46 protein-coding genes (1 of these 46 running past the window's edge) are annotated in these 57,671 nt (G+C 64.9%); 17 read left to right on the top strand and 29 right to left on the bottom strand.

Going from position 1 to position 57,671, the window contains the following annotated elements:
* The 14 genes from H6A15_RS06720 to H6A15_RS06655 all read right to left on the bottom strand — a co-directional run.
* Positions 1 to 318: the 5' end (the start) of an ABC transporter ATP-binding protein gene (locus H6A15_RS06720; protein WP_204672986.1), read on the bottom strand. Its footprint begins 711 nt before the window's first position; the window shows 318 of its 1,029 coding nt (coding positions 1-318); its start codon is at positions 316 to 318; its stop codon lies off the left edge, out of view.
* Positions 318 to 1,445, bottom strand: a complete 1,128-nt coding sequence (locus tag H6A15_RS06715) for an ABC transporter ATP-binding protein (protein ID WP_204672985.1) — start codon at positions 1,443 to 1,445, stop codon at positions 318 to 320. The genes H6A15_RS06720 and H6A15_RS06715 overlap by 1 nt, the downstream gene beginning before the upstream one ends.
* The gene (locus H6A15_RS06710; protein ID WP_428840697.1) at positions 1,445 to 2,362 is read right to left on the bottom strand and encodes an ABC transporter permease; all 918 of its coding nucleotides are present in this window, start codon (positions 2,360 to 2,362) and stop codon (positions 1,445 to 1,447) included. Before H6A15_RS06710 ends, H6A15_RS06715 begins: the two co-directional genes overlap by 1 nt.
* Positions 2,363 to 2,409: 47 nt before the next feature.
* The gene (locus tag H6A15_RS06705; protein ID WP_204672983.1) at positions 2,410 to 3,447 is read right to left on the bottom strand and encodes an ABC transporter permease; all 1,038 of its coding nucleotides are present in this window, start codon (positions 3,445 to 3,447) and stop codon (positions 2,410 to 2,412) included.
* A 114-nt stretch (positions 3,448 to 3,561) separates the two neighbouring features.
* Positions 3,562 to 5,244, bottom strand: a complete 1,683-nt coding sequence (locus H6A15_RS06700) for a peptide ABC transporter substrate-binding protein (RefSeq protein ID WP_204672982.1) — start codon at positions 5,242 to 5,244, stop codon at positions 3,562 to 3,564.
* 436 nt (positions 5,245 to 5,680) lie between these two features.
* Positions 5,681 to 5,935 carry a preprotein translocase subunit SecG gene (secG, locus tag H6A15_RS06695; RefSeq protein ID WP_204672981.1) on the bottom strand — a complete coding sequence of 85 codons (255 nt, stop codon included), beginning with the start codon at positions 5,933 to 5,935 and terminating at the stop codon, positions 5,681 to 5,683.
* Between the two features lie 163 nt (positions 5,936 to 6,098).
* The gene (locus tag H6A15_RS06690) at positions 6,099 to 6,857 is read right to left on the bottom strand and encodes a transposase (RefSeq protein ID WP_204672980.1); all 759 of its coding nucleotides are present in this window, start codon (positions 6,855 to 6,857) and stop codon (positions 6,099 to 6,101) included.
* A gap of 253 nt (positions 6,858 to 7,110) precedes the next feature.
* Positions 7,111 to 8,676, bottom strand: a complete 1,566-nt coding sequence (gpmI, locus tag H6A15_RS06685; protein WP_204672979.1) for a 2,3-bisphosphoglycerate-independent phosphoglycerate mutase — start codon at positions 8,674 to 8,676, stop codon at positions 7,111 to 7,113.
* Positions 8,676 to 9,446, bottom strand: a complete 771-nt coding sequence (tpiA, locus tag H6A15_RS06680; RefSeq protein ID WP_204672978.1) for a triose-phosphate isomerase — start codon at positions 9,444 to 9,446, stop codon at positions 8,676 to 8,678. The genes gpmI and tpiA overlap by 1 nt, the downstream gene beginning before the upstream one ends.
* The gene (locus tag H6A15_RS06675) at positions 9,433 to 10,629 is read right to left on the bottom strand and encodes a phosphoglycerate kinase (protein WP_204672977.1); all 1,197 of its coding nucleotides are present in this window, start codon (positions 10,627 to 10,629) and stop codon (positions 9,433 to 9,435) included. The genes tpiA and H6A15_RS06675 overlap by 14 nt, the downstream gene beginning before the upstream one ends.
* Positions 10,630 to 10,830: 201 nt before the next feature.
* Positions 10,831 to 11,856, bottom strand: a complete 1,026-nt coding sequence (gap, locus tag H6A15_RS06670) for a type I glyceraldehyde-3-phosphate dehydrogenase (protein ID WP_204672976.1) — start codon at positions 11,854 to 11,856, stop codon at positions 10,831 to 10,833.
* A 250-nt stretch (positions 11,857 to 12,106) separates the two neighbouring features.
* Positions 12,107 to 13,033, bottom strand: a complete 927-nt coding sequence (gene whiA / locus H6A15_RS06665; protein WP_204672975.1) for a DNA-binding protein WhiA — start codon at positions 13,031 to 13,033, stop codon at positions 12,107 to 12,109.
* A gap of 150 nt (positions 13,034 to 13,183) precedes the next feature.
* On the bottom strand, positions 13,184 to 14,125 hold the full coding sequence (rapZ, locus tag H6A15_RS06660; protein WP_204672974.1) for an RNase adapter RapZ: 942 nt from the start codon (positions 14,123 to 14,125) through the stop codon (positions 13,184 to 13,186).
* 186 nt (positions 14,126 to 14,311) lie between these two features.
* Positions 14,312 to 15,778 (bottom strand): S-layer homology domain-containing protein, encoded by a 1,467-nt coding sequence (locus tag H6A15_RS06655; protein WP_204672973.1) that lies wholly within the window; start codon positions 15,776 to 15,778, stop codon positions 14,312 to 14,314.
* Between H6A15_RS06655 and H6A15_RS06650 the strand changes: the two genes are divergently transcribed.
* Positions 15,746 to 16,657: a LytTR family DNA-binding domain-containing protein gene (locus H6A15_RS06650; protein ID WP_204672972.1), complete on the top strand. Its 912-nt coding sequence runs from the start codon at positions 15,746 to 15,748 to the stop codon at positions 16,655 to 16,657. The two genes, H6A15_RS06655 and H6A15_RS06650, sit on opposite strands and share 33 nt — an antisense overlap.
* A gap of 337 nt (positions 16,658 to 16,994) precedes the next feature.
* Here H6A15_RS06650 and H6A15_RS06645 read toward each other — a convergent pair whose 3' ends face one another.
* The 11 genes from H6A15_RS06645 to ybaK form a co-directional block, all read right to left on the bottom strand.
* The gene (locus H6A15_RS06645; RefSeq protein ID WP_204672971.1) at positions 16,995 to 17,681 is read right to left on the bottom strand and encodes an N-acetylmannosamine-6-phosphate 2-epimerase; all 687 of its coding nucleotides are present in this window, start codon (positions 17,679 to 17,681) and stop codon (positions 16,995 to 16,997) included.
* Positions 17,682 to 17,847: 166 nt separating this feature from the next.
* Positions 17,848 to 18,801, bottom strand: coding sequence for an ROK family protein (locus tag H6A15_RS06640; RefSeq protein ID WP_204672970.1), 954 nt, complete (start codon positions 18,799 to 18,801; stop codon positions 17,848 to 17,850).
* Positions 18,802 to 19,053: 252 nt separating this feature from the next.
* Positions 19,054 to 19,974 (bottom strand): dihydrodipicolinate synthase family protein, encoded by a 921-nt coding sequence (locus tag H6A15_RS06635; RefSeq protein WP_204672969.1) that lies wholly within the window; start codon positions 19,972 to 19,974, stop codon positions 19,054 to 19,056.
* A gap of 195 nt (positions 19,975 to 20,169) precedes the next feature.
* Complete coding sequence (locus H6A15_RS06630) at positions 20,170 to 21,000, bottom strand: ABC transporter ATP-binding protein (RefSeq protein WP_204672968.1); 831 nt, start codon at positions 20,998 to 21,000, stop codon at positions 20,170 to 20,172.
* Positions 21,001 to 23,022 (bottom strand): dipeptide/oligopeptide/nickel ABC transporter permease/ATP-binding protein, encoded by a 2,022-nt coding sequence (locus H6A15_RS06625; protein ID WP_239462429.1) that lies wholly within the window; start codon positions 23,020 to 23,022, stop codon positions 21,001 to 21,003. It abuts the gene before it with no gap.
* A gap of 5 nt (positions 23,023 to 23,027) precedes the next feature.
* On the bottom strand, positions 23,028 to 23,993 hold the full coding sequence (locus H6A15_RS06620; RefSeq protein WP_204672967.1) for an ABC transporter permease: 966 nt from the start codon (positions 23,991 to 23,993) through the stop codon (positions 23,028 to 23,030).
* Between the two features lie 123 nt (positions 23,994 to 24,116).
* Positions 24,117 to 25,706: an ABC transporter substrate-binding protein gene (locus H6A15_RS06615; RefSeq protein ID WP_342635828.1), complete on the bottom strand. Its 1,590-nt coding sequence runs from the start codon at positions 25,704 to 25,706 to the stop codon at positions 24,117 to 24,119.
* A gap of 352 nt (positions 25,707 to 26,058) precedes the next feature.
* Entirely contained in the window at positions 26,059 to 28,086 is a 2,028-nt protein-coding gene (gene uvrC, locus H6A15_RS06610) for an excinuclease ABC subunit UvrC (protein ID WP_204672965.1), read from the bottom strand.
* A gap of 3 nt (positions 28,087 to 28,089) precedes the next feature.
* Complete coding sequence (gene murJ, locus H6A15_RS06605; RefSeq protein WP_204672964.1) at positions 28,090 to 30,207, bottom strand: murein biosynthesis integral membrane protein MurJ; 2,118 nt, start codon at positions 30,205 to 30,207, stop codon at positions 28,090 to 28,092.
* 51 nt (positions 30,208 to 30,258) lie between these two features.
* Positions 30,259 to 31,587 (bottom strand): hypothetical protein, encoded by a 1,329-nt coding sequence (locus H6A15_RS06600; protein ID WP_239462428.1) that lies wholly within the window; start codon positions 31,585 to 31,587, stop codon positions 30,259 to 30,261.
* Positions 31,588 to 31,693: 106 nt separating this feature from the next.
* On the bottom strand, positions 31,694 to 32,182 hold the full coding sequence (gene ybaK, locus H6A15_RS06595; RefSeq protein ID WP_204672963.1) for a Cys-tRNA(Pro) deacylase: 489 nt from the start codon (positions 32,180 to 32,182) through the stop codon (positions 31,694 to 31,696).
* Between the two features lie 105 nt (positions 32,183 to 32,287).
* On the opposite strand from ybaK, the gene H6A15_RS06590 reads away from it, so the two are divergent.
* Positions 32,288 to 32,992 carry an aspartate/glutamate racemase family protein gene (locus H6A15_RS06590; protein WP_239462427.1) on the top strand — a complete coding sequence of 235 codons (705 nt, stop codon included), beginning with the start codon at positions 32,288 to 32,290 and terminating at the stop codon, positions 32,990 to 32,992.
* A 765-nt stretch (positions 32,993 to 33,757) separates the two neighbouring features.
* Here H6A15_RS06590 and uvrA read toward each other — a convergent pair.
* The gene (gene uvrA, locus H6A15_RS06585; RefSeq protein WP_204672961.1) at positions 33,758 to 36,625 is read right to left on the bottom strand and encodes an excinuclease ABC subunit UvrA; all 2,868 of its coding nucleotides are present in this window, start codon (positions 36,623 to 36,625) and stop codon (positions 33,758 to 33,760) included.
* 271 nt (positions 36,626 to 36,896) lie between these two features.
* Here uvrA and H6A15_RS06580 point away from each other — a divergent pair, with 271 nt between their 5' ends.
* The 4 genes from H6A15_RS06580 to H6A15_RS06565 all read left to right on the top strand — a co-directional run bounded on the left by H6A15_RS06580 (position 36,897) and on the right by H6A15_RS06565 (position 43,093).
* The gene (locus tag H6A15_RS06580) at positions 36,897 to 39,035 is read left to right on the top strand and encodes an LTA synthase family protein (protein WP_204672960.1); all 2,139 of its coding nucleotides are present in this window, start codon (positions 36,897 to 36,899) and stop codon (positions 39,033 to 39,035) included.
* 80 nt (positions 39,036 to 39,115) lie between these two features.
* The gene (locus tag H6A15_RS06575; protein ID WP_204672959.1) at positions 39,116 to 39,988 is read left to right on the top strand and encodes an Mrp/NBP35 family ATP-binding protein; all 873 of its coding nucleotides are present in this window, start codon (positions 39,116 to 39,118) and stop codon (positions 39,986 to 39,988) included.
* Entirely contained in the window at positions 39,989 to 41,221 is a 1,233-nt protein-coding gene (locus H6A15_RS10445; RefSeq protein ID WP_204672958.1) for an NAD(P)/FAD-dependent oxidoreductase, read from the top strand.
* A gap of 216 nt (positions 41,222 to 41,437) precedes the next feature.
* Positions 41,438 to 43,093, top strand: a complete 1,656-nt coding sequence (locus tag H6A15_RS06565) for an FAD-dependent protein (protein WP_204672957.1) — start codon at positions 41,438 to 41,440, stop codon at positions 43,091 to 43,093.
* 451 nt (positions 43,094 to 43,544) lie between these two features.
* Here H6A15_RS06565 and H6A15_RS06560 read toward each other — a convergent pair whose 3' ends face one another.
* Together H6A15_RS06560 and H6A15_RS06555 are read right to left on the bottom strand one after the other, a co-directional pair.
* The gene (locus tag H6A15_RS06560) at positions 43,545 to 44,168 is read right to left on the bottom strand and encodes a hypothetical protein (protein WP_204672956.1); all 624 of its coding nucleotides are present in this window, start codon (positions 44,166 to 44,168) and stop codon (positions 43,545 to 43,547) included.
* 80 nt (positions 44,169 to 44,248) lie between these two features.
* Positions 44,249 to 44,797, bottom strand: coding sequence for a biotin transporter BioY (locus H6A15_RS06555; protein ID WP_239462426.1), 549 nt, complete (start codon positions 44,795 to 44,797; stop codon positions 44,249 to 44,251).
* Positions 44,798 to 45,030: 233 nt separating this feature from the next.
* On the opposite strand from H6A15_RS06555, the gene H6A15_RS06550 reads away from it, so the two are divergent.
* From H6A15_RS06550 to H6A15_RS06500, 11 genes are all read left to right on the top strand, one after another.
* Entirely contained in the window at positions 45,031 to 45,990 is a 960-nt protein-coding gene (locus H6A15_RS06550) for a 3-oxoacyl-ACP synthase III family protein (protein ID WP_204672955.1), read from the top strand.
* A gap of 123 nt (positions 45,991 to 46,113) precedes the next feature.
* Positions 46,114 to 46,350: an acyl carrier protein gene (locus H6A15_RS06545; RefSeq protein WP_204672954.1), complete on the top strand. Its 237-nt coding sequence runs from the start codon at positions 46,114 to 46,116 to the stop codon at positions 46,348 to 46,350.
* 1 nt (position 46,351) lies between these two features.
* Entirely contained in the window at positions 46,352 to 47,296 is a 945-nt protein-coding gene (gene fabK / locus H6A15_RS06540; RefSeq protein ID WP_204672953.1) for an enoyl-[acyl-carrier-protein] reductase FabK, read from the top strand.
* Complete coding sequence (locus tag H6A15_RS06535) at positions 47,284 to 48,210, top strand: ACP S-malonyltransferase (RefSeq protein ID WP_204672952.1); 927 nt, start codon at positions 47,284 to 47,286, stop codon at positions 48,208 to 48,210. Before fabK ends, H6A15_RS06535 begins: the two co-directional genes overlap by 13 nt.
* A 103-nt stretch (positions 48,211 to 48,313) precedes the next feature.
* The gene (gene fabG, locus H6A15_RS06530; protein ID WP_204672951.1) at positions 48,314 to 49,084 is read left to right on the top strand and encodes a 3-oxoacyl-[acyl-carrier-protein] reductase; all 771 of its coding nucleotides are present in this window, start codon (positions 48,314 to 48,316) and stop codon (positions 49,082 to 49,084) included.
* 24 nt (positions 49,085 to 49,108) lie between these two features.
* Positions 49,109 to 50,353, top strand: a complete 1,245-nt coding sequence (gene fabF, locus H6A15_RS06525) for a beta-ketoacyl-ACP synthase II (protein ID WP_204672950.1) — start codon at positions 49,109 to 49,111, stop codon at positions 50,351 to 50,353.
* A gap of 3 nt (positions 50,354 to 50,356) precedes the next feature.
* Entirely contained in the window at positions 50,357 to 50,872 is a 516-nt protein-coding gene (accB, locus tag H6A15_RS06520; RefSeq protein WP_204672949.1) for an acetyl-CoA carboxylase biotin carboxyl carrier protein, read from the top strand.
* The gene (gene fabZ, locus H6A15_RS06515; RefSeq protein ID WP_204672948.1) at positions 50,869 to 51,306 is read left to right on the top strand and encodes a 3-hydroxyacyl-ACP dehydratase FabZ; all 438 of its coding nucleotides are present in this window, start codon (positions 50,869 to 50,871) and stop codon (positions 51,304 to 51,306) included. Before accB ends, fabZ begins: the two co-directional genes overlap by 4 nt.
* 13 nt (positions 51,307 to 51,319) lie before the next feature.
* The gene (locus tag H6A15_RS06510; protein WP_204672947.1) at positions 51,320 to 52,660 is read left to right on the top strand and encodes an acetyl-CoA carboxylase biotin carboxylase subunit; all 1,341 of its coding nucleotides are present in this window, start codon (positions 51,320 to 51,322) and stop codon (positions 52,658 to 52,660) included.
* On the top strand, positions 52,650 to 54,377 hold the full coding sequence (accD, locus tag H6A15_RS06505) for an acetyl-CoA carboxylase, carboxyltransferase subunit beta (protein ID WP_204672946.1): 1,728 nt from the start codon (positions 52,650 to 52,652) through the stop codon (positions 54,375 to 54,377). Before H6A15_RS06510 ends, accD begins: the two co-directional genes overlap by 11 nt.
* Entirely contained in the window at positions 54,362 to 55,207 is an 846-nt protein-coding gene (locus tag H6A15_RS06500) for a DegV family protein (protein ID WP_204672945.1), read from the top strand. Before accD ends, H6A15_RS06500 begins: the two co-directional genes overlap by 16 nt.
* Positions 55,208 to 55,369: 162 nt before the next feature.
* On the opposite strand, the gene uvrB is transcribed toward H6A15_RS06500, so the two are convergent.
* Entirely contained in the window at positions 55,370 to 57,613 is a 2,244-nt protein-coding gene (gene uvrB / locus H6A15_RS06495; RefSeq protein ID WP_204672944.1) for an excinuclease ABC subunit UvrB, read from the bottom strand.
* Positions 57,614 to 57,671 lie beyond the last annotated feature (58 nt).

Raw genomic sequence — 57,671 nt, 5'->3', positions numbered from 1 at the left:
GAAGATGAACTGCATCTCGCGGCGCATGGCCTTGAGTTCCTTCTTGTTCATCGCAGCGACGTCACGGCCCTGGAAGAACACCTTGCCAGAGGTAGGCTTGCTCAGGCGCATGATGGTGCGGCCCGTGGTGGACTTGCCGCAACCGGACTCACCAACGAGACCGAAGGTCTCACCCTCGTGGATCTCAAAGGAGACGTCATTCACAGCGGATACAACACGCTTAGCAAAGCGACCGCCGAAAACGCCAGACTCTGCGGGGAACTCCTTGGTGAGGTGCTCAACCTTGAGCAGCGGGGCTTTCTCGTTGTTCTCTGCCATTACGCCTCACTCCCCTCTGCAGACGTGGCAAGCGTATCGGGCGTACCCGTGGCGATCTTTCCACGCGAACGCGACGTGTCGGGTGCAAACTTAAGGAACGCCGGGTCGTCGGCAAAGTGGCATGCCGAGTAATGACCGGTCTCGGTGATGATGTGCTCGGGCTCCTTCTCGTGGCAGACGTCGACTGCGTACGGGCAGCGCGGCGCAAACGGGCAGCCAGAAGGCAGGTTCACCAACGATGGCGGGTTGCCATGGATCGGCGTCAGCGGCTTCTTCTCGTCGATAGCCTGCTCCGGAATGGAGCGGATGAGGCCCCATGTGTAGGGGTGGCGGCTCTCGTAGAAGATCTCGTCGGCGGTACCGAACTCGACAGGACGGCCGGCATACATGACCATGATCTTGTCGGCCATGTCGGCGACGACGCCGAGGTCATGCGTGATCATGATGATCGCGTTGCCGTTCTTCTGTTGCATCTCCTGCATGAGCTCGATGATCTGGGCCTGGATCGTCACGTCGAGCGCGGTCGTGGGCTCGTCGGCGATAAGGATGTCGGGATCGCAGGCAAGCGCCATGGCGATCATGACGCGCTGGCGCATGCCGCCCGAGAACTGGTGCGGGTACTCGTTCACGCGCTTCTCGGGGTTCGGAATGCCCACAAGGCGAAGAAGCTCGATAGAGCGCTCGAGCGCCTGCTTCTTGGTGTAGCCACGGTGCAGGCGCAGGCCCTCGCCCAGCTGACGGCCAATCTTGTAGACCGGGTTCAGCGAGGTCATGGGGTCCTGGAAGATCATGGCGATGTCGTTGCCACGAATATGCTGCATCTGCTCTTCGGTCATCTCAAGCAGCGACTCGCCACGATAGTAGGCATTGCCGCCCTCGATCTTTCCCGGGGGCATGTCGATGAGGCCCATGAGGGTCATTGCGGTAACGGACTTGCCCGAGCCGGACTCGCCTACCACGCCAAGCGTCTCGCCGCGATCAAGTGTGTAGGACACGCCGTTAACCGCATGAACGATGCCGTCCTCAGTGTGGAAGAACATCTTAAGGTCATCGACCTCAAGGAGGTGGCGTCCTTCTGGAATGGGCTTTTCCTTAAGGTCCACGTAGTCGTTATGCTTCTTAGCCATTATGCATCCTTCATCTTGACGTCGAGGGCGTCTCGCAGGCCGTCACCCAGCAGCGTGAACGCCAAAACGGTGGAGAGAATCGCCAGACCGGGCATGATCATGAGCCACGGGGCGGTCATAAGGTATGCCTGGCCGTCCTGAATCATGATGCCCCACGAGGGGTTGGGCGGCTGAACGCCCATGCCGAGGAACGAAATGGAGGCCTCGGTCAGGATGGCGGAGCCGATGTTCATCGTGGCATACACCACGATGGAGGCAACGGAGTTGGGGAAGATGTGGCGGGCGATGATGCGCGCATCGGATGCACCCATGGCGCGCGCGGCGTCCACATAGTCATTCTCCTTGACCGAGAGGATCGCCGAGCGGAAGACGCGCGCGATGCTCGGCCAGCCGAGGATGCCGATGGCGATGAAGACGTTTGTGATGCTCTGGCCCAGCGCCGCAATGAGGCACAGGACGAACAGGACGTACGGGAACGCAAGGAAGATGTCGGCGGCACGCATGATGATGGTGTCCCAGATGCCGCCGTAGTATGCGGCGAGGGCGCCCATCACGAGGCCGATCACCGTGGAGATGGCCGTAGCAAGCAGACCGATGGTGAGCGAGATGCGGGCACCATAGATCACGCGCACAAGGATGTCACGGCCGGTGACGTCGGTGCCAAAAGGATGCTCGAGCGACGGAGGAAGCAGCGAGCTCGTTGCCATGGCGGTGGTGTCGGCCGCCGTGGGCGAGCCGAGCAGCTGGGGTGCCCAGAGGTCGGCCGTGATGGCCACGAGCGCCACGAATACGATCCATGCGGCAGCGATGATCGCGAGCTTGTTCTTCCGAAGGCGCTTCCAGGCATCTCCCCACAGGGTGCGAGAAGTCTCGCCCGAAGCGTTGTGCGGCACGGAAGCGTCTGCCTTGGCCTCCATGCCCACGCGCTGCGTAGGACTCGGGTACAACATAGGCGTGTTCCCTCCTAGTCTTCGCTCTTGCTGTTGCCAAGCCTGATGCGAGGATCAAGGAAGGCGTAGCTGATATCGACGAGCAGATTGATGACCATGACCACCACGATGATGATCGTGACGCCACCCATTACGAGCGGCCAGTCGCGCGAAGAGATGGCGCGATAGATCTCAGATCCAACACCGGGCCAGTTGAATACGGTCTCGGTAAGAATGGCGCCGGCCATCATCGCGCCGAAATCAATACCAATATAGGTGACGACGGGGATGAGCGCGTTCTTGAGCGCGTGGTGAAGAATGACCGAGCGACGGGACAGGCCCTTCGCCTTCGCCGTGCGGATGTAATCCTGATTGAGCACGTCAAGCAGCTGCGAACGCATGATGCGTGCGGTATATGCCGTCGAGACCGCAGCGAGCGTGAACGCAGGAAGGATGTAGTGCATCCAGTCCTGATAAGGGGAGTTGGGGCCGCCGGCGCCGGAGATAGGCATGGAGAACGCCCCGCCGGTCAGATCCTTTAGCCAGATGCCAAATATCAGCTGCAAGATCATGCCGAGCCAGAACGCCGGTACCGCCACAAGGACCGAGGTGACGAGCGTCACCATGATGTCCCAGAACGAATACCGCTTAACCGCGGAGATAAGTCCCGCGCCGATGCCCATGACCGCCTCGAGGCAGATGGCGCACGCTGCGAGCTGAACCGTGTAGGGGTACTTCTCGGCGAAGATGTCGGTAACCTCACGCTTCTTGGAATATGAGGTGCCGAGGTCGCCATGGAGCAGGTCGTCCATGTAGCGGAGGTACTGCTCCCAGATGGGAACGGGGATGGTGTCGCCGTTCTCATCATAGATCGGACGACCGTTCTCGTCGCCGTAGATCATGTTGTTCTCAACCTCGAGCTGCAGGCGTGTCTGCTCGGGCACGGAACGTCCGCCGGTAATCATCGAAATCGGATCGCCGGGAACGATTGCCTTCATGGCGAACAGGATAATCGTCACGCCGATGAAGACAGGGATGAATTGAAGCACACGCTTCAATATGTATTTCCCCATGTTTCTCTCCCCTATAGGTCGGACACAAAATAGGGCGCCTGCCCCAGGAAGGACAGGCGCCCTACACAGACATAGCCGCTAGTGTAGCACTACTACGCGACCTCCACTTAAAAACTAAGCCTCAACAAGCTCGGCCTTGGAGAGATCGGCCTTCTTCTGCGGGTCGAGGTACAGCTTAGCGACGTTCGAGCCACCGACCATGGTGTGGGTGTAGAACATCAGCGGGATGACCGGCATGTCCTGACCGATGGTCTTGTTGACCTCCTGCAGAGCGGCCTTGCGCTCAGCGTCGTCGACGGTCGAACGAGCAGCCATGAGGGCCTCGTCGACAGCGGGGTTGCTGTAGCCGGCGCGGTTGTCGCCGTTGCCGGTGTAGAACAGCGGATACAGGAAGTTGTCCATGATCGGGTAGTCGGCGACCCAGCCCAGACGACCAAACTGGTAGTCGAGCTTCTGGTAACGATCGAGGACCGTAGCCCAGTCGGGGGTGTCGGCGACGCAGGTGATGCCCACGGCGGCGAGGTCGGAGATGATGGAGTCCATGACCTCCTTGTGGCCACCGTCCTGGTTGGAGGTGATGGTCAGCTCAAGGCCGCGGTTGCCATCGGCGTCAGCGGGATAGTACTGGTCGAGAATCTCGGTAGCAGCATCGACATCGTACTTGGAGAACTCCCATGCGCCCTCCTCGTAACCATCGATTCCGGGCGGGACGATGTTGTCGGCCGGAGTACGCGAACCATGGAAGAGGGTGTCGCAGATGGCCTGACGGTTGATGGCCATCGAAACGGCGTGACGCAGGTTCACATCGGTGAACGGGCCGTCGACGACGTTGCAGGTGAGGTAATAGGTGGAGGGCTCGGTGCCGTTGAGGAACTGGTGGCCAGGGGTGATGGTGTAGCCGTCCTCGGACTCGCCGTACTCCTCGGCAGCGGTGGCGAGGGAAGCAACCGGCACGTCGGAGACGTCGAGGTTACCAGCCTGGAACTCTTTGTAAGCGGTCTCAACGTCCTTCTGGATCATGAAGTTGACACCGTCGAGGATGGCCTTGTCGCCATAGTAATCATCGTAACGAACGATGTTGATGTACTGGCCGTCGACCCACTCGCCGTCCATCTTGAACGGGCCGTTGCCCACGGGGGACAGGCCGAACTCGGTCTGGGTCATATCCTTGGCGCAGTCAGGGATAGGAGCCAGAGCGGGGTGAGAGGCGACATAGGGGAAGTCGGCGTAGCTGTAGGACAGCTTGACGACGAGGGTGTGGTCATCCGGGCAGGACAGACCAGACATCTCCTCGGCCTCGCCGGCGGCAAGGGCGTCATAGCCCTCGATCATAGCGAGGTGGTAACCGATGACCGAGGGGCTCTCGGGGTTGGTGGTGGGGTTGACGATGCGCTCCCAGCCATACTTCCAGTTGGCAGCCAGGACATCGGTGCCGTCGTGGAACGTGGCCTCCTTGAGGTGGAAGGTGAACTCAGTAGCGTCGTCGTTCACGTCCCAGCTCTCGCATGCCAGCGGAACGAGCTCGCCGTTCTCAAAGTCATACTGGGTCAGCGAGTCGAACAGCTGGAAGCCGACCTGAGTGCCCTGGTCCTCCTGCAGGTTGAAGGGCTCGATGCACACCGGGTTGTTGATGTAGTAACGCAGCGTGCCGCCGGTCGCGGAACCGCCGGAAGTGCTGCCAGCAGGGGTGTCGCCGCCCTTCTGGCCACAGCCAGCAAGCACTGCGAGTGCGCCGGTCGCCAGCGCGCCGCCGACGAACGTACGACGGCCCATAGGCTTGTTCACGATATCAGCCATGCCATCCTCCTTAATAAAAGACTTGTTCGGGCCGTGTGGCCCGCCCATGCAACGTCTTCCATATACGACCCAGGCTGACCGGTCGCACATGTAGCAACGTGGTTCATACCTTAACCCAACTTGAGCGTAGTAAAGCGCTCATTTCGGGTAAAGGAGCGTCTTTTTTCTTATTTAGGTGGAGGGTTTTCCTGCTCAATGTTGTGTTTACGTGAATATTCGCTGCATATTCGGTGCGTTTCTATGAATACCGCCGACGGACCCACCCTGTGATTTCGACATCGCCGCCCTACCAAACCCTGATGTTTCGTTCACATTCTCGAAACAATCTACGGGTTAGCTCACCGGCGCACACATGACACCTTCAAAACGCAAAAAGAGCCAGGCCCGGCTATTGAACGGGTCTGGCTCAAAATCTTTGGTTATTAAGCCTAAAGCCTTAGATGCCGACGATGCCCTGCGGGAAGAAGAACATGCACAGCACGACGCACACGCAGAACACCGCGGTGACGATCACGGTGAGCTTGTCGAGGTTCTTCTCCATGATGCCGGTCGCGGCGCTGGCGTTGTACAGAGAGCTTGCAATCATGTCGGACACGCCGGTGCCTTTGCCGGAATGCATGAGGACGAGCGCGACGAGAGCGATAGTCGAAAGCGCCCACACGATAAAGATGATGATCTGAAGCGGACCCATCGGTTTGACTCCTTACGAGTATGTGCGTAAACGTCCAGCATCTTATCACAACCCCTCAGCAGTGTCCTAGCTAAATAAGCTGAATGGGGACGGGTTCATTTCATCCATTTACTCATGCAGAAGGATTGGATGGAATGAACCCGTCCCCATCCATCCCATCCAGCTACTCGCCCATCCATCTACTTGTGGCCCTCGAGATGGTACTGTGGCCGATTCCTGTCAGCCGCTCAATCTGTTTGACCGTCATGCCGGCTCTGCGCAGCATGCGTAGAGCCTCGTCACGGTACAGCCGTGAGCATGCTTTGAGCGCTGCAGGGTCTGTTCCACTGAGCAACAGCCGTGCCACCTCGGCAGCCTCATCATCTGGAACCAGCTTCGTCGTTTTGAAATAATACGAGCCATAGCGGGCATTTTCGCTCATGCGCAAAAAGCCGTCCTTGCCGCCAACCATGTCGAGCACCAAGCTGGTATCTGCTATGCCTCTGCCATGCACGTACTCGCGATAGCTGCTCCACGGATACTCAGCGGCCGGCGAGATTCCCGCCTTGACCGGGTTCTCATGAAGGTAGCGCACCGCCTGCAGCAATTGCCGATCGCACTTGATCGGCGCGCTGAAAAACCTGCCTTGGAAAACAGCGCCAACGTGTCCCGTCTTCTCGTTGAACCGACGCGCATACGCCGTCGCCAGCGCATGCATCATGTGGCTTAACGTGTCTTTCGTATCTTCGAGCAAGAGGTGAACATGGTTGCTCATCAGGCACCATGCGATAACTGCAATGCCGTCCGTATCCGTTTTCTCGCGCAGCAGTTGCAAGAATTGCCGTCGGTCGGCGTCGTCTTCAAAGAGTAGCTGCTTCCCGTTTCCTCGAAGCACAACGTGATAGAAACCTGAGTCAGATAGCAATCGTGTCATCCGCGGCATAACAACCCCTTCCCGCCTGCGCTGCCAGCAAGATGGAGAGCCATGACACGAGAAAAGGGTTTCAAGCACATTCAGCATAGCCGAACGAGATTGATTTGACTGTCTTAATCGAGTACCAATCGGTAAACGACCTCACAATGGGATGAAATGAACCCGTCCCCATCCATCCACCCATGAAAAAGGCCGCCGGCGCACGGTGGCGCCGACGGCCCAAAAGTGGATGAAAGGAACACGTCCCCATCCAGCCAGAAGGCTACTCCTCGACAGCGAGCACGCGGCCGGTCATCTCGGCGGAGGGCTCGAGACCAGCCAGGGTGAGCATCGTCGGGGCAATGTCGGACAGGCGTCCGTCCTCGATGCCGGTGAGCTTGGCCTTGTCATCGACCACGATGAACGGGACGCGATTGGTGGTGTGCGCCGTGAACGGATGCTTCTCACCATCGTCGTCGACGTCATACATGTGGTCGGCGTTGCCGTGGTCAGCCGTGATGAGCGCGAAGCCGCCCTTGGCGAGAATCGCAGGAATCACCTTCGACAGACCGTCGTCGACTGCCTGAACGGCCTTGACCGCAGCGTCGAAGACGCCGGTGTGACCGACCATGTCGCAGTTGGCGTAGTTCACGATATAGAAGTCGGCCGCATCGGACTCGATGGCAGCGACGAGCTTCTCGGTGACCTCGGGCTCGCTCATCTCGGGCTGCAGGTCGTAGGTGGCGACCTTCGGCGAGGGCACGAGCACGCGCTCCTCCCCCTCCTTGGGCTCCTCCACGCCGCCGTTCAAGAAGAACGTCACATGGGCGTACTTCTCGGTCTCGGCGGTATGCAGCTGCTTCAGGCCGTTCTGAGCGATGACGTCGGCAAGAACGTTCTCGGGGAAGGTCTTGGGGAAGGCCACCTCGACGTTCTTGAACGTATCGTCGTACTCCGTCATGGTGACGAAGTGCGAAAGCTTGGGAGCGACCTTGCGCTCGAAGCCGTCGAAATCGTCCTCCGTGAAGGCGCGCGTCATCTCACGGGCGCGGTCCGGGCGGAAGTTGAAGAACACCATGGCATCGCCGTCGGCAACGCCCTCGTTATGGCAGGCAAACGGCTCGATGAACTCGTCGCCGCGCTCGTCCTTCTCGTAGTACGCCTTGACGCCCTCGACCGGATCGGTGTCGGTGTCGCTCGCCATGGTGACCACGTCGTAGGCGCGCTCGACACGCTCCCAGCGGTTGTCGCGGTCCATTGCCCAGTAGCGGCCGGAAACGGTCGCGATGCGGGCGTCGACCTCGGCGTAGGCGGAAAGCGCCTCGAGGTTCTGCTTCAGGGTCTCGATGTAGCCCGCGCCGGAGTGCGGATCGACGTCGCGGCCGTCCATGAAGCAGTGGAAGCGGATGTGCTTCACGCCGTGGATGGCGGCGATGGCGGCGAGGTTCTCGCCGTGACGCTGCATGGAGTGGACGCCGCCCGGGGAGACAAGGCCGAGCAGGTGCAGGGTCTTGCCCGTCTTGGCAACATCGTCCATGGCGGACACGAGCGTGGGGTTCTCCTCGATGGAGCCGTCGATGATCGCGTTGTTGATGCGCGACAGCTCCTGGAAGACGATGCGGCCGGCGCCGATGTTCAGGTGGCCGACCTCGGAGTTGCCCATCTGGCCCGCAGGCAGGCCCACGTCCTCGCCCGAAGCGCCGAGCGTGGTGTGGGGGTACTTCTCCCAGAGCTCATCCAGGAAAGGCTTCTCTGCCTTGAAGACGGCGTTGTTGTCGCCCGCAGGAGCAAGGCCAAAACCGTCCATGATCACGAGGAGCGCCGGAAGATGACGCTTGTTCTCGGCCATTACTCAGCCGCCTTCTCGACCATGGCAGCAAAGCTCTCGGCGACGAGGGAGGCGCCGCCCACGAGCGCGCCGTCAACGTCCTCCTCGGCGAGGAAGCCGGCGATGTTCTCGGGCTTGGCGGAACCGCCGTAGAGGATGCGGATGCCGTCGGCAGTCTCCTGGCCGAAGACCTCGACGAGGGTCGCGCGGATGGCGCCGCAGACCTCCTGGGCGTCGGCCGCGGTGGCCGTCTTGCCGGTGCCGATGGCCCAGATGGGCTCATAGGCGACGACGTACTTCGAGGGATCGGTGATCTCGAGGCCATCGGTGTCCTTCTTGATCTGGTCGACGACGAACTCGACATGCTTGCCGGCCTCGCGGACCTCAAGGGACTCGCCGCAGCAGCTGATCGGCGTGATGCCGGCAGCCATGAGCGCCTTGGCCTTCTTGTTGATGTCCTCGTCGGTCTCATGGAAGTAGTCGCGACGCTCGGAGTGGCCGATGATGCAGTAGGTGGCATCAACGCTCTTGAGCATGTCGCAGGAGGTCTCGCCGGTGTAGGCGCCCTTGGCCTCCCAATACACGTTCTGGGCGCCGAGCTTGATGGCAGAGCCGGCGATCTTGTGCGACGTGCACGCAAGATCGATGGTCGGCGGGCAGATGACGACCTCGACGGCGTCGGAGGCGGGGACCTGCTCCACGAGCGCCTCGGCAAGCTCCTTGGCAGCCGGGACGTCGTTGTTCATTTTCCAGTTGCCTGCAATGAGGCGGGTACGCTTACTCTGCGTCATTGAGAGCCTCCACTCCGGGAAGGGCCTTGCCCTCGACGAGCTCCATGGAGGCGCCGCCGCCAGTGGAGATCCAGGACATCTTATCGGCCAGGTTGAACTTGTTCACAGCCGCGACGGAGTCGCCGCCGCCGATGATCGAGGTGCAGCCCTCGTTGGCAGCAACGGCCTCGGCGACCGCCTGGGTGCCGTGCGCGAAGTTGTCGAACTCGAAGACGCCCATGGGGCCGTTCCAGAACACGGTCTTGGCACCGGCGATGGCGTCGGCATACAGCTTCTCGGTCTCGGGACCGATGTCCATGCCCTCGCGGTCATCGGGGATGGCGTCGGAGGCAACGACCTCGGGCACCGCGTCCTCGCCAAAGTGGTCGGCAACACGGTTGTCGATGGGGAGCAGGATCTTGACGCCCTTCTCCTCGGCCTTCTTGAGCATCTCGCCGGCGCGCTCGACCCAGTCCTCTTCCTTGAGGGAGTTGCCCACGCTCATGCCCTGAGCCAGGAAGAAGGTGTAGGCCATGCCGCCACCGATGATGAGGGTGTCGGCGGAGTCGATGAGGTGGTCGAGAACGCCGATCTTGGAGGACACCTTGGAGCCGCCGACGATGGCCACGAACGGACGCTCGGGCTCGGCGAAGATGCCGGTCAGGGTGTCGACCTCCTTCTCAAGCAGGAAGCCGGCGACGGCGGGCAGGTACTCGGCGGGGCCGACCACGGAGCCCTGGGCGCGGTGCGCGGTGCCGAAGGCGTCGAGCACGAAGATGTCGCCATAGGAGGCGAGGGTCTTGGCGATCTCGGGGTCGTTCTTCTTCTCACGCTTGTCGAAGCGGACGTTCTCGAGCACGAGGATGTCGCCCGGCTCAAGGGCGGCCACGGCCTCGGCGGCCTTCTCGCCATAGGTGTCGTCGACGAACTTGACCTCATAGCCGGTGAGCTCAGCCAGCTTGTCGGCTGCAGGCTTGAGGGAGAGCGCGGGCTCGGGGCCGTCGCCCTTGGGGCGGCCGAGGTGGCTCATGAGGATGATCTTGGCGTTGTGCTCCTTGAGGTAGCTGATGGTGGGGATGGCGGCACGCACGCGCGTGTCGTCGGTCACCACGCCGTCCTTCAGCGGCACGTTGAAGTCGACGCGCATGAGAACGCGCTTGCCGTCCACGTCGATGTCACGGACGGTCTTCTTGGTGAAAGCCATGTGCAATCTACCTTTCCTATCTAAGCGGCGTCGCGACGCAGGGGCGACACATGCCGAGCGACCCGATCGCCGCACCTATAGCTGCACGATGTGACAGGTGCTCCCTGTCACAAAAGAAAAGGGCGCGACCTTAGGGCATAAAGCCTTGAGGCCGCGCCCTCTCATCTCAAGACGCTAACGAAAGCTCGTATTTGCGGCGACTTAGCCGACGAACTTCTCGAAGTACTTGATGGTGCGGACCATCTGAGAGGTGTAGGAGTTCTCGTTGTCGTACCAAGAGGTGACCTGAACGAGGGTCTGGCCGTTGCCAAGGTCGGCGCACATGGTCTGGGTGGCGTCGAAGATGGAGCCATGGGTCTCGCCGATGATGTCGGTGGAGACGATGTCGTCCTCGTTGTAGGCGAAGGTCTCGGGGATGGTCTCGGCGTAGGCCTTCATAGCGGCGTTGACCTCGTCGACGGTGACGGTCTTGTCAACGACGGCATAGAGGTTGGTGAGCGAGCCGGTCGGGGTGGGAACGCGCTGGGCGGCACCGATCAGCTTGCCGTTGAGCTCGGGGAGCACGAGGCCGATGGCCTTGGCGGCACCGGTGCTGTTGGGGACGATGTTGACGGCGCAAGCACGGCTGCGGCGCTTGTTGCCCTTGCGCTGCGGGCCGTCGAGCGGCATCTGGTCGCCGGTCCAGGCGTGAATGGTGGTCATGATGCCGGAAACGATGGGCGCGAAGTCGTTGAGACCCTTGGCCATCGGGGCGAGGCAGTTGGTGGTGCAGGAGGCGGCGGAAATGATGTCGTCCTCAGCGGTCAGCTGCTCATGGTTGACGTTGTAAACGATGGTCGGGAGGTCATTGCCCGCAGGAGCGGAGATGACGACCTTCTTGGCGCCAGCGTTGATGTGGGCCTGGGCCTTGGCCTTGGAGGTGTAGAAGCCGGTGCACTCGAGCACGACGTCGACGCCGAGGTCGCCCCACGGCAGGTTGTTGGCGTCGGCCTCCTTGTAGATGGTGATCTCCTTGCCGTCAACGGTGATGGAGTTCTCGCCAGCGGTGATCTCGTGCTCGCGAGCATAGTTGCCCTGCGTGGAGTCATACTTCAGAAGGTACGCGAGCATGTCGGGGGAGGTGAGGTCGTTGATGGCGACGATCTCGGAGCCCTCGTGACCGAACATCTGACGGAACGCCAGACGGCCAATGCGGCCGAAGCCGTTGATAGCAACCTTTACTGCCATATGTGTCTCCTTTCGTAGGGATCCCGCGGGCTGGTTGCCCGCTGTCGGAACCCACAAACTAACCACTCACACAATATACCTTTTTTTGGAAAACTCATTCGCGTCAATGGCTACTTTTTGAGTAAAGGTTCCGTATAAAAACGTTTTAAAACTCCTGCTCACCGATGGGTTTAAACGCTTCAATGGCATGCTTCCAACGGTGAGCGGCACCTTTCCCATCTCCTCCGCAGCCGCCCCGGCAGCTTGCCCCCTATGACTCATCCAGAAGCTTCTCGAGTCTGAGCACGCGATGGTACAGGGCAGACTTCGAGAGCGGCCGCTCGGCCATCTGGCCCAAGTCGCGCAGGGACAGGTCGGGATAGGCCTCGCGCAGGTCGCAAAAGTCCGCAAGCGCGCGCGGCAGCGCGTCACGCATCCCCCGCGCCTTGAGCTCGGCAATGAGCTCGAGCTGGTGCTGCGCCGCCCCGGCGCTTCGCGTCTGGTTGGCGACCTCGGCGTTCACGCGGCGGTTCACGTCGTTTTTCACCGACTTCATGGCGCGGGCGTCCTGGATGTCCTCGACGCTTCGCCGCGCGCCGACCGCTTCGAGCAAACGGCAGATGTCCTCGGCGCTCTTTATATAGACAGCGTATGCCGAGCGCCGACGATTCACCCGCGCATGCACGCCCTCCTGCGCGATGAGCTTGGAGAGCGCCTGGGCAAGGTCCTCGCCCTGCACCGCGACTTCCAGATGAAAGTCCCCTTTGGGATCCGCCACGAAACCGCCCGCGATGAGGGCCCCGCGAATGTAGGAGAGCCGGCAGCACGGCCGGGCGACCACGTGCCGCGGAATGCCCGAGACAAGGCCGTGCCTGCGGTCGAGAATGCCCAGCAGCACCAACGCCTTATCGAGCCCCGGCTGGTCGGGCAAGGTGATGAGGTAGTTGCGCACCTTGTGCAGCACCGAGCGGCGCACAGTGAACTCGGTCTTGAGCTTGAGAATCGAATGCGTGAGCGCGATCATCGTGCGCGCGACGGCGCCCGTCTCGGTCGCCACGGCAAGCCGGTAGCCGCCCGAACCGGTGATGGACAGCGTTCCGCACACGCGGGTCAGCGCTGCCAGCGTGGCGAGTCCGCAGTATTCGCACGTAGGCTCGCAACGCGCCAACTCGTCGCGCACCTCGGCGGTAAACGACATGCCTTCCTCCTCTTGCTCGCATGGGTGGTCATTTGGGGACGGGTTCATTTCATCCCATCATGTGGGGACGCCGCCCCATCTGCCCATGAGGCGCGGCCCGGGCGCCGGGCGCCAACATGGGCCTGCCTCCCGCCCCACGACGCCTTCTCGCTAGTGGGCCTCGCCTGTCGCCGTGGTATTTGCGCGCGGCAGATCGCGATGCGAGATGCTTACGTGATAATGCTGACGCTCCAGATAGCGCGCCGTCGCCTCAGCGATGGCGACGCTCCTGTGCTGCCCGCCTGTGCACCCGATAGCGATGGAGAGCTGCGGCTTTCCCTCGGCTACATATCCGGGCATGACCGCGTCGAGCAGACGGAACCACGCGTCCAGGAACTCCTTGGTCTTGGGGTGCTCCAACACGAAGGTCGAGACCTTCTGGTCGAGACCCGTCAAGGGCCGCATCTCCGGATCGTAGAAGGGGTTGGGCAAAAAGCGCACGTCGATCATGAGGTCCGCCTCGACGGGAAGACCATGCTTGTAGCCAAACGAGAACACCTGCACATCCATGAGCTGCTGGTCGGTAAGCTCCGAGAACGCCAGGCGGAGCTTGGCGCGCAGCGCGGAGGTGCGCATGCGGCTCGTGTCGATGATCATGTCGGCGCGGGCGCGCACGCTCGCCATCTGCGTGCGTTCGCGCTGGATGGCGTCTGCGGTGGTCTCCCCCGGCTTCACAAGCGGATGGCGGCGCCGGTTCTCGTTGTATCGACGAATGAGGACCTCGTCCGAAGCCTCCAAAAAGACGATCTTGCACGTCATCTCATGCTCTTCGAGCGACGTGATGACGTCGAGCAGCTCGTCGAAGAGGCCTTGGCTTCGCAAGTCGCAGGTAACGGCCAGATGGCGCCCGACGCCGGTATTGATGCCCACGAGCTGGGCGAGCTGCAGTACCAAGCGGGGCGGCAGGTTGTCGATGCAGAAATAGCCCATGTCCTCGAACACATGCATGGCCTGGGTTCGCCCCGAGCCCGACATGCCTGTGATAATGACGATATCAGGAACGCGGTCGGCGAGCTCGGCGGTGGTTATGGAACTCTGCTCGATCTCGGCCATGAAAAGCCCCTTTCGATATTCGATGCAACATAAATGCCATCGCACATCAGTATACCCGTGACATCCCGGCAGGGCATGTCCGTCACATGGCGATAACACGAGGGGCCCGCACCTCTTGACCGAGATGCAGGCCCCGTGAAGCTTCCCCCGCTCGCGCAGCGCGAGCACCTTGTCGCGGGCAAACGCCTAGTCGCCCGTCTTTTCGTCCTTTTCTGCGTCTGCCTGGCGCATGAACACCGCTGCCGCCTGGGCGCGCGTGAGGTCGTCTCCGGGCCCGAGCTCGCCGGTGTTGTCATAGCCGCGCAGAAGCTCCGTCGCGACGGCCCAGCCGACCGCGTCGAGCGCCCACGAACTCGTATCGGATCCGTCGGGGAATTGAGACAGGTCGCCGCGCTCGTCCGGCTCGCCTGCGATGCGCCAGAACACGACGGCGAGCTGCTCACGCGTGAGCTCGTCGTTGGGGCCGAAGCGGCCGGAGCCATCGTCATAGCCTGTCATGAGGCCCTCTCGGGCTGCCCACGCGACCGCCTTCGCATACCAGGCGTCGCTCCCGCAGTCGCTGAAACGCTTCACCAGGGACGCGTCGATCTCGGGCTTGCCCGCCTCGTTGTACATCATCTGGGCGAGCTGTGCGCGCGTAAGCGTGTCGTCGGGCCCAAAGGTGTTTGAACCATCGTCGTAGCCGCTCATGAGGCCGCAAGAAACCGCCCAGTCAACCACGTCGTGATACCACTCGCCCACAGGCACGTCCACGAGATGCCGGCTGGGGCACTTCTCCCCGCCGTCGCAGGTGAAGCGCACCTCGACCGTCACCTTGCCGCGCGGCATGGTGAACGTGAAGGTGCCGTCGCCCTCGTCGGTCACGGCGACCGGGTTGCCCTCGGCGTCGGTCACGGTCACGCCACCCACCAGGTAGCCCTCGTCGGGCGTGGGCGTGACGGTCACCGTCTGCCCCGCCGTCGCGCGCGATGGGGACACCTTCACGACTCCGTGCTCCGTCTCGTCCGAGATGGACACCTCGTACGTTGGCGGGACATAGGGCACGTTGTTCGCAACCACCAGGTAATACGTGGCGGTCGTCGTGCCGTCCGGCGCCGTCACCACGATCTCGAAGCGGTTCTCGCCGCTGCCGAACGCCTGCAGATAGGAGCCGTTGTAGGGCTGGCCGTTCACGGCAATCTTGGCGTCCGGATTCTTGGGCACGATGGTCACGAGCTTCTGCGCCAGGGAGTCGCCCGAACCTGCCCAGGTCTTCGTTGCCTCGTCGTAGGTGAGCGACACGCCGTCGACCTCCACGCGCGCGAGCTCGGCGTTGTTCTCGTCGAGCACGGCGTCGGAATACGTCACGCGCACCTGGGCAGCGTTCGTCACGCCCGCAAATGTAAACGTCTGCGACGCAGTCTGCTCGCCATCAAGGGTAATGAGACCGTTGTCGTCGCCCCCCGAGGTACCGGGCTTGTAGCTCTGCTGCTGGGCGATCACGTTGCCGTTCTCATCGAGCAAGGTCACGATGAGGTTGCCGGTGGTCTTCTGCGCCAGGCGGTTGTTTTGCAGATCGACCGTCACCGTGGTGCACGAATCGTCGACGCCCCCGCCTCGCAGAAGGCGTTCGTGGTCCTCATGGTGGGAAGCCTTGCGTACTTCGTCACGCAAGCGGCCGCCTTGATTGGCGACAACGTCTGGACCACCGGCCATGACGGCTATATGTATCCCCTACGGACCCTCGTCCTGCTCAGCCTTTCCAACGCGGCGTTTCTCGCGCTCGCGCTGCCGCTGGCTCGCTACGTGCGCAAGCTGCTCGACACCCTTGCGGATCCCGCGCTCTGGTGGGGGCTTTCACTGCTGCCCGCCTGCCTGCTTGTCACCATGATGTTTGGAAACTGGCTGCCCCTGACATTCATGAGCTACTCCGAGGTGTACCTCGTGCTGGTATCCGCGCTCACGGTGTTTGCGCTCTTCTTGTTCTGGTGGGTGCTTCGAATCGCCGAGACCGTGCATGAGGACTCCCAACGGCGCGCGCAGCTCGTAAAGGCGCTTGACGAGCACAAGCACACCCAGGCCGAGCTTGAACAGCAGCTGGTGCTGGCCCACGCCCGCGTAGACGAGCTGGAGCGCGTGCTCAGCACCCGGGGCGGCGCAAAGGACGGCGCCCCTGGCAGCACCATGGAAGACTCGCCTGTAGACCCATCTCTGCAGGATGCATGGAAAGACCGGGTGGTAACTATCGGCGGGCCTCGCACGGCATTGAGCTTCTTGGCAGGCGACCTGCTGTTTGCCGAATCTCAGAACCGCACGCGCCTCCTCCACCTCACCGACGGCACCACCCTCCCCTGCGACATGGCGCTCTCGCAGCTCGCCAGGCTGCTCCCCGAGGGACATTTCTCCTTTTGCCACCGTGCGACGCTCGTGAATCTGCACCATGTGTCGAATCTCAGCCAAGAGCGGGTGACCATGGACGACGGCTCGACGCTCACCATGAGCCGCCGTCGCTACAGCGACTTCTGTGACGAGCTCGAAGCAATACGGCGCTAGCACAAGGCCCCGCACCGGCGCTCTTTTCGCCGTTGCTCGCACTTGACCGAGCAACGGCGACCTCTTTTTTCACCGTTGCTCGGCTTTTTTACAAAATCGGGGCCATTTTTGTAACTTTACGTAGCTTCGGCGAGGCGGGCGCGCAAAACGCAGCTTCGGCGAGGCGGGGACGCAAAAGGCGCGCTTCGCGCCATGACGCCCAGGACGATGGCGAGGCGAGCCTATGCGGGCTGCATTTCGCCATCGCCCCGCACGCACGCTTACGCACATGGGCCCGTGTCCCAGACGCGAGACACGGGCCCATAGTCATCTATACAGGGGCTTCTGTAGGGAAGCCTTACGCCTCAAGCGCCGCCTTGAACCAGGAGGTCAGGCTCGTGGGATGCGTGATGGCGGTGCCCACGACGACTGCCCAGGCGCCGGCGTCGATGGCGGCGCGGGCCTCCTCGGGCGTGTGCACGCGACCCTCGCAGACCACCGGGAAGCCCGGGAACTCCTCGGCCGCCTGGCGCAGCAGCGGCAGGTCGGGGCCGTCAGCCATGGTGCAGTCAATCGCCGCGACGCCATGGGAGAGCGTGGTGGAGACGATGTCAAAGCCCGCATCGACTGCACGGCGAATATCGTCGATCGTCATGCAGTCCGCCATGGTGAGCACGCCTTCGGCCTTGAGCGGCTCAAGGGTGTCAGCCACCGTCTTGCCGTCCGGGCGGGGACGGTCGGTGGCGTCGATGGCAACGATGTCTGCGCCGGCGGCGACGCAGGCGCGGGCATGGCGGAGCGTCGGGGTGATGTAGACGCCCTCATGCCCCTCCTTCCACAACCCGATGACCGGGACCTCGGTGCGGCCCTTGATGGCGGCGATGTCCGACAGGCCCTGGCAGCGAATGGCGGCAGCGCCGCCCAGCTCGCAGGCGCGCGCCATCTGCGCCATGGTCTCGGGGTTGCGCAGGGGCTCGCCCATATATGCCTGCACGCTCACGATGAGCTTGCCTTTAAGAGATTGAATCAGGGGATCGATGGCCATAGGATCCGTCTCCTTTCAACTTTGATTCGAGATGGGGCCGTCTCAGAATGCCCCGCCGGGTGTTCCCGGCGCCTCAGGCCCTCCAAGCGAGGTGGGAGCACGCCTTGCGCGTGCGGCGACCAACGGCTGAGGACGAGCGCGGCGCCCGGGATAGCCGGAGCTCCTATCAGCACTCGGCGTAGCCGGACTCCACGAAGTTCTCTGCGGCACCGATGAGAGGAGCGTCTCCGCCGAGCTCTCCGTCCACGACAGGCGTCGTGGCGACCGGCGGCATCGCCTGGCCGCGGAAGGCATCCTTCATGGCGTCGGACCAATCGGGTCCACACTGGGCAACAGAGCCCGAGAGGATCACGCAGGCGGGATCGAGCATGTTGCACATGCTGCCGAGCACCTCGCCCAGAGCACGGCCCGCACGGGCCTCGGCCGCCTTTGCCGCCTCGTCGCCCGCCGCGGCACGGCGGTCGATCTCGGCGCCATCCATAGGCTTGCCGTCGTAGGTCTCGGCGCCACCAAGGCGCACGTACTCGGCGATGATGCCGGGGCCAGCCGCGATGGGCTCGAGATGTCCGGTGGCTCCACAGGAGCACGGGACGCCCGCAGCCGCCGGGCAGCACACGTGGCCAATGTGGCCGGCCTCGTCATGGGCGCCGAGCATGATGTGGCCGTGCTCGACGAAGGCGCCTCCGATGCCGGTGCCCACGGCCGCCACGAGGCAGCTCGCCTTGCCGCGTCCGCCGCCCCAGCGCGCCTCGCCCAGGGCGTGGGCGTGAACGTCGTTCAGCACGCGGCACGCCAGACCGGTCGCCTTGGTGACCTCGGTCGCCAGGGCCGTGCCGCCCCAGCCGGGCATGAGCTCGTTGGCAAAGGTGATGTCGCCCGTGCGCGGGTTGACCACGCCTGCGGACGAGATGCCCACGCCGGCGACCTCTCCGTCAGCGCGCTCGATAGCGGCTTTAACCTGCTCGAGCACGGTTGCCAGCACATGCTCTCCGCCCTTCATCGCCTCGGTGGGGACCTTCTCCACCTTTTCGATAACGGGAGCTTCGCCACCGAGCGTCACAAGGCCGCACGCGATCTTCGTGCCGCCGATGTCGACCGATACGATGGTTTTCTTGTCCATGGGATGCCCCAATCTGTTCTCGCCAATCCGCACGACGACGCCGTCGCACGCAGGACGCCTGAGCCCACGTCGGGCCTTAAGCGCCCTCCCCCAAACGAACCGCGCCCGCCCGCGTCAGCAGGCGGGCGCGATGAATCCCGATATCCCGGCAGGCCATGCCTCATGCCAGGCCATCATGTCCTGAATGCGACGGCACGCGGCGCGCCGGCAGCGGGTGAATCCTGCCGAAGCGCACGCCCGGCAGGCAATGCCTTACAGCAGGCCGTTCTCTTCGAGGACGCGCTTGATGGCCTCGACGTTCTCGCCCTTGAGCGAGTGGACCGGACGAGGCATCTGGTTGGTCTCGAAGACGCCCATGAGCTGAAGCGCCGTCTTGAAGGCACCGACGCCGGCGCCGAAGCCCTGCACGCCCTTGGTGACCGCGGTGATGCGCATGATGCGCGCAAGACGGTCCTGCTCCTTCTTAACGGTCTCCCAGTCGCCCTCCTGGGCTGCCTTCCACTGGCGCACGTAGCCATAGGGCTCGACGTTGGCAAGGCCGGGGACCGAGCCGTCGGCGCCGGAGAGGTACGCGCCGTCGACGACGACCTCGTGACCGGTGAGAATGGACATGGGATGTCCAGCGTCCTCGTTGCCCATGACCAGGTAGCGGAACGAGATGTCATCGCCCGAGGAGTCCTTCACGCCGGCGAGGACGCCGTCCTTGCCGAGGCGGACGAGCATGTCGGTGTCGAGCTTGTTGTGCACGCACACCGGAATGTCATAGGCGAAGATGGGCAGGTTGAGCGCATCGTGCAGGCAGCGGAAGCTCCACTCGATCTCATCGATGCCCTGCAGCGCATAGAACGGGCAGGTCGCGACGAGGGCGTCGACGCCCATCTGCTCGGCGCGCTTGCCGTGCTCGATCATGCGCTCGGTCTCGGTGTCGATGATGCCAGCGAGCACGGGCACGCGACCATCGACGATGCGCACAAGGTTCTGGATGATGTCAGAACGACGCTGGTCGGTGGAGAATACGACCTCACTCGAAGAGCCCAGGATGAACAGGCCGTCAACGCCGGCCTCGATCATACGGTTGACGTTGCGCTCGAACGACGGGACGTCGAGCTCACGACCCTGCGTGAGGGGGACGACGACAGGCGGGATGACGCCGGTAAACTTCTTGGTGGTCACAGGTGACTCCTTCTAGTTGCGCGCTCAGGCCTCGTGCCGGAGCGCTGGTTTCGGGGCGCGGGCCCCGCTCCATGATAGCGAGGTCCCGACCCTTGGGAAGGGTGTTTGCAGACTCATTCGAAAGCCCCCCTTCCCCGCCCCTCATGAACGCGCGCCCGGCTAGGCAGGCGCGCGTCACGGGGTCAAGCAATGCGTCTATGCGCTCTGTCCCAAGTTTGGATGCAGAAGCGACGGCGCGGCGCCCAGCAGGAGCTTGGTGTAGGGATCCTGCGGGTTCTCGAAGACCTGCTTGGCAGGCCCCTGCTCCATGATCTGGCCGTGGTTCATGACGATGATGCGGTCAGAGATGTAGCGCTCCGTCTGGATGTCATGGCTGATGAAGACCATGGCAAGACCGAGCTCCTTCTTAAGGTCGGTCAGCAGGTTCAGAATCTGCGCACGCACCGACACGTCAAGCGCCGAAGTCGGCTCGTCGGCGATGATGACGTCGGGGTTCAGCGAAAGCGCACGGGCGATAGCGACACGCTGGCGCTGACCGCCGGAGAGCTGTCCGGGCAGGGCATACATGGCCGATGACGGAAGGCCGACGAGGCTCACGAGCTCGCGGGCGCGCTCTTCGCGCTCGTCCTCGTTGCCGACCTTGTGCACGATCAGGGGGTCGAGCAGCTGGTCATGAACCGACATACGAGGATTCAGCGCCGTAGCGGGATTCTGGAACACCACGGAGACCACGCGGCCGATCTTCTTGCGAATCTCGGCGGTGCGCTTCGTGACGTCCTCGCCCTTGAAGTACACATGGCCGGACGTAGGAGACTGCAGGCCGCACATGACGTTGGCTGTCGTGGACTTGCCGCAGCCGGACTCGCCTACGATACCGATGGTCTCGCCCGGCATGAGCTTGAGCGTAAGGCCGTTCACCGCATGGACCAGGTTCGGATGCAGAAGCGATCCCGTACGGGTCTTGAACGTTACGGAGATGTTGTCCAAGAAGATGATGGGCGTCTGCTGAGAGGTGTTCTCTGCCATTTACCTCACCTCCAGTCGAGAGACAAGACCGTTCTTGGCAAGCTCCTCGTCCGGAATCTCGGCGACATAGTGGTGCTCGACGCCGGGAACCTTCTTGAGGATGGGATGCACGTCGAGGCCGACCGTGGGGTGGCTCGAACGCGGGGCGAAGCGGTCGCCCTTCGGGAAGTCCGCCGGACTCGGCACGGAGCCGGGCACCTGGTGCAGGCGCTTGCCGTCGTGCGCCTCGATGGAGAGCACGGAGCCGAGCAGGCCCTGGGTGTACTCGTGGATCGGGTTCGTGAGCAGCTCCTTGGTGGGAGCGGACTCGACGACCTGGCCGGCGTACATGACGGTGATCTCGGAGGCGACCTCGGCGACGAGCGCCAGGTCGTGGGACACGAAGATCATGGCGAAGCCGAGCTTCTTCTGCAGGTCGTTCAAAAGCTTGATGACCTGCTTCTGCACGGTCACGTCGAGGGCGGTGGTGGGCTCGTCGCAGATGATGAGTGACGGGTCGCGCGTGAGCGCCATAGCGATGATCACGCGCTGGCACTGGCCGCCGGACAGCTCGTGCGGGTAGGACTCGAGCGTACGCTTGGGATCGAGGCCCACGAGCTCGAGCAGGTCTTCTGCCGAGCGGGTGCCGCCACGGCTGGTGAGCTGCTTCATCTGGGCGGAGATGAGCATCGAGGGGTTAAGCGCGGAGAGCGAGTCCTGATAGACCATGGCGAGCTCGTGGCCCAGCAGCTTGCGATGCTCTTCCTTGGAGAGCTTCAGCAGGTCCTGCCCCTTATAGAGCACCTCGCCGGTGATGCGGGCGTTGTCGGGCAGCAGGTTCATGATGGTCTTGGTGGTGATGGACTTGCCGCAGCCGGACTCGCCTACGAGCGCCATGCACTGGCCGGGACGCACGTCGAAGGAGACGTTGTCGACGACGTGGACGTCTCCGTGGCGCGGGAAGCCGATCGAGAGGTTCTTGACCTGCAGCAGCGGCTCGACCGAATAGTCGGGGACGCGGCGGTCAGTACGGGCGAGCTCGACCTTGCGAAGGGCGGACAGACGCATGTTCAGGGTCTCGGCCTGCTCCTTGTAGGCACGAACCGGGTCGGCGACGAGCAGGTCGGCCTCGCGACGGCTCTCGGAGTTCTCGTTGCTCACCGGAGCGGACGGGGCCGCTGCCATGGCGTCGGTCAGGCCCTCGGAGAGGATGTTGAGCGCCAGGCAGGTGACCATGATGGCGATGCCCGGGAAGAGCGCCTGCCACCAGCGACCAAGCAGCACGCCGTCGCGGGCGGAGGACAGGATGTTGCCCCAGGTGGCGGTGGGCTCGGCGATGCCGGCGCCGATGAAGGTCAGCGACGCCTCGAAGATGATGGCGTCTGCGACGAGCGTCACGGTGAAGACCATGATGGGCGCGATGCAGTTACGCAGCACGTGCTTCATCAAGATCCACGGGGCGCGGGCACCGGAGACGATGACGGCGCGCACGTAGTCCTCACCGTACTCGGACACCACGTTCGCGCGCACGATACGCGCGATCTGCGGGGTGTACATGAAGCCGATCGAGAAGATGATGGCCGGCACGGAGTTGCCGAGGATCAGCACCAGGATGGCCGCCAGCGCGATGCCCGGGATGGACATGATGACGTCCAGCACGCGCATGATGACCTCGGAGACCGCCTTGCGGGAAACCGCGGCGAGGGCGCCCACGATCGAGCCGCACACGAGCGCGAAGAGCGTCGCGCCGAAGCCGATGATCAGCGAGTACTGTCCGCCGTAGAGCATGCGCGACAGGATGTCGCGGCCGGTGTTGTCCGTACCGAAGATATGGTCGGCGCTCGGCGGCTGATATGCCTGGGTGATCTCGAGCGGGTTATGCGGAGCGATGACCGGCGCCAGGATGGCGGAGAGCGCCACCAGGACGAGCAGGACGAGCGAGATCTTGCTCGGCGTGCTCATGTTCTTGATGCCGGTGAACTTGGAGCTCTTGGCGGCAGCCGCCTCGAGCTTCTGAGTCTGCTTCTCTCTAATCTTTACCATGAGGCCTACACCGTCCTAATGCGCGGGTTGATGAGCAGATAGAGCATGTCAACCACGATGTTGATGATGACGAAGGCCAGTGCCACCACAACGACGACGCCCTGGACGAGCATGATCTCGCCGCCGGTGATGCCCTGCTGGATGAGCGTGCCCATGCCGGGGAGCGCGAAGATGACCTCGATGACCACGGCGCCACCCATGAGGTAGCCGATCTTGAGGCCGAGGGTGGTGACAGGGGTGATGAGGGCGTTGCGCAGAACGTTCTTGGCAACGACGACGTTCTCGGGAAGGCCGCCGCCGCGAGCCGTCTGCACATAGTCCTTATCGAGCTCCTCGACCATGGCGGTACGCACGATACGCGTCATCTGGCCGATAACCGGGAAGGCAAGGGCGATGGCGGGCATGATCATGCGGCCGAAATAGCCTGCAGGGTTGGTGAACAGGTTGGGAAGCGCGCCCGAAGACGGGAAGACGCGCGTAAGGCCGCCGATGGTGACGGCGAGGATGAGCAGGACCGCCAGCCAGAACGACGGCGTGGCGATTCCTGCGATGGATATCACGCGTATGATCTGGTCTGGCCATTTATCTCTATATAGTGCCGATATCACGCCAAGGGTGAACGAGAACACCGCCGCCAGAAGCAAGCCGAAGAAGGTGAGCTGCATCGTGATGGGCAGGGCGGAGGCGATGGCGGTCGCCACGGGCGTCTGACGGCTGCCATAGGTGCCGAGGTCGCCCTGAACAAGGCCGGCAATATAGTCGACATAGCGAACGGGCCACGGGTCATTCATTCCGTGCTCGTCCATGTACTGCTCAACCTGCTCCGGAGAGGCGCCCTCGCCAAGGACGGTACGCGCAGGGATTGAGGGGTCGGTAAAGGACATGAGGAAGAACACCAGCAAAGTGACGCCCAAGGCCATGATCGGCAGCGCGATGATGCGTCGCCCGACGAGACGCAAAAGGTTGTTCATATCCTCTCCTCTCTCTTCTTGTCAACAGCATTTACAGGAGGGGCCCGAGCAAAGGCTGCCCGGACCCCTCGCACGACTGACCAGCTCCCCCTCTGCTAGGAAGAGGAGAGATGGGCTTGTAGGCTACGCGCTGACCGTCTTGCAATCGATGAAGCTCATGCCCGTGGTGCCGATGCCCTTGAAGCCCTCGATGGCAACGCCGTTAGGCGCCGTCGCCGGATCGGCCCAGGAGGCGGTAACCGTCTGGACGTGGACCAGCGGGTACAGGACGCAGTTGTCAGCGATGATGTCGTAGACCTGCTTCCACGTGGCCTGCTGCTCGTCGCCAGACTGGCCGAGAGCGGTGTTCATGAGCTCACGGATCTGGGCGAACTCAGCCGAGCCGCTCCAGCCGGTACGGGTCTGCTGCCAGACGTTGTCGCCGTACCACCAGTTGAGCAGCAGGTCGGGGTCGGCGCCCCAGCAGGACGGGTCGCCCGGGGCGATGAGGATGTCGAAGTCATCCGAGCCGCCGTCGATGGCAGCATAGGTGGCCTGCGAGGTCTCGGTCTTGATCTCGACGGTGAAGCCGAGGGCCTCGAGATCCTGCTGGGCCTGGATGCCCATCTGCTCGGCCTGGGTGTTGTCCGTGGTGCGGATGATGAGGTTGCCCGGGGTCACGCCGGCCTCGGAGAGCAGGCTGCTGGCCTGGTCCTGGTCGTAGCTGTAGACCGTGGAGGCCTCCTGATAGTTCGGGAAGTCGACCGGGATGTAGGACTTGGCGGTGGCGGCGAGGCCGCTGAAGATGTTCTCGATCATCTGGTCCGTGTTGATGGCGTACATGATGGCCTTACGGGCGGTCACGTTGTCCCACGGAGCCTTGGTGGTGTTGAACATGATGAAGCGGGTGCCGAAGCCCTGGACCTGGTCGACCTTGCAGCCGGCGTCCTCGATGGTGGAGATGGCGTCAGCGGTGACAGACTCCATGACGAGCGTGGTGCCCTGCTGCTGAGCGGTCATACGGGCGGTGGCGTCGGTGAGGATGTCATAGTGCAGGCCGGAGTCGGCAGCGGCGTGGTCGCCGTTGTAGTTGGGGTTCGGCACGAGGTCGACGCTGTTATCGGTGATGGCGTCATACATCCAAGGGCCGGAGCCGACCGGGGTGTCGGCGAGCTCGTCGTCGGTGGTGCCGGCGGGGAACACGCGGACGAGCGCCAGGCGCTCCTTGAGCAGCGAGAAGTTCGCGATGGAGGTGGTCACCGTGATGGTGGTGTCGTCGGTGGCCTCGAGCGAGTCGATCGGGGTCAGGAAGGCCGCATAGGTGGCGTTGGCCTTGGTGCGGTCGAAGGACTCGACGATGTCCTCGGTGGTCACGGGGTCGCCCGTGGAGAACGCGGCGCCCTCGCGCACGGTGATGGTGAAGTGGGTCTCGTCGACCTGCTCGGGATCGCCCGTGGCGAGCTCGGTGAAGGTGGAGTAGTCATGCGGATCGGTGCCGTAGAGGCCCTCGAGCACATGCCAGTTGGCGCCCAGGCAGAAGGCGGACGAGGTGGACGTGGGGTTGTAGTCGGACGGAGCATAGGCAGAGCCGGCGGTGATGGTGCCGCCACCCTCGGTGCCGGCGGTTCCGGTGCTACCGGAAGGGGTGGTGGTGTCCCCGCCGCAGCCAGCAAGGCCGAGGCCGGCAACCGCCGCGGCGCCGCCAGCGACGCCAAGGAACGTACGCCGTGTCATGTCACGCATGATGTCTCCAATCTTTTGGCGCCTCCCCTTCTCACGCAGGGAGGGGGACGCATTTGTGGACACCACTAACATACCGGGCACATTCATTTTTACCGTTGGCTTCTCGGTGAACGGGCCTTACCGCACGCAGACGGTAAATGATACCGTTCATCGCTTAAGGTTGACACTCTGGACTGGTGGTGGTAGCAAGCATACCAGTTGCCCATTTTTGGCTATCTGTTTCCCATTTTGCCTGACGCACTTGCCATTTAGCAGCACTTTTCATTAATTGTCTAGGCAAGGTGTTTTAATACCACCTATGTCAAGCATCGGTAGAGCGCCGTGTGCCACTTCACAAAAGTTTCTAGAGCTCGCCGACGTCGCCATCGGGTCGAGGGGCGCCCTCCCATGCACGCAGAGTATCGTAGACGGCACGCGCCACCTGTTGGGGCATGCCCCTCACCGCGGCGATGTCCTCGACGCTCGCGGCGCGCAGCCGCTTCATGGATCCAAAATGCCTCATGATCGCCTTCTTGCGCGTGGGGCCGACCCCCTCGACCTCGTCGAGGACCGACACCGTCATGGCCTTGTCGCGCAGCTCGCGATGGAAGGTGATCGCAAATCGATGCGCCTCGTCGCGCACCTGCTTGATGAGGTACAGCGAGGCGGACCCGTTGGGCAGCACCACCGGCGTGTCGTCCCAGGGCACGAAGACCTCCTCGTCGGCCTTGGCGAGGCCGCAGACGGGAATGTCGAGCCCGAGCTCTTCCAGCTGCGTGAGCGCCGCGGTGAGCTGCGGCTTGCCGCCATCCACCACGAGCAGGTCGGGCTTTGAGCCAAAGCGCTCGTCCGCCATGCGCTCCGGGGCGTACCTGCGCCCAAGGACCTCCTGCATGGACATGAAGTCGTTCGCCTCGCCCGTGACGCCGCGCACCTTGAAGCGTCGATACTGGCCCTTGTCGGCGCGACCGTTGGTGAACACCACCATCGAGGCGACGGTGAAGCGGCCGTGGATGGTCGAGATGTCGAAGCATTCGATGCGCATGGGAGGGGCGGGCAGGGCGAGGGCGCTTTCGAGCTGCAGGAGCGCCTGGTTCGTACGGTCGTCGGCATAGCCGGTGCGCATCATATAGCGCATGAGCGCGTGCCGGGCGTTGCGCTCGCACGTCTCCAGGAGATGGCGCTTCTCGCCACGCCTCGGGCGATGCAGGCGGCATACGTGCCCGCGCTTGGCCGTGAGCCACTCCCCCAGCACCTCGGCATCGGACACGTCGATCGCGACATCCACCTCGTGCGGAATGTCGGCGGTCTCGTCGTAATACCGCTTGATGAAGCCCGAGACCAGCTCGTCCTCGTCCACGTCGAGGCCCTTGTCGAGGATGAACTCGCAGCTGCGTACGGTGCGCCCCTCGCGCACCACGAACACGCAGGCGCCGGCGATGGTCTCTTCGCGGTAGAACCCGATGAGGTCGATGTCCACGCTCGACGGAAAGACCACCTGCTGGCGGTCGTCCAGGCCCGAGATGACCTCAAGGCGGCGCTTCACGCGCGCGGCGCGCTCGAAGTCGAGCTCCTGGGCGGCGCGCTGCATCTCGGCAGACAGTTCGTCGGTGACCTCGCGGCGGCGCCCCGACAAGAACCGCTCCACGCGCCGGACGTTTTTCGCGTACTCCTCTGGCGTGATGGCGCCCACGCACGCGCCGGGGCCACGCCCCACGTGGTAGTCAAAGCAGGGTCGCCCCTTCTGGGCGCACACGAGATTGATGATGTCGGCATCGTCGCCATGGGAGGCGATAAGCCGACGCGTGCGGCGCCATTCGGCGCAGGTCGCGCTGCAGATGGGAATGACCTTGCGAATGGTGTCGATGGTGTCACGCGCGGCGCGGCTGTCGGTATAGGGGCCGAAGTAGCGCGTGCCCGCCTTGTGGCGCTCGCGCGTGTACTTGATCGCAGGATACACGTCGCCTTTCGTGATGGCGATGAAGGGGTAGCTCTTGTCGTCCTTGAAGTCGACGTTGAAGTAGGGGTGATACTGGCCGATCAGGTTGCGCTCGAGCACGAGCGCCTCGTGCTCGGTGTCCACCACGATATAGTCGAAGCTCGCAACGAGCTGCATCATGAGCGGAATCTTCGCGCGGTCGTCGGTCAGCTGCACGTACTGCTTCATGCGGGCGCGGAGGTTTTTGGCCTTGCCCACGTAGATGACCTCGCCCGAAGCATCCTTCCACAGGTAGCATCCAGGGCTCGTGGGGACACGGGACACCTGCTCGGCAAGGCTCGGCGCCGCGGGGGCGAGCCCCGAGGCGGGCGGGCGGGAGCCTTCGGAGACAGGGCCGCCGAGGCCCGCCGGAACAGACCCGGCGGGCCTGTCGTGCCAAGAAGTATCTGCCATCCCCTACCGCCTCACGCGACGGGCGAGCGAGCGCAGCATATCCGCCTCGGGCAACTTGAGCGCCACGGCGGGGCCGAACGTCACGAGCAGCGAGACGATGCCGCCCGCGGCGACATACGCCACGGTCTGCAGCATGCCCGCGGTCTGCGTCGTGCCGTCGGCAAGGGTCGTGGCAAGCGGGCCCACGAAGGCCTCGAGCAGGGCGAGCACCCCGCCGCCCGCCGCCGCGCCAAGCCCGCCAAGCAGCAGGCCGAAACCGAGGCCATGCAGAATGGTGCGCACGCGAAGCCCGTGGAGGCGGCGACGCATCCAGATGAGCGCCCCCAGGTCGGAGACAACATACGACGCCGTCATGGAAAGCGCGATGAACGGCATGCCGCCGCCTGCGCCCACCGCGAGAACGAGCGACCAGGCCACCTCGGCGACGGCGCCCGCCAGCATGAACAGGGCGTAGGGACGCATGTCGCGAAGCGCCGAACAGCCCTTCTGCATGAGCATGCATACGCCGTAAAACGGCAGCGAGACCGCCAGGAAGCGCAGATACTCGCTCACCAGCTCGACGCCCGCGAGGTCGAAACGGCCCGAGCAATACACCATGTTGAGCGGGAAGCTGAACACCATGAGGTAGAGCGCGAAGGGCACCAAGAAGAAGAGCTGCTGGGCGATGCCGCGCGACATGCCCGCGCGCACCGCGTCGTCGTCGCCCCGGGTGGCATCACGCGCGAGCTCGGTATAGAGCGCCGTATTGAGCGAGACCGAGAGCAGCGCATAGGGCAAGGTGTACCACAGGCGCGCGTAGGCGATCACCGACGCGCCGGTTCCGGGCTGGACCGCGAGCGCCGAAGAGTTCTGCACCGAGGCGGTCACGAGCGTGCACAGGGTAGCGAGCAGCGTGGGCACGCCGAGCTCGAGCGTCTTCTTGAGCAGCGGGTCACGCAGGTTGATATGCATGCGCGGGTGCACGCCATGCTTGGCGAGCGCCGGAATCTGGCAGGCCATCTGCACGAAGACGCCGAGCGTGGTGCCCACGGCGAGCACCGTCAGCGCAAGCTGCTGGCTGATGGGCTCGAGCACCGGGAAGAGCGCGAACGCGGCGATGACCACCACGTTGTTCAGCACGGGGGCGAAGTTGCTCCAGAAATAGTCGCGATGCGCGTTGAGCACGCCGGAGAACACCGAGCCCAGCCCGTAGAACAGAATCTGCAGCGCAAAGAACCTGAAGAAGTAGACGGCGACGTCCATCTCCTGTCCGTCGCTCATAAACGACTGGGTCCAGATGATCGCCGGCGCAAAGACCACGGCAAGGACCGAGACCACGCCCAGCAGCACCAGCAGCACCGAGAGCAGGTTGCCTACGTAGTCGTTTGCGGCCTCGCGCCCGCCGTTGCGGCGCGCGTCCATGTAGACCGGCAAGAACGCGGTCACGAGCATGCCGCCCACCACGAGCTCGTACAGCATGTTGGGCAGGTTGTTGGCGATGTTGTAGGATGACGCGAGGAACGACACGCCAAAGGCGATGCCCATCACCCAGGTGCGGGCAAATCCCGTGAGACGCGAGATGATGATGAGCCCGGTCATGAGGCCGGCGGAGCGGCCGACGCTCTCATAGTCGCCGGCGCCGTCGAAATCGTCGTCGGACGAGGACGCCGCAACAGCGGCCCGCCCGTCCTCGGGCGCGTCGAGCTCGGCCGCCAGCGCGCCGGTGGGAGCGGCAGGCACGACGTCGTCGAGCCTGCCCGTGCTCGCCGCGCCCTCGTCATCAAGCACGCCGAGCCGTCCGGTCTGCGAGGCGGCGCCGCTTGCCGCGGCGACATGCATGCCGCCGTCTGCCGGCGCGGCGACGTCGCCCGCCGAGACAGCATGGGCGCCCCGGACAGGAGCCGCGTCCGCGGGCGCCGCGTGGCGGCCGACGGCGGATGCGGGCGCCTGCGCTTGCTTGGCCAGCCCTGCGCGCAGGGCGGCGTCCAAAAACACGCTCGTCTCGTCCGGACGCGGCTTTCTCTCAGCATGCCGATAAGACTGCGCTGCCGCGACGAACACCGCGGTCTCGTCAGGGCGCGGGGCCTTCTTGTTCGCGCGCGGCGCGAAGTGCGATCCCTGGGGCCGCTCATCCACGTCCATGTCTGCGCTCCTTCCTCGCCGCAGCGCCTCGACGGCGCGCCATGCAGGGCATTAGGCGTAGTTCTTCGCCTCGGGCCCCCACACGTATTTCTTGAACTTCGATATCTGATGGTAGTACGTAAGGCTCGCCCAGAAGTGCTGGGAGGCCCCGTCGCGATTCCAATACAGCGGGAAGGCGGCGGTGCCGTCGCGGAAGGCGTCGAGCACCTGACGGCGGAGCGCCTCGTCGGCAACAGAGCGACGGACCACATAGGGCGGCACCGTGGTATAGACAAACGGCTCGTCGGCATCGAGGCGGCCCTGGGACTTGCCCAACACGAGGTCGTCGACCATGACCTTGGCGAAGTTGACGCCTGCCTGGCGCACGAACGCGGAGCTGCGGCCGGGGCGCGTATTGATCTCGAAGAAGCGATACGACCCGTCGCGCTCGTCAAACTTCACGTCGAAGTTCGCCATCCCGTGGTAGCCCACGTGGCGCATGAAGCACAGGGCGTCCTCCATCACCTTGCGGTTGCGTTCGGGAATGATGATGGCGGGGTTGCCGATGGCGCCGGGGGCATGGTCCTCCAGGATCACGCGGCCGCCGCACATGAAGACCGGATCCCCCTGGGCATCGGTGTACGCCGAGAGGATGCGGATCTGCGTGTCGTCTCCGGGCACGAACTCCTGCACGATGAGCGAGCGGTCGTAGGTCGATGCCTGCAAGCTCTCGAAGATACTCGCGAGCTCGTCGCGGTCGTGAACCAGAAACACCTTCTTCTTGTTGGGAATCTCAGCGTAGTGATAGGCCGCCGAATTGGACGGCTTGGCGATGAGCGGGTAGTCGAAACCGCCATCGTCCACCGTCGCCGCGGGGTCGGCGCAGTCCAAAAAGACCGTCCGCGGATACGGGATGCCCACCTCGTCGCAGATCTTGTAGAAGTTCTCCTTCTGGGTGATCTCGTCGAGCAGGTCGAAGTCGATATAGGGCACATGGAAGCGCTGCTGAAGGGTGGCCTTGTGCTCGGAGATGAGGCGCGCGTAGTGGTCGCCGCAGCCCACCAGGAAGGGGATCTTGCCCTCGTTGATAAGGCGCTCGCCCATATCCATGAGCAGGGGCACCATGGTGTCCGCCTGGTCGAGGTCGCTCACCACGCGATAGTCTACAAACCGGCTGCGCGACACCGACTTCACGTCGGCGGAGCCCAGCACGATGGAGCGCACCCCGTAGGCCTCCTGGAAGCACCGCACGAAGGCGTAGCAGCTAAAATCCGATCCAACGATCACCGGCTGAAGCAGGCGCGGCAGGTCGCGCTCATCGGGAGCGACACTCAGCATGGACATCTCGATTCTCGTCGTGACGCGAGCCGTGAGGATGCCCGGCCTCGCGTGAGCTGGCATGATAACAGGGCAGCATTGTAGTGGCTGCGCGCCGCGTTGCGCCAAAAGCCACATAAACAGGATAGCGCGCAGCGCCAAACGACCCCGGAGACGGTCGCCCCGTACCTCAGCCGCGCGTGATGGCGGCAACCTTGGCGCCGGTCACCTTCACGAGGTCATCCGGAGACAGCTCCACCTGTAGGCCGCGGCGCCCGCCGGAGACGCAGACGGTGTCGAACAGCACGCAGGTCTCATCGACAACCGTGGGAAACCGCTTTTTCATCCCTATGGGAGAGCATCCGCCGCGGATGTACCCCGTGAGCCCCACCAGGTCGCGCACATGCACCATGGCAAGCGACTTCTCGCCCAGAATGCGCGCCGCGGCCTTGAGGTCGAGCTCCTCTGCCACGGGGATGCAGCAGACGGCATGTCCGCCCGAAGCCGTCGAGCACACGAGCGTCTTGAATACCGCCGAAGGGTCCTCGCCGAGCTGCTCGCAGACATGCACGCCCGACAGGTCGTCCTCGTCAACCTCGTAGACGTGCTCGGTATAGGCGACGCCCGCGCGCTCGAGCTCGCGCATGGCGTTGGTCTTCTTGACGTCCTTGGCACCCATGACGCCCCTCCCCTCGCTGGCTCTCCATAACCTCGGCACAGCCGCCAGATGCGTTGCTGGTAGTATTTGATGGTACTCAACCGCCCGGTGAACGGAGTATTCCGCATGGAAAAACAGACACTCGGCGTAATCGGCGGCATGGGCCCCGAGGCCACCGCCTATTTCTACGAGCAGGTCATTCAACATACGCGCGCCGCGTCCGACCAGGAACACCTGGACATGGTGATCCTGTCGTGCGCCTCGATGCCCGACCGCACCGCCTCCATCCAATCGGGCGACCACGATGCGATTCTCTCATGCATGCGCGGCTGCGTGAGGCGACTCGAGGCCTGCGACGCCCGCGTCATCGCCATTCCGTGCAACACCTCGCACTACTACTACGACACCATTCAGAGCTTCACGCAGGTGCCCATCATCCACATGCCCCGCGAGACGGTCCGCGCCTGCGCGCAGGACCCTGCCGTGCGGCGCATCGGCATCATGGGGACCGACGGCACCGTGGGGGCCGGCGTATACGCGCGCGAATGCGAGCGCCTGGGGATCGAGGCGGTCAACCCCTCGCCCGAGCGCCAGGCGGACGTCATGTCGCTCATCTATGACGACGTGAAGGCGGGGCGCACTCCGCGGCTCGACAAGCTCGAGCGCGTCCTGGGGTTCTTCGAGGATGCACGCTGCGACCGCATCATCCTTGCCTGCACCGAGCTGTCGGTGCTCAACCGCTATCGCACCATGCCCGAGGGCACCGTCGACGCCATGGACGTGCTCGTGCGGGAGTCCATCGTCCGCTGCGGCGGGACCTATCAGGCCTAGACGATTGCGTCGGGCGGCGGAGACGCCGGGCGGGCGGCAGGACGGCGGGTCTGGTGGCCGGCGGGTCAATAGGTCGGTGAGCCGGACTGTTGTCGGGACGTCAGGACGGCTGATTGATGGATTGAACGGTTGTCAAGATGACGGGACGATGGGTCGAGCGGTCGGAAGGACGGCGGAACGTCACCGATCCAAATACAACATGCAACTTTTTACGTTTTCAGCTTCAAAACGTAAAAAGTTGCATGTTGAGGAGAGACCGGGCAGCGAAAACGACGAGATGCGCGGCGGCGCCACCGAAGGCGCCGACCTGCGCCGAGGCGGAGAGCCAACGTGGATGGCGCCCGGACCGTCGGAAGGACGGCCCGGGCGGCGGCTGTAATTCAGCGAACCTCGCGCCATGGCCCCGGCGGGCCAGGGGCAACACCTTGTGCCATGACCCCGGCGAACCCGAGACAACTTGTTTTGCAGAATGGACGCCCGCCAGGGACTTGTTCTGCAGAATGGACGCGAAGCCCCTCCTGGAGGCACCTTGCCGTCCATTCTGCGATACAAGTGCCCCTAGGGCGGCCAAAATGCAGTAGAAAATCCCACTTGAGGCCGGTGCGGCAGCGCGGGCCCCTATTGGGGGCCGATGCCACCGCACGACCAACGAGGGCGAGGCACAAGGTGAGCCGGTCGGTCGCCGCGCCCACCTTGCTGCGGTCGCCACTTATGCAGCCACAGAGGGCCGCGGGCAAAGGCGTGACAACCGGGAGGCCGACCAGGCTAGCTGCCCTGCCTTGCGCGGTCGCGCTCGAGAATGGGGCCGAGGAACCGACCGGTATAGCTCTCGGGGCAGGCGGCGACCTCCTCGGGGGTGCCGGCGACCACGATGCGTCCGCCGCCGTCTCCGCCTTCCGGCCCGAGGTCGATGATGCGGTCTGCGACCTTGATCACGTCGAGGTTGTGCTCGATTACGAGCACCGTGTTCCCGGCGTCGACCAAGCGCTGCAGCACGTCGATCAGCTGGCGGACGTCCTCGAAATGAAGGCCGGTGGTGGGCTCGTCCAGGATGTAGAAGGTCTTGCCCGTCTGCTTGCGATGCAGTTCCTTGGCGAGCTTCACGCGCTGCGCCTCGCCGCCGGAGAGCGTCGTAGCCGGCTGGCCCAGGCGCACGTAGCCCAATCCGACATCGTAGAGCGTCTGCAGCTTGCGCTTGATCTGCGGGATGTTGCCGAAGAAGGCGAGCGCCTCGGTAACGCTCATGTCGAGCACGTCAGAGATGTTCTTCCCGCGATAGGTGACCTCGAGCGTCTCGCGGTTGTAGCGCTTGCCGCCGCACACCTCGCAGGGAACATAGATGTCGGGCAGGAAGTGCATCTCGATCTTGATCTGGCCGTCGCCCTTGCACGCCTCGCAGCGGCCGCCGCTCACGTTGAAGCTGAAACGTCCGGGAGAATAGCCGCGCGCCTTAGACTCCGGCGTGCTTGCGAACAGCGCGCGCAGGTCGTCCCACAGGCCGATATAGGTCGCGGGGTTCGAGCGCGGCGTCCTGCCGATGGGCGTCTGATCGATATCGATGACCTTGTCGATCTCATCGATGCCCTCGATCTTCTTATAAGGTCCCACGGGACGCGCGGAGTGGTGAATGGCGTTGGTGAGAGCAGGCGCGACCGTATCGGTCACCAGCGAGCTCTTGCCCGACCCGGACACGCCGGTCACCACGGTAAACGTGCCGAACTCGATCTTGGCCGTCACGTTTTTCAAGTTGTTCGCCGTGCAGCCGCGCACCGTGAGGCAGCCGCGGCCCGGGCGGCGGCGCTCGTCGGGCAGACGCACCATGCGCGAGCCGGTAAGGTACTGCCCGGTGAGCGAGTCGGGGCATGCCATGACCTCCTCCGGCGTGCCGGCGCACACCACCTTGCCCCCGTGCTCGCCCGCACCGGGGCCCATGTCGATGACATAGTCCGCCGCCCGGATGGTGTCCTCGTCGTGCTCGACCACGATGACGGTGTTGCCGATGTCGCGCAGGCGCTCGAGCGTGGCGATGAGCCGCTCGTTGTCGCGCTGGTGCAGGCCGATCGACGGCTCGTCCAGGATGTAGAGCACGCCCATGAGGCCGGCGCCGATCTGGGTCGCCAGACGGATGCGCTGGGCCTCACCGCCCGAGAGGGTCGCCGAAGCGCGGTCCAGGGTGAGGTAGTCGAGACCCACGTCCACCAAGAAGCGAAGGCGCTCGACGATCTCCTTCACGATGCGCCCGCCGATGAACTCCTGGCGCTCGGTGAGCTCGAGTCCCTCGAAGAACGTGAGCGACTCGCGGCAGCTCAGGCAGCAGACATCGTAGATGGATTTGCCGCCCACCGTGACGGCGAGCATCTCGGGACGCAGGCGCGCGCCGTGACAGGCACGGCAGGGCTCCTCGCGGATGTACTTCTCAAGACGGGCCTTGGTGTTCTCGTTCGTCGTCTCGGCATAGCGCTCGTAGAGGATGTTGCGCACGCCCGAGTACTTGGTGAACCAATGCGTGTCGCGCCCGTCCTGGGTGTGGTAGTCGACGCGCATCTTCTTGTCGCCCAGGCCGTCGAGGAAGATCTTGCGGGCACGAGCGGGGAGGTCCTTCCAAGGGGTCGTGGGATCGACCTTCAGGTGCTTGCACAGGGCACGAAAGATCTGCGGATAGTAGTTGGATTTGCCGAAAAACGCGCCAAAGACGCCCTCCTCGATCGAAAGGTCGGGGTTCTCGATGAGCGCCTCGGCGTCGACCACCTTCTTGAAGCCCAGGCCGTCGCACTCCGGGCAGGCGCCGTAGGGCGCGTTGAAGGAGAAGTCGCGCGGCTGGAGGTCGTCGATGGAATGCCCGTGCTCGGGGCAGGCGAGCGCGAGCGAATACATGAGCAGGTCGCCCTGGGTGCCCTCGGGCGCATCGCGGTCGGGCAGCAGGTAGACGCCGACACGCCCCGACGCGAGCTGCGTGGCACGCTCGACGGCCTCGGCGATGCGGCCGATGGAGTTCTCGCGAATCACGATGCGGTCCACCACCACCTCGATGGTGTGGCGGAACTTCTTGTCGAGCTCGATGGGATCGTCCAGCGAGAGCACCTCGCCGTCTACGCGCACGCGGGAAAAGCCTTCGCGGCGCAGGTCGTCCAGGAGCTTGGCAAACTCTCCCTTGCGGTCGGTGACCACCGGGGCGAGCACGAAGGCGCGCCTCCCCTGGCCCGCCTCGAGGATCTTGTCGGCAACCTGGTCGGTGGTCTGGCGCTCGATCTCGCGCCCGCACTCGGGACAGTGCGGAGTGCCGATGCGCGCGAAGAGCAGGCGCAGGTAGTCGTAGATCTCGGTCACGGTACCCACGGTGGAGCGGGGATTTTTGGACGTGGTCTTCTGGTCGATGGAAACCGCCGGGGACAGGCCGTCGATGGAGTCGAGGTCCGGCTTGTCCATCTGGCCCAAAAACTGGCGCGCATAGCTGGAGAGACTCTCCACATAGCGACGCTGGCCCTCGGCATAGATGGTGTCGAAGGCGAGGCTCGACTTGCCCGAGCCCGAGAGGCCCGTGATCACGACGAGCTTGTCGCGCGGTATCTGGACGTCGACGTCGCGCAGATTGTGCTCGCGCGCGCCGCGTATGACGATGGAGGAATCTGACATAGACGCTCCTTGACGATCGAGATTCTCGCAACCTCGTAGTCTAGCGCAACGCGTCCGCAGAAGGCGGACACCTGTTCGAAAAATGAACGCCGCCATGGACTTTGCATGCCTTGTTCGATGCGCCTCAACACGCCCCCCGGGGGCGACGAGAACTCTTGCGGGCCTCCTTGTGCTACGCTGGAGCATGAAATATGTAAGCTCACGGTAAGGAACCGACAAGCCCTAGCACCCAGGACGTGGCGCCCTTGCCCTCTATGAGAACCGGGTACCTATGAACGCCGCCCCTGCAACCTTTGCCGCCATCCCCTTTATCGCCCTTGCGGCGCTCGTCGCCCTTGTCGCGGCCGTCGCGGTCAGGTCGAAATTGACCGGGCGCGGCATCGTGCCCGGCATGTTCCTGTGGCCCCTCCCCTTCGCGGCGCTCCTCGCGTTTCTCGGCGCGTGGTGCTCGATGGGGCTCGTCTCGATCGAGGTGACCGCGGCGGACTTCGCGGCGTACGCCGTGGTCGTCGCCGGCTGCGGGGCCGCCACCCTGTTGCGCCGCCGCGTGTTTGTGCGCATCGACGAGCTTGCCGGCGTCGCCTCCCACCTGTTGCGCGCGGGCCGCGACGTGGTCCTGCTCGCGCTGGCGGCGGCGCTCTCCGTCGCGGCGCTCGAGGGCTCCTGGAACGACACCGCCGCGCAGATTCCCGTGCTGTTCGCCTGCTTTGCCGTCGTCGTAGTGTTTATCGCCATGCTGGCGCTCTATTTCATCGGGCAGCGCACGGGCATCCTGCCCACCATCGCCGTCGTCGCCTGCCTTGCCTTTGGAATCGGCCAGCACTTCGTGCTGCTCTTCAAGTCCGCCGCCATCCTGCCGAGCGACCTGCTCGCCCTCGGCACCGCGGCGGCGGTGAGCGCGAACTATACCTACGAGCTCACGCTTCGCATCGTCCATGCGCTCGCGCTCGCGGCGGTGGCGATCGCCGTCCTTTCCTTCATCCATCCCGGCTTCTCGCGCGACCGCCGCGTTCTGGCGGCCAACGTCGCCGGAAACCTGTGCGCCGGCGCACTCGTCGCGGCGCTGTCGCTGGGATCGTTCAACTCGGTCGACCTCGAAGAGGCGCTCGACTTCACCTACGACGTCTGGATGCCGCAGCTCACCTATGCCCAGAAGGGCGTCATCCCCTGCTTCCTCGCGGTGCTGCAGGACCTTCCCATCGAGATGCCCGAGGGCTATGACCCAGACGACGCCGCGCGCACGCAGCAGTCCTATGCCGAGCAGTACGACGCCGCCCAGGAGCTCAACCCGGCGCGCCTCGAAGCCGAGGCCCAGTTTGACGCCATGAAGCCCGCCGTGGTCGTGATCATGAACGAGAGCTTCTCTGACCTGTCGGTCTACGAGGGCCTGCAGGCGGCAGGCTACACCGGGCCGACCTTCTACAACTCGCTCGCCGACACCCTCCAGCGCGGCACCCTCATGTCGTCGGTGGTGGGAGGCGGCACCTGCAACACCGAGTTTGAATTCCTGACGGGCAACTCCATGGCCTTTGTAGGCACCGGCAAGTACCCCTACCAGCTCTACGAGTTCAGCCAGGTCGACAACCTCGCACGCCAGTTTGGAGAGCTGGGCTACGAGACCTGCGCGATCCATCCCCAGCCGGGAAGCAACTGGAACCGCGACCTCGTCTACGACCAGATGGGCTTCGACCAGTTCCTCACCCTCGACGACTTCCCCGAGGCCGAGTGGTACCACTACGGCCCGACCGACCGCACCTGCTACGACCGCATCCTCGAGATGCTGCGCGAAGACCCCGACCCCCAGTTCATCTTCAACGTGACCATGCAGAACCACGGCGGCTACGACGCGGGCAGCGTGCCGGCGGAGGACCTTCCGAACATCTATCCCGAGGGCATCACCGACGCGGGAGTCCTCAACATGCTCAACACCTACCTCGCCTGCGTCCAGGCGTCCGACCGCGACCTCGAGTACTTCGTCAACGAGCTGCGCAACATCGGGCGCCCGGTGGTGCTCGTGTTCTTCGGCGACCACCAGCCCAACGGGGCGCAGGACCTCAACGACGCCTTCTATCCCGGCGAGGACGAGTTCACCCACTCGTGGCGCGAGTTCATGACCACCTACTTCGTGTGGGCAAACTACGACGTTGCCGGCAACGACCAGGTGAGCGCCTGGGACGAGCTGGGAGCCAACGCCCTCGGCGCCCAGATGATGCACCTCATCGGCGCCCCGCTCTCCGAGCAGCAGAAGGCGACCCTGACTGCACGCTCGAGCGTGACGTCGATCAACGCGCTCGGCTACCGTGGGGCCGACGGCATGGCCCAGGCGCTCGACGCCGACAGCTTCTACAAGGGCACCGTCGAAGACCTCGCCGACATGCAATACCTCAACTTCGCCGAGAAGGTCCAATAAGGAAGCCGGGATGAGTTCTGGGTACAATAGGGGCCGTACAAACCCCGCCCCATCGGGGCATGGCATAGAAGGGACACGCCATGGGATGTGAGCACGCCCAGGCCGCAGGAGGCCAGACCTCCCCGCAGCAGTTCGAAGAAAACACCCTTTCCGAGGTACGTCGTGTCATCGCGGTGCTCTCAGGCAAGGGCGGCGTCGGCAAGTCCTTCGTCACCGGCGCCCTTGCCGTCGAGCTCGCCCGCCGCGGCAACTCGGTCGGCATTCTGGACGCCGACATCACCGGCCCGTCCATCCCCAAGATGGTCGGTATGAGCGGCCGCCGCGCGAGCGGCCTGGGCAAGCTGCTGCTGCCCGAGGTCTCCGCCGGCGGCATCAAGGTCATGTCGTCGAACCTGCTGCTTGAGAACGAGACCGACCCGGTCCTGTGGCGCGGCCCGGTGATCGCGGGCGCCATCAAGCAGTTCTGGAGCGACACCTCGTGGGGCCCGCTCGACTACCTGCTCGTCGACATGCCTCCGGGCACGGGCGACGTCGCGCTCACGGTGTTCCAGTCGCTGCCGGTAGACGGCATCGTCGTGGTCACGAGCCCGCAGGACCTGGTATCCATGATCGTCGCGAAGGCCGTGAACATGGCGGACAAGATGAACGTCCCCATCCTGGGCGTCATCGAGAACATGAGCTATGTCACCTGCCCTGACTGCGGCAAGAAGATCGAGATCTTTGGTCAGAGCAAGCTCGAGGCGGTAGCCGAGAACTACGGCGTGAAGGTGCTCGGCCGGCTTCCCATCGACCCGGCGCTCGCCGCCGCCTGCGATGCGGGCCAGATCGAGACCGCGCTTCCCGCCGGACTGCTTCCCGACGCCCTGGCGGCATGCGAGGCGATCGAGCCGCACGACGAGCCGGACGCCTTCTCTTCCCCCGCGCCCGACGCCGCGGCAGCGGACCAGGCATAGGTGAAAGCCATCTCCACGACATATGACGTAGCGATCATCGGCGGCGGTGCCTCGGGGCTCGCCGCCGCGCTTTCTTGCGCCCGCGCCGGAGGACGCCCCGTCGTTCTCGAGCGCGACGTCGAGGCGGGCCTCTCCATCCTCGCCACGGGCAATGGCAGGTGCAATCTGTCCAACGCCCGCATCGACCCCGAACGTTATCGCCATCCCGACGTCGCGCAGGCGGTCTTTGGAGAGGAGCCCGAGCGGGAGCTTGCCGCGTTCTTCCTGTCGACGGGCATTGTGACCTGCGAAGTCGAGGGGCGTCTGTATCCCTTCAGCAAGCGCGCGGAATCGGTGCGCGACGCATTGCTCCGCGCCTGCGAGCGCGAAGGCGCCCGCATCCTACCCTGCTGCGACATACAGAAGGCGACCCGCACCCGAGACGTCTGGGAGCTCGCCGCGCTGCTGCCGCGCCGGACGCCGCGCGGCAAACGGGGTGCTGACGCCAAGGCGAACCTCCGCGCGCGCCGACGCGAGCTCGCCGATGCCGAGCGCATCGAGCACCGCATAGCCGCCCGAAGCGTCATCATCGCCTGCGGGGGCACCTCGCGCGAGACGGCGGCGCTCTTCGGCCTTCCCCATCTCGCCGAGCATCCCGTCCTGTGCCCGCTTTCCTGCAGCCTGCCGGACCAGCCCGGCGCACTCAAGGCACTCGACGGCCTGCGCGTCGACGCCAAGCTGACGCTCTATCGCGGCGGCGCCGGCGTCTGGAGCGAAGCCGGCGAGGTGCTCTTCCGCCCCTATGGCATATCCGGCATCGCCGCTTTCAACCTCTCGCGCCGCGCACGCCCGGGCGACGCCATCGAGATCGACCCGTTTTATCCCCTCACGCCGCAAGAGCTCTCCGACGTGTTCTCGAAGCGCAGCCTTGCCCTTGGAGCCGGGCCCGACAGCGGCCCCTCGTGGTTTGACGGATTCCTCGCCCGCCCGATCGCGTCCGTCCTGTCCCAGGCCAAGGCGCGCTCGCTTAGGCTGCAGGTCGAGGGGACGGCGGACGAGCGCTCCGCGCAGGTACGCCGCGGAGGCATCCCCTTCGACGCCGTAGAGCTGCCAGACCTGCGCGTTCGCCCCGACCTCGCCCCGCAGGTCCTCGCCTGCGGCGAGGCGCTCGACATGGATGCGGACTGCGGCGGGTACAACCTTGCGTGGGCATGGGCGTCCGGCCTTCGTGCGGGGGCGGCAGCGCTGGCGTAGGGACCATCCTTCCGAATAAGTCTGCCGGCGGCGCCCGTCCGCCCGCCTATTTTGCCGCTCGCCCGTTCTGTGGGCGGCTTCGCCAAAACATGCGGCGACCCTGCCGCAAAATGGGTACAACCAGGACACCAGCAGCCTGACTACGCCAGGTAGGCGGAGCATGCTGTTTCCCACCCCATCTTGCACCTCACGACCTGTGCACTTGAAAGGATCGCCGTGATCGAGATCAACGACATTCCCGCCACGCTTGCCCAAGGCCTGGGCAAACACAGCTGTCTGGCCGTGGGGCTGCGCGACGTGGTGCGGCTCTTCAAGTGCCTGCCGCATGAGATCGCCTCGATCGAGCTCCACCGCAAGTCCATCGATGCCCGCAAGAAGGACAACGTCCATTTTGTGCTGAGCATTCGTCTGCAGCTCATCGACCGCCTTGACGAGCACGAGGTCGTGCGGAGGGCGCCCGCGTCCGAGCGGCGCCGCATTCGCATCATCGAGAACGTACGCCCCTCCTTTCCCGCCGTCGTACCCCATCCCCCGATCCTGAGGCCCGTGGTGGTGGGCGCGGGCTGCGCGGGCCTGTTTTGCACGCTCGCCCTGGCAGAGGCGGGACTCAAGCCCCTGCTCATCGAACGTGGAGACGATGCTCGGCGCAGGACGGGGGCCATCGAGCACTTCATAGCGACCGCAGAGCTCGACCCCGAGAGCAATATCCAGTTCGGCCTGGGCGGCGCGGGAACGTTTTCCGACGGCAAGCTCACGACGGGAACCAAGAACCCCGCGCACCGCCTCATCCTTGAGACCTTTGTTGACGCCGGCGCCCCGCGAGAGATTCTATGGGACGCCAAGCCGCATGTCGGCTCGGATATCCTGCCCGACGTAGTCGAGCATATAGCCGAACGCATCCGAGAGCTGGGCGGAGAGGTCCGCTACCGTACGCGCCTTGTAGACATCGGCCGCTCCGGCGGCGACCGCGGCGCCATCACCGGCGTGACCATCGAGAGCGGCGGCGGCAGGGAGCATATCGCCTGCGACAGGCTCGTTCTCGCCTGCGGGCACTCCGCACGCGACGTCTTCGAGCTCCTGCAGCGCCGCGGCGTCACCTTGCGGCGCAAGGTCTTCGCCGTAGGCGTGCGCATCGAGCACCTGCAAGCGGACATCGACCGAGCCCAGTATGGTCCGGCGGCAGGCCACCGCGCACTCGGCGCCGCCCCCTACAAGCTCGTGGCGCACCTCCCCGGCGGGCGCAGCCTGTTCTCATTCTGCATGTGCCCCGGCGGCCAAGTCGTCGCCGCCGCGTCCGAACCGGGCGGCGTGGTCACCAACGGAGCAAGCCTCTATGCGCGCGACGGCGAGAACGCCAACGCCGCCCTGCTGGTCAACGTCACGCCCGAAGACCTCCCCGGCGACGACCCGCTTGCCGCCATCGAGCTGCAACGTGCTTGCGAGCGCCGCGCCTTCGAACTGGGCGGAGGCGCCTATCGCGCACCCGCCCAACTTGTAGGCGACTTCCTTGAGCGTCGCGCCAGCACGGGAGCCGGCGGCATCGAGCCGACCTATCCTTTGGGCGTCACCTGGTGTGAGATTGACAGCGCCCTTCCCAGCCATGTCGTCAACACGCTCCGCGCGGGAATCCCCGCCCTCGATCGAAAGCTCCACGGATATGCGAACCCCGAGGCGGTGCTCACGGGCGTCGAGACGCGCTCAAGCTCCCCCGTCACCGTGGTGCGAGACCGCACCTGCCAGGCGGAGGGGACTCCGGGGCTCTTTCCCTGCGGCGAAGGCGCGGGCTATGCCGGCGGCATCATGAGCGCCGCGACGGACGGCGTCCGGTGCGCCGAGGCCCTCATCGCCAGCCTGCGCGACAGCAACGACTAGACCACGTCTCGACAAGACGTGTTCGCGCGACCTGTTTGCACCCCGTCCGTGCGACCTGCTTGCGCGCGCTCTGGATCTGCCTCACGCGCTCCCGCCAAGAGTCTGGTCAGATGCGATGCCTAGATTGGCCACGCGGCCCCTGGATCGGTCGCACGAGACCTAGCTTGTCCATGCGATCCCTAGATAGGCCACACGATTCACCCAAAACAAAAGCGGCCGCCGAGATTCGTTCTCGACGGCCGCTGGCAAGCATGGCGACGGCTATGATGGGCCGTACCCGAGCCTGAGGGCCCTCATCCAGGCTGGCAAGCCCATGCCCGAGGCTAAAGTTCATTCCCGAGGTTTATGGTCCGTCCCAAGCCTAGGATTCCATTCCGAGCTGATGAAGCTTGCCCGAACTGGGCTCCTTACGCAGGCCTGGGACGAAGCGGGCCTTCGTCGCGTGCGCGTCCTACGCTTCGGCAGGCTTCTGCGTGAGCTCGAGCGCACCGTAGACAAAGCCCCAGGCGGCCACGAACAGCATGAGGGCGACGACGCCCAGCTGGCCGTCCAGCCCCGCTACGCCCAGCAGGCTCATGAACGCGAGCACCCACGTGGCGCCGGCGACGGCGAGGACCGCAAGCCACTGCCCGGCCTCACGCACATACATGTCGAGCGCAACCAGCAGCAGGTAGAATGCGGCGACGATGCCCATGGCGCCATACGTCACGGCAAAGGCGGGCAGGCTCACCGGGAAGTTGAGCGCCCAGAGGCCCGCCAACAGCATGGCGACGCCAAGCACCGGCTCGGCCCAACCGAGCGTGCGGGGCGAGCGGGACGCGACCGACCCGAAAAACACGGCAAGCCCCATGACGATCGCACACCAAGGAACGGCGGAAAGCAGCCCTTCGGCGCCGCCCAGCGGCGTGATGAGGAACAGCCCCCTTCCACCCTGGGGAGGCGTGACAAACACATAGAACGCCATGAAGAAGCAGCAGGCCGCCATCGCGACGAGGCCCCACTTCACGTCGGAAAGACGAGCAACGAACGCCTTCGCGTCGAACTCCTTGTATTCCAGCTCATATTCTTCCGGCATAGCAAACCCCTCTATCGATGCGAGACGCCGCGCGGCATCTCGCCCTCTCTCCTCCGCGCCATTATACCATCGACGACTCTCTAGGCAGCAGCCCCGCGCGACGCGGCGAGCGCATGGCGCACCGCCCGACCAAGCGCGGCCCCGCAGGCCATCTTGACCACGTCGGGCACCGCGAAGGGAACCACGCACAAGAGGAGCGCCGTCGCCACATCGGAGCCGGATGACAGCACAAACCAAGCGGTGCCCAGCACATACGAAGTCAACAGCAGCACGACAAGGGCGAGCGGCAGGCGCGTCGCGGAGGGCAGGGCGCGCGCATCGCGCACCAGCGAAGCCAGAAGCTCGCCGAACAGGAAGCCGACGAGATAGCCGCCCGTAGGACCGCAAAGTACGCCGACGCCGCCCATGAACCCGGCAAACACCGGAAACCCGATGCCGCCCAGCACCAGATAGGCGCCGACCGCCCATGCCGCGCCCCGCCCGGCGAGCACCACGGGCAGCATGGCGAGCACCATGGTCTGCAGCGTAAACGGCACGGGCCCCAACGGGATGCTCACCCAGGAGCTGACGGCGAGCAGCGCCACGCACACGGCGATGCGGGCGATCTCGCGCGAATTCATCGAAGCCATGACGACCTCCCTGTCGTTTGGCGACCGCTCGGCGGGCCGGACGGACTTGTGAAGCGACTGTGACGATTCAGCGTAATTGTACCCTCGCATCCAGACCCCCGCCAGCCGTTTGGTACCGTATCAACGGTTGACGGTTGTTGAATTATCGTCAATAAGGAAACCGAGACGAGCATTCCATCCCTGCGGGACACTTCACCCGCACCAGGGCGAATGGAGAAAGGAGGGGCGCGACCATGCCTTTTCGTATCGTCGGCACAGGCTCTGCCCTGCCCGAGCGCGTGGTGACCAACGACGAGCTCTCGACGTTTCTCGATACGAGCGACGAGTGGATTCGCACCCGCACGGGCATTCGCGAGCGCCGCGTCGTGAGCGAAGAGTCTCTCACCGACCTCGCCTGTGCCGCGAGCCGACGTGCCCTCGAGGCAGCTGGCGTCGCTGCCGAAGACCTCGACCTCATCGTGTGCTCGACCACGACCCCTGACTACATCATGCCCGGCCAGGCCTGCGCGGTCGCGGCGTCGATCGGCGCCGAATGCGCGGCCTTCGACCTTTCGGCAGCTTGCGCGGGCTTCGTATTCGCCCTCGACGTCGCCGAGGGCTGGTTCGCCCGCGGCCGCGCGAGGCACGTCCTCGTGGTCGCCGCCGAAGAGATGTCACGACTCGTCGACTGGTCGGACCGCGCGACCTGCGTCCTGTTCGGCGACGGCGCCGCGGCATGCGTGCTCGAGGCTGCCGACGACGGCCTGCTCGCCATGGACCTCTCGACCTCGCCCGACATGCATGCGCTCGCGGCCCCTGGCATTGCGGGCAGCTCCCCCTTCAAGCAGGGCGAACGTCCCGCAAGCATCCTCTCCATGGAGGGGCAGCGCGTGTTCAAGTTTGGCGTGACCACCATCTGCAGCGCCGTCAAGCTGCTGTGCGCAGAGGCGGGCGTCGAGCTTGGAGACATCGACCATTTCGTGTTCCACCAGGCAAACGAGCGCATTCTCTCGGCCGCCGTCGCGCGGCTGAAGCTTGATGACGCAAAAGTCGCCCGCACGCTCGAGACCTGCGGCAACATCTCGAGCGTCTGCATTCCGCTCACGCTCGACAACCTTGTGCGCACAGGGGCCCTCGAAGAGGGCGACCTCGTGGCGATCGTCGGCTTTGGAGCCGGCCTCGATACGGGCGCCTGCCTCCTTCGCTGGAGCTGACGGCCACAGCGGCCAAGCGTGCCTCTCGCGGCCACGCTCATGGAACCCTTGGCTGCACACCGACCACCCTTCGTGTCCACGGCGCATCCGGCGCCTGGCTATAACCCGTAAAGGAGAACCATCATGGCAGAGTCCACCACCTTCGACCGCATCTGCGACATCATCCGCGAGAACGGCGGCGCCGGCGACGTCGAGCTCACCCTCGACACCAAGCTTGCCGACGCCGGCCTTGACAGCCTCTCCACCGTCGAGGCCGTCATCGCCTGCGAGGACGAGTTCGGCATCGAGATCGAGACCGAGCAGAACCCCGCCACCGTGGGCGAGTTCGTCGAGCTCGTCGAGTCTCTGATGGAGAAGTAACATGCTGCACACTGCTATCTGCGACATTTTGGGCATCGAGAAGCCCGTGTTCCAAGGTGGCATGGCCTGGATCGCCGACGCAAGCCTCGCGTCGGCGGTCTCTGAGGCCGGCGGCCTCGGCATCATCGCCGCCATGAACGCCAACGCCGAGTGGCTGCGCAACGAGATCCACGAGCTGCGCTCGAAGACCGACAAGCCCTTTGGCGTGAACGTGATGCTCATGAGCCCGTTCGCCGACGAGGTCGCCCAGGTGGTCATCGACGAGCACGTCCCCGTGGTCGTCACCGGCGCCGGCAACCCCACCAAGTACATGAAGGCCTGGGAGGCCGCAGGCATCAAGGTGATTCCCGTGGTCGCGTCCGTCGGCCTTGCACGCCTGGTCGAGCGCGCCGGCGCCACCGCCGTCGTCGCCGAGGGCGGCGAGTCGGGCGGCCACGTGGGCGAGGCGAGCACCATGGCGCTCGTTCCCCAGGTAGTCGACGCCGTAAAGATTCCTGTCATCGCCGCAGGCGGCATCGGTGACGGCCGCGGCGTCGCCGCCGCACTCATGCTGGGCGCCCAGGGCGTCCAGGTCGGCACCCGCTTCCTCGTTGCCGACGAGTGCACGGTCTCCGAGGAGTACAAGAGCCGCGTGCTCAAGGCCAAGGACATCTCCACCATCGTCACCGGCAGGCGCGACGGACACCCCGTGCGCTGCCTCAAGACCCCCTTCACCACCACCTACGCCCGCCTGGAGAACGAGGGCGTCTCCGAAGAGGAGCTGGGCAAGCTGGGCGCCGGCGCCCTGCGCAAGGCCGCCAAAGACGGCAACTATGACGAAGGATCGTTCATGTGCGGCCAGATCGCCGGCATGGTATCGAGCCGCCAGACCGCTCTCGAGATCGTCGACGACCTCGTAGAGGGCGCCGAGCAGCTTCTCAAGGGGGCGCCGGCATGGGTTCAGTAGCGCTCCTCTTCGCCGGCCAGGGCGCCCAGCACCCCGGCATGGGAGCCGAGCTCGCCGCGGCCGAGCCCGCCGCCAAGGCGGTCTTCGACGCCGCCGACGAGGTGCGCCCCGGCACCTCCCAGCAGTGCTTCGAGGGAACCGCCGAGGAACTCGCCCAGACGGCGAACACGCAGCCCTGCGTCTTCGCCGTAGACCTGGCATGCGCCCGCGCGCTTGAGGCCCATGGCGTACACCCCGCCGCCGTGGCGGGATTCTCGCTCGGCGAGGTCGCGGCGCTCACCTTTGCAGGCGCCTACACCGACCACGCCGGCTTCGAGCTCGTATGCCGCCGCGCCGCGTTCATGGCGGATGCCGCCGAGCGGCATCCGGGAAGCATGCGCGCCGTCGTGAAGCTCGACGCCCCGACGGTCGAGCAGCTCGCCGCGGAGGCGGGCGACGCGTGGCCCGTGAACTACAACAGCCCCCAGCAGACCGTCGTCGCCGGCACCCCCGAGGCGCTGGAGCGCCTGGACTCCCTCGTGCGGAAAGCGAAGGGCCGCTCCATGAAGATGGCCGTGTCGGGCGCCTTCCACAGCCCCTTCATGGCCGATGCCGCGCAGGCCTTGGACAGCTATCTGGCGGACGGGCACGAGCCCGGCTCGCCGAGCATCCCCGTCATCGCCAACCGCACGGCAGAGGCCTATCCCGCAGACGCGGCCTCTCGTCGCGAGCTCCTCGCCGAGCAGGTTGCCTCTCCGGTGCAATGGGTGCGCACGCTGCACGAGCTCGAGCGCCGCGGCATCGACACCTTTGTCGAGGTGGGCCCGGGCAAGACCCTTACCGGGCTTGTCGCGCGAACGCTCCCGGACGCGCGCGCCCTCTGCTGCGAGACGCCCGAGCAGCTGGGCCAGGTGCTCGAAGCACTCGAAGCCTGACGGCGGCAGGTGCCAAACATCGAGAAACGCGGGCGCGTCGCCGCCCGTCTTCCGACGACTGCGCCATGGCATGGCGCCCACACATTGAAAAGGAGTGTGACGGATGGATTCCAAGACCACAGACGAGAGCCGCGACCAGGGGACCCGCTGCGCCCTCGTGACCGGCGGCTCGCGTGGCATCGGCCGCGCCGTCGCGACGTCGCTTGCACGCGACGGCTTCGACATCGCGGTGGTGTACGCCGGAAATGACGAGGCGGCGCGCGAGACCGTGCGTGAGGTCGAGGCGCTCGGGCGCGTGGCGCGCGCCTACCGCTGCGACGTCTCCGACGCCGAGGACGCCAAGGCATGCGTGTCCCAGGTGGCATCCGACTTCGGCGGCATCTGGGTGCTCGTAAACAACGCGGGCATCACCCGCGACGGCCTCATGGCCCGCATGCGCGACGAGGATTTCGCCCGCGTGATCGACGTCAATCTGACGGGCACCTTCAACATGGTGCGCGCCTGCAGCCGCATCTTCATGCGTCAGCGCGGCGGCCGCATCATCAACCTGAGCTCCGTCGTGGGCCTCATGGGCAACGCCGGCCAGGTGAACTACGCCGCCTCGAAGGCCGGCATCATCGGCCTCACAAAATCGGTGGCGCGCGAGCTTGCCGGCCGCAACGTCACGGTCAACGCCGTGGCACCCGGCTTTGTCGAGACCGACATGACGGCGAAGCTCACCGACGCCGTCCGCGCGCACTATGAAGAGCAGATTCCGCTGGGCCGCATGGCCGCCCCCGAGGAGGTCGCCGCCGTGGTGAGCTTCCTCGCAAGCGACGCCGCCTCCTACGTGACCGGCGAGGTCATCAGGGTCGACGGCGGCATGGCGATGTAGCCGCACGAGCAATTGGGAGAGAACATGGAACGTAGAGTCGTCATCACCGGCATGGGCGCCGTCACGCCCGTCGGACTCACCGCGCAGGAGACCTGGGAGTCCCTTGTCGCCGGCCGCCCGGGCATCGGGCTCATCACCCGCTTCGACACCGCCGACTTCAAGGTCAAGGTCGCCGCCGAGGTCAAAGGTTTCGACGGCAAGGACTATGAGGGCATCGACGTCCGCCACCAGGACCTGAGCTGCCAGTACGCCCTCGTCGCCTCCGACGAGGCGTGGAAGGACTCCGGCCTCGAGGACGACGCCGAGCTCGACCGCGACCGCGTGGGCGTATACGTCGGCACGGGAATCGGCGGGCTCGGCTCGTACACCGTCAACGTCGACACCATGCGCCAGCGCGGACCTCGCCGCGTGTCGCCCTTCATGATCCCCATGATGATCGCGAACATGCCAGCGGGCGAGATCTCCATTCGACACCATCTGACCGGCCCCACCCTGCCCGTGGTGACGGCATGCGCCACCTCCGCCCACGCCGTCGGCGAGGCCTTCCGCGCCATCAAACACGGCTACGCCGACGTCATTCTTGCCGGCGGCACCGAGGCCGCGATCCTTCCCGAAGCCGTAGCGGGCTTCACCAACTGCAAGGCGCTCACCCTGAATCCGGACCCTGCCACGGCCTGCCGTCCCTTCGACGCAAACCGCGACGGCTTCGTCATGGGCGAAGGCGCCTGCGTGCTTGTTCTCGAGGAGTACGAGCACGCCGTGGCGCGCGGCGCGCACATCGTGTGCGAGGTCGCCGGATACGGCAACACCGCCGACGCCTACCACATCACGAGTCCCGACCCCGACGCCCGCGGCATCACGCGCGCCATCGCCGACGCGGTGTCCGAATCTGGCATGAAGCCCGAGGAGGGGCTCTACATCAACGCCCACGGCACCTCGACCAAGCTCAACGACAGCACCGAGACCGCCGGCTTCAAGCTCGCCCTCGGCGAGGAGGCGGCGCGCTCGGCCCACATCTCGTCCACCAAGTCCATGACCGGCCACATGCTGGGCGCCACCGGCGCGGTCGAGGTCATGGCATCGGCGCTCGCGCTCGAGCATGGCATCGTGCCGCCCACCATCGGATACGCCGAGCCCGACCCGGCCTGCGATCTCGACTACACCCCGGGCGAGGCAATCGAGGCCGAGCTCGCCTGGGCGCTCACGACCAACCTGGGCTTCGGCGGCCACAACGCCGCCCTGGCGCTCAAGGCCTACAAGGGAGAGTAACCTATGAAGATCGATGCACAGAAACTGGACGAGGTCGCCGCCCTTATGGAGCGGCACGGCCTCTCGCGCGTACGCCTTGCCGAGCAGGACGGCCGCGTCGTCGAGCTCGAGCGCGCCGCGAGCGCGCCCGCCGCTCCCGCTGCCCCCGTCGTGATGGCGGCTCCCGTACCGAACGCCATGCCCGCGCCCGCCGCGGCGCCTGCGGACTCCGGAGCCGCCGCGCCCGAGGCCGCGGAGCCCGCAGGCGAGGCACCCCTCGACATGGCCCACGTCCGCGAGGTGTCCGCCCCCATGGTCGGCGTCTTCTACGCCGCCCCCTCGCCCGGCGCAGAGCCCTTCGTAAAGGTCGGCTCCAAGGTCCGCCGCGGCGACACGCTCTGCGTGATCGAGGCCATGAAGCTCATGAACGAGGTCGTCGCCGAGTGCGACGGCGAGATCGTCGACGTATGCGTGAAGGACGGCGAGCTTGTCGAGTACGGCTGCTGCCTCATGAAGATCGATGAGGAGGCCGCCGCATGAACCGCGAGGAACTGAAGCGGATCCTGCCGCACCGCGAGCCCATGCTGCTGCTCGACGAAGCCGAAGTCGTTGACGGCGAGGCGCACGGCAAGATCACCATTACCGGCGACGAGTACTTCGTCCAGGGCCACTTCCCGGGCAACCCGGTGGTGCCGGGCGTCATCCAGTGCGAGATGCTCGCGCAGAACTGCTGCGTCCTCATGGGCGACGACCCGGCCCTCGCGGGCGCGACGCCGTATTACACCAGCCTGGACAAGGTGCGCTTCAAGCATCCCGTTCATCCGGGCGACACGCTTGAGCTGACCTGCCGGCTCACCCGCGCCCGCGGCCCCTTCCGCTTCTGCACGGGCGAGGGCCGCGTGAACGGCGAGCTCTGCGTCCAGGCAGAAATGTCGTTTGCCCTCATGCCGGCAGCCGGCAGCGCCGACGCCTGATCGGGAGACTCCCATGTTTAAGAAGATTCTCATCGCGAACCGCGGCGAGATCGCCGTGCGCGTGATTCGCGCCTGCAAGGAGATGGGCGTCGAGACCGTCGCCGTCTACTCCACCGCCGACGCGGACGCGCTGCACGTGGCGCTCGCCGACGAGGCCTATTGCATCGGCGGGCCCAGGCCCCAGGAGAGCTACCTCAACGAGGAGGCGATTCTCACCTGCGCCGTCGCGAGCGGCGCCGCCGCCATCCACCCTGGATACGGCTTCCTTTCTGAAAACGCGTCGTTTGCGCGCAAATGCCGCGAGTGCGGCCTGGTGTTCATAGGCCCCTCTCCCGAGGTGATCGAGCGCATGGGCGACAAGGACGCCGCCCGTCGCTGCGCCCGCGACGCCGGCGTGCCCATCGTTCCCGGCTGCGACCTGCTCGCGAATCCCGAGGAGGCGGTCCAGGAGGCCACGCGCATCGGCTGCCCCGTGCTCATCAAGGCCCGCGCGGGCGGCGGCGGGCGCGGCATTCGTCGCGTCGAGCGCCCCGAAGACGCCGGCTCCGCATTCATGGAGGCCAAACTCGAGGCAGAGGCGGCCTTTGGCGACGGAGAGTGCTACATGGAGAAGTTCGTGCACCCCGCGCACCATGTCGAGGTGCAGATCCTCGCCGACGCCCACGGAGGCGTGGTCGCCCTTGGAGAGCGCGAGTGCTCCGTGCAACGCCGCAACCAGAAGCTGCTCGAGGAGAGCCCCGCGCCGTGCCTGGAGGGTCACGACGACATCCGCGACCACATGTATCGAGCCGCCTGCGACCTGGCACGCGCCGTGGGCTATGTCGGCGCCGGCACCATCGAGTACCTCTATGCCGACGATGGAAGCTTCTACTTCATGGAGATGAACACGCGCCTGCAGGTCGAGCATCCGGTCACCGAATTCGTGACCGACGTCGACCTTGTCAAATGGCAGCTTCGCGTCGCCGCCGGCGCCCGGCTTCCGTTCTGCCAGGACGACATCCATATCACCAAGCATGCCATCGAGTGCCGCATCAATGCCGAGGACGCGCAGTTCCGCCCCTCATGCGGCACGGTGCGCATGCTGCACGTGCCGAACGGCCCCTGGGTGCGCTTCGACTCGGCGCTCTACCCGGGCGCCGTGGTGCCTCCCTACTATGACTCCATGCTCGGCAAGCTCATCGTTTGCTCGCCCACCCGCGAGGAAGCGATCCGAAAGATGCGCTCGGCGCTCTCCGAGCTCATGGTCGAGGGGGTGCAGGAGAACAGCGACCTGCAGCTCGACATCCTTGCCAACCCCGAGTTTCTTTCGGGAACCTATCACACCAACCTGATGGAGCACCTCTATGAGAGCTAAGCGAAACGGCGTGAACAAGCTCGAGGGGCCCGTGACCGACGTCCCCGTGGAGCTGCCGCCCCGCCGCCTATATGTCAAATGTCCCAGCTGCCGCCGCATCATCGACCAAGACCAGCTTGAGGAGGGCCTCGATGTCTGCCCGCGCTGTGGCCACCACATGCGCATCGGCGCCCGTCGGCGCATCGAGCTCACCGTCGATGCGGGAAGCTTCGAGGAATGGGACGCCGACCTCGCCGCCACGGACTTCCTCTCCTTCCCGGGATATGCCGAGAAGCTCGCCGCGACGCGCGCGAAGACCGGAGAGGTCGATGCGGTGGTATGCGGACGCGCCAGCATCGGAGGGATGCCCTGCGCGCTGTTCGTCATGAACGGCGACTTCATGATGGGGTCGATGGGCGCCGTGGTCGGCGAGAAGATCTGCCGCACCTTTGAACGTGCCGACAAGGCGGGGCTTCCCGTCGTGGGCTTCACCGTCTCGGGCGGGGCGCGCATGCAGGAAGGGACCACCTCGCTCATGCAGATGGCGAAGGTCTCCGGCGCCGTCCTTCGCCATCGCGAGGCAGGCCTCCCCTACCTCGTCATGTTGACCGACCCCACCACCGGCGGCGTCACGGCAAGCTTCGCCATGGAGGGCGACGTGATCATTGCCGAGCACGACGCGCTCGTTGGATTTGCCGGGCCCCGCGTGGTCGAGCAGACCACCCACAAGCGCCTGCCCGCCGGCTTCCAGCGCTCAGAATTCCTGCTCGACCACGGCTTTGTCGACATGGTCGTCGACCGTCCCAACGTGCCGTCCGTTCTATGCGAGCTGCTCAGCCTGCTTTCCGGCAAGGCGCCTGCGGCCGGGTCGCTCCACAGCCTTGCCCATCTCCCCGGCGAGGTCGGCAAGCGGGGCGGGCGCCACAAGCGCCTCCCCGCGCCGAAGACGCCGTGGGACGTGGTGCGCAACGCCCGCTCCGCCGACCGCCCCACCTGCCTTGAAATCGTCGAGCGAAGCCTCGACGGCTTCATCGAGCTTCATGGCGACCGTCGCTACGGCGACGACCACGCCATCGTCGCCGGCCTCGGCTGGATCTGCGGCCGCGTGATAGCCGTCGCCGTCACCGAGCGCGGTCGCAGCACCAAGGAACGCGTCGACCGCAACTTTGGCTCGGCCAACCCCGAAGGCTACCGCAAGGCGCGTCGCGTCATGCTGCTCGCCGAGCGCTTCGGCCTGCCCATGGTGTGCCTCGTGGACACCTCGGGGGCCTATTGCGGCATCGGGGCGGAGGAACGCGGGCAGGGCGAGGCCATCGCCACCAACCTCATCACGATGTCCGGCCTCAAGACGCCCATCGTGAGCGTCATCGTCGGCGAGGGCGGAAGCGGCGGCGCGCTGGGTCTCGCCGTGGCCGATCGCGTCCTCATGCTGGGCAATGCGGCATACTCCGTCGTGAGCCCCGAAGGCTGCGCCTCCATCTTGTGGAAGAAGACCAACCGCGCCCCCGACGCCGCCGAGGCGCTGGGACTCACCGCCGACACCCTCTCGAGCCTGGGCGTCATCGACGGCGTCATCGAAGACGCGGGCCTCGACGCCGCAGAGCTCGCGGACCGCGTGTGGAAACGCGTCGGCCACGAGCTCGACGAGCTCGACGGGCTCGGCCCCGACGAACTCGTCGAAACACGCCAGAAGAAGTTCCGCGCCATGGGAGAAGGGGTCATATGCTCGCTATCGTAACCGACTCCACCTGCGCCCTCACGCGCCACGAGGCGGAGCTCCTGGGCGTCGAGGTCGTGCCCATGACCTATATCGTCGACGGGCGGCGCCTTCGCGAGCAGCCCCTCGGCGAGAATGGAGACTACGCCCAGACGCTCGAGAACGCCGCATCCGCCACCACTGAGGCAGTTCGTACGCTTGCCTTCGCAAAAGCCTTTCAGCGGCAGCTCAAGGCGGGAAACGACGTCTTGTGCCTTACCATCTCGTCCCGCCTCTCGGGAACCTACCGCAGCGCCTGCGAGGCCGCAGCGATCTGCAACGGCCCGCGAGGGAACGATGACGTCCACGTCGAGATCATCGACTCGTGGTGCACCGCCGGCGCCCTCGAGTTCCTCGTTCGCGCCAGCTGCATGCTCGCCCGCCAAGGCTCCTCGCTCGATGACATCGTCCGCAGCATCACGGAGCTCCGCGCCGGGCAGCAGATCGTCTTCAGCGTGCCCGACATGTCCGTGCTCCGCGGCAGCGGCCGGCTCGGCGCCATGAGGCAGTCGCTCGGCACCGTGCTCAACCGCTACCCGGTCATGCATCTCTCCGAGGGCGCCGTGGAACCCCTTTGCCGCGCCCGCGGATCGCGCGGCGTCGCCCGGGCCATGGTCGAGGCGGCCCCGCCGGATGCCAGCCAGTTCATCATCTCCCACTTTGGGGAGCGCGGCATCGAGCTCCATCACCTCATGCTCGAGCTTCGCGACCGCTTTCCCCGCGCCACCGTTCACGTTAAAGACGGCGGCCCGGTCCTCGCGGTAAACCTGGGCCTCGGCTCCATGGGCCTCGCCTGGGAGCAGCCGGCATAGGTCGGCCGTCCAGCTTGCAAGACCGGCTGACCCTGCGTGACGGGTCCATGCAAACGCGAGAAGGCCCCGGACCGGTCGCCGGCACTCCCCCGCCATGAGGCGACGGGGCGTTTGCCGGCGATTCGTACCGGGGCCTTCTCGCGCATCGGGGGCATACGGCCTCTAGTGTTTGCCCTTCCAGCCCTGACGCTTGCGCCCGCCGCCAAAGACGCTGCCCTTGCGTGCGTCGCGACGCAGACGCTCCATGATCTCGTCCTCGGTGCCCCCCTCGACGACCGCCTTGAGGTGAACGATGCTGTCGCGCAAGCGAGCCGCCTCCTCGAAGTCCATCGCCTCGGAGGCGCTGCGCATGTCGTCCTCCATGGTCGCGATGATCCGCAGCAGCTCGTCTTTCGGCAGATTGGCAAGCTCTTCGGCCAGCTGTTGGCCCGCTGAGGCAGCGACGCCGGGGGCGCCGTCGGCACCCTCCCCCGCAGGCGTGAAGAACTCGCCGTGGCCCAGAGAATCGCCACGGCTGCGGTCGCGCTTCCCAACGTTCTCCTCTGCCTCGGCAATGAAGCTAGAGATATCGTTGATCGCCTTGCGCACCGTCCTGGGCTCGATGCCATGGTCCTCGTTGAACTTCATCTGGATCTTGCGGCGCCGATTGGTCTCATCGATCGCCTCGCGCATCGAATCGGTGATGACATCCGCATACATGATGACCTCGCCGTCGGCGTTGCGCGCGGCACGGCCGATCGTCTGGATCAGCGAGCGGCGATTGCGCAGGAAGCCCTCCTTGTCGGCATCGAGGATCGCGACGAGCGACACCTCGGGAAGGTCGAGTCCCTCACGAAGCAGGTTGATACCCACCAGTACGTCGATCTTGCCCTGGCGGAGGTCCCTCAGAATCTCGACGCGGTCCATCGTCGCGGTGTCTGAATGCATATAGTTGACCTTGATGCCGGCGTCAAGGAGATGGTCGGTCAGGTCCTCGGCCATACGCTTCGTGAGCGTGGTCACCAGGACGCGCTCTTTGCGTCCGGTGCGCACCTTGATTTCGTCGAGCAGGTCGTCGATTTGTCCGCGCACGGGCCGCACGTCGATCTTTGGATCGAGCAGGCCCGTGGGGCGAATGATCTGTTCGACGTTATTCTGGCTCACGCGCAGCTCGTAGTCGCCAGGCGTTGCCGAAACATAGATGAATTGAGGGACGCGCGCCTCGAACTCGTCGAAGCGAAGCGGCCTGTTGTCGAGCGCCGATGGAAGGCGAAACCCATGCTCGACGAGTGTGACCTTGCGAGAGCGGTCTCCTTCGTGCATGCCGCGAATCTGAGGAACCGTGACATGGCTCTCGTCGATGATGCACAGCATGTCCTTTGGGAAATAGTCGATGAGCGTGAAGGGCGGCTCTCCGGGCTTGCGGCCATCGAGGTGGCGAGAATAGTTCTCGATGCCGTTGCAGTAACCCATCGTTTCAAGCATCTCAAGATCGTAGTCCGTACGCTGCTGAAGCCGCTGGGCCTCAAGAAGCTTATCGGAAGCCTTCAGCTCTGCCACGCGATGCTCGCACTCTTCCTCGATGGTCTTCAAGGCCTTGGTCACCTTAGGCTTCTCGGTAACATAGTGGGATGCAGGCCACACCGGAATCGCGTCATATTCACGGGTGATCTCGCCGGTGACCTCATCAATCTCGGCGATGAGCTCAACCTCGTCACCAAAGAATTCAAAACGCAGCGGATGCTCCGCATAGGGAGGAAACACGTCGACGACGTCACCGCGGACGCGGAAGGTGCCGCGAGCAAGATCGAAATCATTGCGGTCATACTGGATGTCGATAAGCGCATGGATGAAATCATCGCGCTCGAGCGGCACTTTCTTGTCGACATTGGGCGCGAGGCCCGCATAATCCTCCGGAGAGCCGATGCCATAGATGCACGAGACGGACGCAACGACAATGACGTCCCGTCGGCTCAGCAGCTGAGCGGTTGCCTGATGCCTCAACATCTCGACCTCTTCATTGATGGAGGCATCTTTCTCGATATACGTATCGCTCTGAGGAACATATGCCTCAGGCTGATAATAATCGTAATAGGACACAAAGTAGACGACGGCGTTGTGTGGAAAGAACTCTTTCAACTCGCTGGCAAGCTGAGCCGCAAGCGTCTTGTTGGGCGCCATGACAAGCGTGGGCTTTCCCAACGCCTCGATGGTTTTTGCCATGGTATACGTCTTGCCAGAACCGGTAACGCCGAGCAGGACCTGATAGCGGTCCCCATCCTGAACGCCCTGGACCAGCTTGGCGATAGCCTGAGGCTGGTCACCAGCAGGTTCATAAGGGCTTACCACGTGAAACTGAGCAGGCTCTCCAGCCACGCCAAATCGACGAAGCTCGCCGCCAACGCGCTCTACCTCAAAAGCCTCCATGACACCTCCAACGAGAAAAATGGGCAATCACTATAGCGCCTGTCTCTTATACACATCT

This window comes from Enorma phocaeensis, from assembly GCF_016901575.1.
GTDB lineage: Bacteria > Actinomycetota > Coriobacteriia > Coriobacteriales > Coriobacteriaceae > Limicola > Limicola phocaeensis_A.
The sequence above is the reverse complement of the archived record's forward strand: the minus strand, read 5'-3'. Positions and strand labels throughout refer to the sequence as shown.

Excerpts from the sequence above, each read along its gene's own strand:
- H6A15_RS06715 (WP_204672985.1), bottom strand. The coding sequence starts at position 1,445 with ATGGCTAAGAAGCATAACGACTACGTGGACCTTAAGGAAAAGCCCATT.
- H6A15_RS06710 (WP_428840697.1), bottom strand. The coding sequence starts at position 2,362 with ATGGAGGCCAAGGCAGACGCTTCCGTGCCGCACAACGCTTCGGGCGAG.
- H6A15_RS06705 (WP_204672983.1), bottom strand. The coding sequence starts at position 3,447 with ATGGGGAAATACATATTGAAGCGTGTGCTTCAATTCATCCCTGTCTTC.
- H6A15_RS06700 (WP_204672982.1), bottom strand. The coding sequence starts at position 5,244 with ATGGCTGATATCGTGAACAAGCCTATGGGCCGTCGTACGTTCGTCGGC.
- secG (WP_204672981.1), bottom strand. The coding sequence starts at position 5,935 with ATGGGTCCGCTTCAGATCATCATCTTTATCGTGTGGGCGCTTTCGACT.
- H6A15_RS06690 (WP_204672980.1), bottom strand. The coding sequence starts at position 6,857 with ATGCCGCGGATGACACGATTGCTATCTGACTCAGGTTTCTATCACGTT.
- gpmI (WP_204672979.1), bottom strand. The coding sequence starts at position 8,676 with ATGGCCGAGAACAAGCGTCATCTTCCGGCGCTCCTCGTGATCATGGAC.
- tpiA (WP_204672978.1), bottom strand. The coding sequence starts at position 9,446 with ATGACGCAGAGTAAGCGTACCCGCCTCATTGCAGGCAACTGGAAAATG.
- H6A15_RS06675 (WP_204672977.1), bottom strand. The coding sequence starts at position 10,629 with ATGGCTTTCACCAAGAAGACCGTCCGTGACATCGACGTGGACGGCAAG.
- gap (WP_204672976.1), bottom strand. The coding sequence starts at position 11,856 with ATGGCAGTAAAGGTTGCTATCAACGGCTTCGGCCGCATTGGCCGTCTG.
- whiA (WP_204672975.1), bottom strand. The coding sequence starts at position 13,033 with ATGTCGTTTACCGCCGAGGTGCGCGACGAGTTGGCGCGTTGCGAGCCT.
- rapZ (WP_204672974.1), bottom strand. The coding sequence starts at position 14,125 with ATGGCCGAGATCGAGCAGAGTTCCATAACCACCGCCGAGCTCGCCGAC.
- H6A15_RS06650 (WP_204672972.1), top strand. The coding sequence starts at position 15,746 with ATGGTGGGAAGCCTTGCGTACTTCGTCACGCAAGCGGCCGCCTTGATT.
- H6A15_RS06645 (WP_204672971.1), bottom strand. The coding sequence starts at position 17,681 with ATGGCCATCGATCCCCTGATTCAATCTCTTAAAGGCAAGCTCATCGTG.
- H6A15_RS06640 (WP_204672970.1), bottom strand. The coding sequence starts at position 18,801 with ATGGACAAGAAAACCATCGTATCGGTCGACATCGGCGGCACGAAGATC.
- H6A15_RS06630 (WP_204672968.1), bottom strand. The coding sequence starts at position 21,000 with ATGGCAGAGAACACCTCTCAGCAGACGCCCATCATCTTCTTGGACAAC.
- H6A15_RS06625 (WP_239462429.1), bottom strand. The coding sequence starts at position 23,022 with ATGGTAAAGATTAGAGAGAAGCAGACTCAGAAGCTCGAGGCGGCTGCC.
- H6A15_RS06620 (WP_204672967.1), bottom strand. The coding sequence starts at position 23,993 with ATGAACAACCTTTTGCGTCTCGTCGGGCGACGCATCATCGCGCTGCCG.
- H6A15_RS06615 (WP_342635828.1), bottom strand. The coding sequence starts at position 25,706 with ATGACACGGCGTACGTTCCTTGGCGTCGCTGGCGGCGCCGCGGCGGTT.
- uvrC (WP_204672965.1), bottom strand. The coding sequence starts at position 28,086 with ATGGCAGATACTTCTTGGCACGACAGGCCCGCCGGGTCTGTTCCGGCG.
- murJ (WP_204672964.1), bottom strand. The coding sequence starts at position 30,207 with ATGGACGTGGATGAGCGGCCCCAGGGATCGCACTTCGCGCCGCGCGCG.
- H6A15_RS06600 (WP_239462428.1), bottom strand. The coding sequence starts at position 31,587 with ATGCCAGCTCACGCGAGGCCGGGCATCCTCACGGCTCGCGTCACGACG.
- ybaK (WP_204672963.1), bottom strand. The coding sequence starts at position 32,182 with ATGGGTGCCAAGGACGTCAAGAAGACCAACGCCATGCGCGAGCTCGAG.
- H6A15_RS06590 (WP_239462427.1), top strand. The coding sequence starts at position 32,288 with ATGGAAAAACAGACACTCGGCGTAATCGGCGGCATGGGCCCCGAGGCC.
- uvrA (WP_204672961.1), bottom strand. The coding sequence starts at position 36,625 with ATGTCAGATTCCTCCATCGTCATACGCGGCGCGCGCGAGCACAATCTG.
- H6A15_RS06580 (WP_204672960.1), top strand. The coding sequence starts at position 36,897 with ATGAACGCCGCCCCTGCAACCTTTGCCGCCATCCCCTTTATCGCCCTT.
- H6A15_RS06575 (WP_204672959.1), top strand. The coding sequence starts at position 39,116 with ATGGGATGTGAGCACGCCCAGGCCGCAGGAGGCCAGACCTCCCCGCAG.
- H6A15_RS06560 (WP_204672956.1), bottom strand. The coding sequence starts at position 44,168 with ATGCCGGAAGAATATGAGCTGGAATACAAGGAGTTCGACGCGAAGGCG.
- H6A15_RS06555 (WP_239462426.1), bottom strand. The coding sequence starts at position 44,797 with ATGGCTTCGATGAATTCGCGCGAGATCGCCCGCATCGCCGTGTGCGTG.
- H6A15_RS06550 (WP_204672955.1), top strand. The coding sequence starts at position 45,031 with ATGCCTTTTCGTATCGTCGGCACAGGCTCTGCCCTGCCCGAGCGCGTG.
- H6A15_RS06545 (WP_204672954.1), top strand. The coding sequence starts at position 46,114 with ATGGCAGAGTCCACCACCTTCGACCGCATCTGCGACATCATCCGCGAG.
- fabK (WP_204672953.1), top strand. The coding sequence starts at position 46,352 with ATGCTGCACACTGCTATCTGCGACATTTTGGGCATCGAGAAGCCCGTG.
- H6A15_RS06535 (WP_204672952.1), top strand. The coding sequence starts at position 47,284 with ATGGGTTCAGTAGCGCTCCTCTTCGCCGGCCAGGGCGCCCAGCACCCC.
- fabG (WP_204672951.1), top strand. The coding sequence starts at position 48,314 with ATGGATTCCAAGACCACAGACGAGAGCCGCGACCAGGGGACCCGCTGC.
- fabF (WP_204672950.1), top strand. The coding sequence starts at position 49,109 with ATGGAACGTAGAGTCGTCATCACCGGCATGGGCGCCGTCACGCCCGTC.
- accB (WP_204672949.1), top strand. The coding sequence starts at position 50,357 with ATGAAGATCGATGCACAGAAACTGGACGAGGTCGCCGCCCTTATGGAG.
- fabZ (WP_204672948.1), top strand. The coding sequence starts at position 50,869 with ATGAACCGCGAGGAACTGAAGCGGATCCTGCCGCACCGCGAGCCCATG.
- H6A15_RS06510 (WP_204672947.1), top strand. The coding sequence starts at position 51,320 with ATGTTTAAGAAGATTCTCATCGCGAACCGCGGCGAGATCGCCGTGCGC.
- accD (WP_204672946.1), top strand. The coding sequence starts at position 52,650 with ATGAGAGCTAAGCGAAACGGCGTGAACAAGCTCGAGGGGCCCGTGACC.
- H6A15_RS06500 (WP_204672945.1), top strand. The coding sequence starts at position 54,362 with ATGCTCGCTATCGTAACCGACTCCACCTGCGCCCTCACGCGCCACGAG.
- uvrB (WP_204672944.1), bottom strand. The coding sequence starts at position 57,613 with ATGGAGGCTTTTGAGGTAGAGCGCGTTGGCGGCGAGCTTCGTCGATTT.